Raw genomic sequence first — 55135 nt, 5'->3', positions numbered from 1 at the left:
AAGGCTGCCGCCCAGCCCACCGACGGAAGGTGACTTGGAGCCGTCCGCGAGGAAGAAGCTGATGCCGTCGGCGCCCGTACCGTTGTCGCCGTCGCCGCCATAGGTCACGGTCGTGAACGTGACCTGCAAACCCTGGTTGCTAGGGAAGGTGAAGTTGGACACCACGGCGCCTGTCTGGTTGTCGCCGTTCGATCCACCCTTGGTCGTGTCGCCGTTGGTCAGGCGCAGCGCCCCGGAACCCACCGCGTCGGGCAGGCGGCCGCTGGTACCCCCCACCAGCAGCGAGTTCTTGCCCTTGTAGTAGGTCAGCTTCCCGATGCACGCCGGAATGGTGCCCGTGTCGTTCCCCGCCGTCAGGCATGCGCCGTTGAGTGCCTGCCAGTTATAGGACGACGACGCGCCCGTCAGCGTGTCGCTGATGATCAGCTGCGCATGCGCCACCCACGGCACGCAAACCAGCACGCCGAGCAGAGCTCCCAGCAATTTCCACGAACGATTCATGTCCATGTTCCCTCGCTCAAGGTTGGTCGAGCGGCTTGTTGCCGCCTGATACCTGGTAGGTGCTCTGCACCACGGCAGCCGCCGTCGCGCTGCCGCCATACCCGAAAGCCGAGACCTGGTAGAGCAAGGACTTGCCGTCGGGCGACAGCCCGAGGTAGCCGATGCTCAAGCCGGGCTTGGCGTTGTAGTTGATGTCTCCGCCGCTCGCGATGCCGCCGCCGGCGCTCACGGTCATGTTGGGAGGCCGGTAGTCGGCGCGCGCCGACCAGGGCAAGGTCGCGGGCTTGGCCACCGGGTTGGAGCACACCTGCATCTGCGACAGCGTGTTGGCATCGAGCACCGCCGAGCAGGCCGTGCCGGTGCTGCCGTTGCCCTGGCTCAGCCACCACTCGCCGTACTGCAGAGCGCTTTGTGCGGCCTCCAGCGCACGCTCTTTCTCGCGCGTGTTGCCAGCGATGCGCTCCTGCAGGTTGAAGCTGCGGAACATGCTGACGGACAGCACCGTCAGCACGATCAGGAACAGCATCGCCACGATCAGCACGAAGCCGCGCTCTCTCGAACGGGCGGAAGGCGGCGTACGCACGTGCATGCTCATGACCTGTTCATCAGGTTGACGATCTGCGTCCAGTCGATGGTGGACGGCTGGCCTGCCTGGCCGGCGAAAGGATTGGCAAAGGTGACCGTGATGCGCGCGGTGCGCACCTGCGGCCACCATGCATGCGAGGTCACGGTGGCTGCGTCCAGGTACTGCAGCGCGGTACCGTCGCCGGTGGTGTCGGTGGCATAGAGCACCTTCAGCGCGGTAACGCCGCCGGCTGCGCCGCCGACCAGCGGCGTGTTCGTGGTTCCGCCATCCGTGGAGCACTGCAGCTCGTTGTTGGCGCTGACCGTGAAGGTGTTCATGACCAGCTTGTTGGCACCGGATGAAGCAGGATTCACGTTGCCGAGGCAATCCATGATTCCGTCGCCGCTCGCGGTCACGTAGCGCGATGTGATCGTGTCGCTCGCACCGGAACTGCCGGTCAGTCCGACCAGGCCCTGCCCCGCCGCCAGACTGCCGTAGCCTGCTCCCGTCGCGGCAGGCATATCGGTGACCGCCGTGTTCGTCAACGGATCGGGAAAGTAGCCCGCCGCCTGAACGGTGTTCGTCAGCACGGTAAGCACCAGCCGCTCGCTGTCCTGCAGCTGCGCCAACTGATCCTGCGAGGTGAAGGCCTGCTTCATGTTCAAGAAAAGCACCCCCAGACCCGCCAGAAGAAACAGGCCGATGAGCAGCGCCACCATCAACTCGACCAGTCCGACGCCTGACTGGCGATTCGGGCGCCGGTATGAAAAGCTCATGCGGTGGCTCATGGCTCGACGTAGAGGCTGTATTGCAAAGCGGACGAACCCTGCACCGCGCCATTCGCAGCGGCAGTGCTGCGATTGACCGCGACGTACTTCTCGGTCCATGTCAGGTTGATCACGCAGCTGATCGGCGTACCGATGGCCGTGGTGCACTGGATAGCGGCTGCGTACGAAGGGAATCGCGCATTCATGTTGGAGGCCCAATCCTGGACGTCATTTGCCGCCAGTTGCGCGGCCGTGCAACCGGCGGTTGCCTTGGGGCCGCAGCTTGTCGTGGCGTTCAGGATGCCCGAGCCATCCGTCACGGTGGTTCCCGTGATGGTCACCGTGGCCGGTGCGGCACCGGCGGCCCAGAAGCCCTGGTTGCCATGCATGGCCTCCGCGAGGCTCGAGGCCTGCAACGCAATCAGCGCGCGCGAACGCGCGTTCTGCGTGTTCGAGAGCGCAGCCGCCTGCATCTTCGACAACCCGATGAGCCCCAACGAGACAATCAACAACGCAACCAATACTTCCAGCAGCGAAAAACCGCGGGAACGACGCAATGGAAACCGGCTATTCATGCGCAACCTCCCTTGCCGCCCTGCAGCACCACCTGATGGCCGAGCCTGTTGATCGACACGCAGCGCGTGGCGTTGGCATTCACCGGCGCTGTGCGCAGCGCGATCAGGATCGAAGAACTCGGCGAGGCGACCGGCAAGCTCGCGAAGCCGTCCCTGCTGTAGGTCACGACGCTGATCGAAGGCGCCGCCGCGAAGGTGTCTCCGCCCTGCCAGGGTGGGCTCTTGCGCAGCAAGGTATCGCCCGTCGTGAAGCTGCCAGAGCCATCCGGATCGGCGAACACGATCCACCCGCTTTGCCAGGCGTTGGAACCCATGCATTTCTTGCCGTCCGACGACGCGCACACGCTCACGGGCACGCCCTGCTTGATCGCTTCCGAACGCGCGAACTGCAGGTCGCCTGCGAAGGAGTTGACTTCGGCGCTCACCCTGTTGCTCTGTATGAGGCTCACGAACGACGGCGTGGCGATCATCGTCAGGATGGTCACGAGCGCGACCACGACCATCAGCTCGATGAGCGTGAAACCAGTCTGGCGTCGAGGCATGTTCATGGACATTTCGCTTGCATGGGCCGCTTGCCTTTGCGGACTTGCACGGATGAAGTCAGGCGTAACAATTGTTTTTAAAACGTACTGACTTGCTACTGACCGTATGGAGGCTTGTGCCGACAAGCGGCCATGCCCGCCGGTCGAGCGGTCGAATGAAAGGCTATTGAAAGCAATGAGGAAGCGCCTCGCGGCGCTGGTCCTCATCAACAGGCACTGCGAAATGTGCTCAGTGCGCCGATGCCGCCGGCGCCACACGCAAGTGCAGCGCCTTGTCAGGACGCAACGTCACATTGAGCACCGCACGCGGCGCTTGCTGTCCTTGCGGCACCGACAACACATGGCGCTGCAGAAGCATCGCGGCCACGACGGTCATCTCGGTCATGGCCAGGTGCTGCCCGAGGCACACACGCGGGCCGGCGCCCAGTGGCATGTAGGCACCGCGCGGCACTTCGGGTGCACCGGGCGCGAAGCGTTCCGGACGGAACGCCATCGGCTGCGCGAACCAGCGCGGGTCCCGATGCATGAGTTGCACCGGCACCATGAACATGGTGCGCGCCGGAAACTGCCACCCACCCAACGTGACCGGCTGCGTCGCGCGGCGGCTGAAGAGAACGGGCGCGGCTGGATAAAGGCGCATGGCCTCCTGCAGCGTGCGATTCAGCATCTGCAACCCGGGCAGGTCTTGCGCCGTCGGCGCTCGGCCCTGCAGTTTTTGACGCACTTCTTCGGCAGCCTTGCGTTGCGCTTCGGGGTTGGCGGCAAGACACCAGGACCACCACGTCAGCGTGGCCGCGACGGTCTCGTGCCCCGCGAGGAACGCGGTCATGCATTCGTCGCGCACGGCCTGCAGCGGCCAGGCCGCGGAATCGTCGCTATGCAGTTGCAGCAGGCGCGTCAGCAGGTCGTCGGGACGTGCCGCCGGTGCCACCTGCAGGCGCGCCTGCAGGTGATCGTCGATGAGCGTCCTCAGAGTTGCCTTCGCGCGGCGCTTGGCGCGCTTCCAGGGCATCGCGTCGGGCCAGCTCGCGGGCCAGTAGAACTCGCTGTCGGCGGCGGTGCCGATGGTGTGCACGGCCTGCGCGGCCAGCGCTGCGTCGTCGCCCATCGGACGCGAGAACAGCATGCGCACGATCACGTCCATGGCCAGCGAGGTCAGCGCGCTTTCTATCGGCCAGTCGGCTTCGCTGCGCGGCCATGATCGCAATGCCTGTTCGGCGGTCTCCGCGATGGTGGGCACGAAGCTCTGCACTGACTTCGGCGAGAACGCGGGCTGCAGCGCATGCCGTTTGTCGCGCCACGCGGCCCCTTCGGATACCAGCACGCTGTGGCCATGCACCTGCGAAAACACGCGCATGCCACGCTCCCAGCGGATGAGTGCGCCGTGGTTCGCGACCAGCAGTTCGCGCACCAGCGCCGGGTCGGTCAATACGACCTCGTGCTCGGGCCAGATGCGCAGGTGCACCACGTCGCCGTAGCGCTGCTGCCAGTCGCCCAGCGTGCCCAGCAGGTCGCGCGACATGCGGTTGAGCAAGCCCCAGCCCGTGATGCCGGAGGGCGGGCCGGGCGGCCAGTGGCCGGGGGGATGAAGCGCCGGCGGGGTCGAGGGCGTGGGCGCATGCATGGGGCATCCGGAGGAAGGCGCAGAGGACGAAGACTGGGCGGTGTTCATGCCCCGCATGGTCCGCCATCCCGCCCGCGGCGTCTTGGACCGAAACGACATCGGCGCACGGCTGCATAAACTCGAGGACCGATGCGCACCGCTCTCCCGTCTTCCCCGCCCGCCTGCCCCGATCCGCTGGTGCGCGCGCCACGAGCAGGTACGCAGGATGCCGGTCGTATCCTGCCGACGCCACCTGTGCTCCAGGGCTCAGTGGTGGCCGTCATCTGCCGCGACACCCGGGACCTGGTGCTGGACGATGCCCAGCGCCTCACGCACTTCCCGGCCTCGCCGCTGATGAGCCTGTCGTGGTTCCAGCATGGCGAGGTGAGCCTCGCGGCGCGCGGCGATGCGCAACAGCCCGCATGGCAACCCATTGGCGCGGCGGTCGTGGTCTCCGGAAGCCAGTCTTTGCCGACCGTCTGCTGGGCGCCCTCGGCTGGGCGCGTCGGCATGATCTGTTTCACCGCGGACATTGCGCGCACCCTGTTCGGCATCGACCCCGCCGCCGTGCATGACCGTTTCCGCGATGCGCGCGAGGTGATGGATGCCGCGTGGTCCCCGCTGCTCGACGCATTGATCGCCGCCACCGACGACGCTGCCACGCTGGCAGCCCTGCGCGAACACATCGGGCCACGATGGCAGGCGCTGCACGGGCGCTCGGCCAACGCCCCATCGCTGCGCCAACTGGGTCGCCACTGGGTCGAGCGTCTTGCGTGGCAGGCCCACGAATGGCGCCGCACGCACAGTTCGCGGCAGGTGGAGCGCCGCGTCAAGGCCTTCAGCGGACGCTCGCTGCGCGAGTGGCAATCGCTGGTACGCACCGAAGGCCTGTTCTTCGCGGCACGCGAGCGCTACGAGGCCGGCCAGCCCTTCGACTGGGCCACGCTGGCGCTGGACCACGGCTTCGCCGACCAGTCGCATCTGGTGCGCGCCGCGCGCCACATCGCGGGCTTCTCCCCGGGTGAATTTGCCGATCGCTTCGCGCAGGACGAATCCTTTTGGCTCTACCGGCTCTGGATGTAGGCCACGTCTTTTTTCCACGCCGCGAGGGACTGCCTATTCAACAGGCAACGTGGTGGGAAGCCACGCCAGTGCTTGTTCCGCCGATCCGACTCCCCGCACAACCCACAGAGTTGTCCACAGAAAAATCGAACAAGTCATCAAACCGTCAAACAGATGTCGCAGCCGTGTAACCCTTGAACTGTTCGCGCAGCTTTGTCTTCAGCAGCTTGCCGGTGGCTGTGTGCGGCAGGCTGTCGACGAACACTACGTCTTCCGGTAGCCACCATTTCACGACGCGCTCCGCAAGGAATGTGAGCAGTTCCTCCCTTGTCACTTCCACCCCGGCGCGCTTCACCACGATGAGCAGCGGCCGCTCCTGCCACTTCGGATGCGCGATGCCGATCACCGCCGCTTCGGCCACCGCCGGGTGCAGGCTCGCCGTGTTCTCCAGGTCGATGGAAGAAATCCATTCGCCGCCCGACTTGATCACGTCCTTCGCGCGGTCGACCAGCTGCACATAGCCGTCTTCGTCGATGTTGGCGACGTCGCCCGTGGGAAAGAAACCTTCGGCGTCGAGCACCGGCCCGCCCTCGCTCTTGAAGTAGCCGCTCGCGATCCACGGTCCGCGCACATGCAGGTGGCCGAAGGCCTTGCCGTCGTGCGGCAGGCGCTGGCCGTCCTCGCCGACGATCTTCAGCTCCACGCCCCACACGCCGCGGCCCTGGCGCATCTTCACGCGCAGCTGCTCTTCCTTCGGCATCGACAGGTGCTTGGGCAGCAGGTTGCCGATCACGCCGATGGGGCTGGTCTCGGTCATGCCCCAGCCCTGCACGAAGTCGGCGCCGAAGTCGCGCTCGAAGCGCTCGATCATGCTGCGCGGCGTGGCGGCGCCGCCCACGCCGATACGCTTCAGGCCGATGGCGCGCGTGTCGATCTCCGGATGCGCATCGAAGTACTGGAACAGCATCAGCCAGATGGTGGGCACGGCCTGCGAGAAGCCGACCTTCTCGTCGCGCATCAGCTCGTACAGGCTCTGGCCGTCCATGTGCGGGCCGGGCATGACCAGCTTCGCGCCGGCCATCGCCGCCGCATACGGCATGCCCCAGGCGTTGGCATGGAACATGGGCACCGCGAGCAGCAGCGTCATCTGCGAATTGACGCCGAAGGTGTCGGGCGCGCATTCCATCAGCGAATGCAGCACGGTCGAGCGGTGCGAATACAGCACGCCCTTCGGGTTGCCGGTGGTGCCGGAGGTGTAGCAGAGCGAAGAAGCGGTGCGCTCGTCGAACTCGGGCCAGGCGTAGGTCTCGCTCTGCGCGCCCACCAGCTCGTCGTAGCACAGCAGGTTGGGCACGTCGATGGCGGGCATGTGCGCGCGGTCGGTCATGGCGATGAAGGCGCGCACCGACTTCAGGCCGGGCGCGAGCTTCTCCACCAACGGCGCGAAGGTGGTGTCGAAGAACAGCACCTTGTCTTGCGCATGGTTGACGATGTAGTCGATCTGCTCGGGAAAGAGCCGCGGATTCACCGTGTGCAGCACCGCGCCCGACCCCGATACGCCGAAGTACAGCGCCAGGTGGCGGTACGTGTTCCAGGCCAGCGTGCCGACGCGGTCGCCGGGCTCGATGCCCAGCGCCTTCAACGCATTGGCCACCTGCTTGGAGCGGCGCTGTATCTCCGCATAGTTTGTGCGGTGCACCGGCCCCTCCACGGTGCGCCCGACGACCTCGGCGTGCGGGTGGAAGGTGGCCGCGTGATCGATCAGCGACGAGATCAGCAGCGGGCGGTCTTGCATCAATCCGAACATGGTCTTGTCTCCTGTACGCTGGGGCGATGCTAGGCAGCCGCAACGCCGCGCCGCATCGTCGGAACGGACGATTGAGGGCGTTCGAGGGTTGCCCCTAGCATCGATCTTCAAGAGGACCTTTGCATGAACGTTCAGGACGCCATCGCCACCCGCCGCTCGGTGCGCGACTTTCTCGACACGCCGGTGCCCGGCGACGTCATACGCCGCGTGCTCGCGCAGGCATTGCGCGCGCCTTCCGGCGGCAACCTGCAGCCGTGGCACCTGCACGTGGTGGGTGGCGACAGGCTGGCGCAGCTGAAGGCCATCATGCGCACCCGCGTGCAAGAGGCGCCGGGCGGCGAAGGCAGCGAGTACGACATCTACCCGCGCGAGCTGGTCGCGCCCTACCGCGACCGTCGCTTCGCCGTGGGCGAGGCCATGTATGCGCGCCTGGGCATTCCGCGAGAGGACAAGGCCGCGCGCCGCGAATGGTTCGCGCGCAACTACCAGTTCTTCGGCGCACCGCTCGCGCTGTTCTGTACCGTCGACCGCCGCATGGGGCCGCCGCAGTGGTCCGACCTGGGCATGTTCCTGCAGAACGTGATGCTCCTGCTGCGCGCAGAAGGGCTGGACAGCTGTCCGCAGGAATGCTGGGCGATCTATCCGCAGACCATCGGCCGGTTCATCGAACTGCCGCCCGAGCGCATGCTCTTCACCGGCATGGCCATCGGCTACGCGGACAGGAGCAGGCCGCTCGACGCGCTGGTGACGGAGCGCGCGCCGCTCGATGAAGTGGCGGAGTTCGTCGGCATCTGAGCAAGGAACGGAACCTGCTTACCGTCTGGCATCACCCCGAGAGGCGCCCGATGCTCATTGCCCAGATTTCCGACCCGCACATCCGCCCCGCCGGCCAGCTCTACCAGGGCGTGGCCGATTCGAACCGGATGTTCGAGGAAGCCATCGACCACCTGCATGCACTGGACCGCAGGCCCGAGCTCGTGCTGCTGACGGGCGACCTCGTCGACGAAGGCCGGCCCGACGAATACGCGCAGGCGCGCCGCCTGCTGTCGAAGCTGGCCATTCCCTACCTCGTGATTCCCGGCAACCACGACCACCGCGAGAACTTCCGCGCTGCCTTCGCGGACCACGCGTACCTGCCGGCCGAAGGCCCGCTGCACTACTGCATCGACGACCATGCCGTGCGCATCGTGGCGCTGGACTCCTGCGTTCCCGGCCTGCACCACGGCGATGTCGATGCAGAAGGCCTCGCATGGCTGCGGCGCACGCTGGAAGCCGACCGCGCGAAGCCGACACTGCTGATGCTGCACCACCCGCCCTTCGCCAGCGGCATTCCCTACATGGATACCTACAGCTACACGAGCCCCGCCCCGCTCGAAGCCGTGCTGCACGGCTTCGACAACATCGAGCGTGTGCTGTGCGGGCATGTGCACCGCACGATGCTGCGGCGCTGGGCGGGCACGGTCGTGTGCTCCTGCCCCAGCAGCACGACGGAGATTGCACTGCGGCTCGCGAACGATGCGGCGCCGGCTTCGTACATGGGGCGGCCGGGCTGCATGCTGCATCTGTGGGACGAGGTGCATGGCATGGTGAGTCATGTGAGCCACGTCGGGGCGATGGAGGGGCCGTATCCGTTTGCGTGAGTTTGCGTGATCGAGCGCCTGGCGGCAGCCCATGCAGCCGGGCGCGCAGAATGCGGCCGATGCCCAGCGAACGCACCCTCCTCTACGCCGGAACCGAGTTCACGGTGGAGCACGTGTGCTCACGCACGCACGGACCTGACTGGAGCGCGCACTACACCATTGGCTCGCGGCGCATTGTCCTGCCGGTGGGGCACACGGTGCTCGACGTGCGCTCGGGCGACAGCATCTGGCTGGTCGACGGACTGACCGCCATGCACCTCAACGACGCCATGGTCTACCAGTTGCGGCCCTCGCCAACACACGCGACGCGGCACAGCATGGTGGTCAGCGGGCACCAGGCGCCTCGTGCAAGCGAGGCGCCGGTCTTCAGTCTGCTGTCGCCGGCGTCGCTGTATCGCGTTCATGCGGCGCAGAAGCAGCTGCGCAACGGCGACGCGGGTCCGCAGGTCGTCGCGCAGCTACTCGACGAGATCGGCACGTCGCGCCAACTGATGCCATTGAACGGCACGGTGGCGCGCGCAAAAAGACTGCTCGCGGAAAACGCCGACCGTGAAGCGCGACTCTCCATGCACGCGCTGGCCGATGCCGTCTCGCGTTCGCCCTTCCACCTGGCACGCAGCTTTCGCCAGCAGACCGGCCTGAGCCTGCACCAGTACCGCCAGCAGCTGCGGCTCGCCACGGCCATGGACCGGCTGGCGAACGGCGACCGGGACCTGGCGGGCATTGCGCACGATCTCGGCTACTGCAGCCAGAGCCACCTGGGCGCGGTATTCCGGCGCGAGGTGGGCGTCACGCTGGGTGAAGCGCGCCGCGCGCTGGACACCGCACGAATCTGATAGCCGCCGCGCGGCGCGGCCGCGAGACTCCACGCGATGGACAGGAAGAACCTTCGCACAGGTGTTTTCGCCGCACTCGCCGCGGCACTGATTGGCAGCGCGTGGCAACTGGTCTCGCGCCACGGCGTGACCACCACGCTGGGTCCGATGGAGCTGGTGCTGCTGCGCTACGGCATTCCCGCCTTGCTGCTCTCGCCGCTGTGGCTCGGCAAGGGCCTGATTCCACCCAAGGCCCCGCGCCTTGCGCTCGTGCTGCTCGTCATCGGTGGCGGCCTGCCTTTCGGCCTGCTCGTGCTGGCGGGCGCACGCTGGGCACCCGCCAGCCACATGGGCATCTTCATGGCGGGCAGCCTGCCGCTGTTCACCGCCATCGGCGCACGGCTGCACAAAGGGCAGAAGGTAGGCGGCATCCGGTTGCTGGGGCTGGGCTGCATCGCGGTCGGCATCGCGCTGTTTGCGACGGACAGTTTGCGCGACGGCTCGCTCGATTGGCGAGGCGACCTGCTCTTTCTTTCGGCGGCTGTGCTGTGGGCCGTCCACTCGCTCGCCTTCGCGCATTGCGGCTTCACGCCGTGGCAGGGCACGGCGTTCGTGAACGGGTGGTCGAGCCTGCTCCTGCTACCGCTGCTGGGCACGGTCGGTGCGCCGCGCCTGCTGACCGCGCCGTGGACGGACGTCGCCATACAGGCCGCGATGCAGGGCGTGGTCGCGGGCCTGCTGGGGCTGATGGTCTACATGCTGGCCGTAGCGCGGCTGGGCGCGGCGCGCGCTTCGCTGTCGGCGGCGCTGGTGCCGGTGCTGACCACGCTGGGAGCCGCGGCATGGATGAACGAACCGATCACCGGGGAAGTACTGCTGGCCCTTGCGCTGGTGGTGCCTGGCATCGTGCTGGCGAGTGGTGCGGTCCGATGGCGCGCGCAGGAGACGCAGCAGCGCCTATAGCATCTTCAGGAAGGGCGGGCAGAATGCCGCGAACCTCGAAAGGGCGCCCGCCTTCATGAAAAAGCTGATCCTCCTCGCCGCCGCCCTGCTGTGCTTTGCCACCGCCTCCTGCTGGTCGCATGAACGCAGCACCGTGCGCGTGCCCACGCCTTTCGTCGAAAGCGGGGCGCCCGTCACGCTGGAGATGGTGATTTACAAGCCTGAAGGTGCCGGCCCCTTTCCCACGGTGGTGTTCAATCACGGCTCCACGGGCATCGGCAACGACCCGAAGCTGTTCAAGCACACCTATGCACCCGAGCGCCTGGCCAGGTGGTTCACGCAGCGCGGCTGGCTGGTGGCGTTCCCGCAACGGCGCGGGCGCGGCCAGTCGGACGGTTTGTACGACGAAGGCTTCACGCCCAAACGCGAGCACTACAGCTGCGACTCCGCGCTGTCGCTGGCGGGCTTCGACCATGCGCTTGCCGACGTCGACGCCGCCGTCGAGTGGCTGCGCAAGGACTCCGATGTGGACACGAAGCGCATGGCAATCGCCGGCCACTCGCGCGGCGGCATCCTCGCCGTCGCCTATGCGGGAACGCGGCCCGACTTGTTCCAGGGCGTGATCAACTTCGTCGGCGGCTGGATGGGCGACAAATGCCCCGGCAACACGGCGGACGCGATCAACCCGGTCAGCTTCAGGCGCGGCGCGGCGTTCCCTCGCCAAACGCTCTGGCTCTACGGCGAGAACGACAGCTTCTACGCGCTCTCTCACAGCCGGAAGAACTTCGAGTCCTTCATCGCCGCGGGCGGCAAGGGCAGCTTCTCTACCTACGCGCTGGAATCCGGCATCAACGGGCACCAGTTGGTCGTGCAGCAAGAGCTCTGGGGGCCGACTGTCGAGACGTACCTGGCGAAGTGAATGGAGATGCGGCTGCTGCTGATCGAAGGCCTGCCCGGCACCGGCAAGACCACGCTGGCCAGCCATCTGTGCGCATCCGCATTGAATGAAGGCCGCAAGAGCCGTTGGTATCTGGAAGAAGCCGCGGATCACCCGGTGCATCCCCGTTCACTAGGCGCGCTGAAGTCGAGAGCCGATTACCCCTCGCAGTGCCTGCAACGCTGGCAGCGCTTCGTCGACGAGGCCCGCTCGACCGATACCTTGCACATTCTGGAAGGCAGTGCATTCCAGAGCACGGTGCGATTCATGATGGAACAGGGCCGAGCGGACATCGACGACTACATCGATGAGTTCGAAAAAATCCTGGCGCCTCTGTCCCCGTCCTTCATCTATCTGCGGCCGGAAAATGCCGAGAAGCACTTGCGCGCCACGGCCATCCATCGCGGACCAGGCTGGACACGCAAGGTCGCGGTCTATATCGAACAGACGCCGTACGCACGCAGTCACGGGCTGCGGGGAGAAAGCGGCATGCATCGATTCTGGGCTGACTATGCGAGTCTCTGCGATGCGCTGGTGAACAGGCTCTCCATGCCCTTGAGCCGAACCGCCATCGCAACCGGCCCGCAGTCCATCGACAAGGAGACGTAATGACGAAGCAACCCTACTGGTTTCCCGCCAAGCGCTACGGCTGGGGCTGGGGTCCGCCGACCTGCTGGCAGGGCTGGGCGGTGGTGGCCGTGTATGCGGTGTTGCTGGTGACCGCCGTGGTGTCGATTCATCCTGAACAGAAGCCCTTTCTGTTCGCCGCGGCCGTCTCCGGCCTGAGCCTCGCGCTCGTCGCGGTCTGCTGGATCAAGGGTGAGCCGCCGCGCTGGCGCTGGGGCGGAAAGTAGCCGGCAACGGCCATCGGACATGAGCAGCACCGCCACCCTCGAAGCCGGCGTACCCGAATGACGGGAAGCAGCTACGCCGCCGCCCTGGCCAGCGTGCTGCTGGCATGCGCGTCCCTTCCCGCATCGGCCAACGGCAGCCTCTTCTGCGAAGGAAGCCCGTATTCGGCGGAGGTCCAGTTCAGCCTGTCTTCCGGCCGCCTGACCGACCTGGTCGTGTCGCGTGACGACGGCGTGGCGCCCACGTCGTCCGAGCGATTCGCGCTGCAACGCCAATCGGCCGACTACCGCCGCCAGTCCATGCGCGCCATCGCCGGCAAGGGCGTCGCGCTGCGCGTCGCCAGGACCAGGGGCTCGCTGACTTACGCGGGCAGGCAGCACATGCTGCGCTGCGACTGGTCCGGCCTCGGCTGAAAGAAAAGAAGGTCCGGCCGCGCTTCAGGCAGCCGCGATCACCTGGTCGCGCCCCATCGCCTTGGCCTTGTAGAGCGCCGCGTCGGCCCGCGCCAGCACTTCGTCGACACCCCGGCCGCCGTCGTTCGCGGCCACGCCGATGCTCACCGCGATGGAGCCGACCTCGGCCATGGGCGAGTCGGCCCCGAAGGGCTCGCCGATGGCCTGCTTGAGCCGCGAGGCGACGGCCATCGCCTCCACCTTGCCCGTGCCGGGCAGCAGCACCACGAACTCCTCGCCGCCGTAGCGCCCGAGCACGCCGGCATCGCCCACTGCCCGCTGCATGCGCCGCACCGCCTCGCGCAGGACCTTGTCGCCCATCTGGTGGCCGAAGCGGTCGTTGACGTCCTTGAAGTGGTCAAGGTCCACCATCAGCAGCGCCATGTGCCGCCGGTCGGACGCGAAGGCGCCGCGGCAGGCATCCAGCAGCGCGCGGCGGTTGAGCGCGCCGGTCAGGGAATCGCGCGTGGCCATGTACTCGAACTCGGTGTGCACGCGGTCCGTGGCCATCAGGATGACGGAGATGGACAGCAGCAGCACCGAGAACGAATACATGCTGATGTAGAGCGACTGGATCCAGTTGCCGTCCATCAGGTTGCTGCCGGCCATGCCCAGCACCACCGACACGAAGCGCAGCGCCGCCACGGCAGCCTGCGCCAGCAACAGGCCGATCATCAGCCGCTGGCCGAACACGCGGGGCCGATGGCGCAGGTAAAGCAGGGCATGTGCGAAGAACAGCAGCGACACCGCGAAGGTGACGATCAGCAGGCGGGTCTCGAAGTCGGGCTTGACGATGCTGAACCAGAACATCGACAGCCCGATCACCCCGTTCAGCAGCGTCCAGCCACGGGTGTCGCTGTTCCCCAGCAGGAACTTCTGGCTGCCCGAGTAGTAAAGGATGCAGGCCTGGAACAGCACGACGTTGGCGACCACGATCGTGAGGAAGTCCGGAAAGTAGCCGCGCGCCGCGAACAGCATGGTGCTGATGAAAGCCACCAGCGGTGCGCGCGCCCAGTCGCTCAACCCGTGGATGCTGGGCGGGTAGCTGCGCCGCATGGAAAACATCACCAACGCCATCATGACGCCCATGAGGCCGGCCAGCACGATGACGGAACGGGGGTCGAGGAGGGATGGCAATGCGCCCATGGGGCGAGATTATTGATTATGTTGACATTGCCGGCCTCACTCTTTCCGGGGGGCCGCCGCTGGCCCTTCCGCACGGCTCAGAGCCGCTCGACGATGGTCACGTTGGCCATGCCGCCGCCTTCGCACATGGTCTGCAGCCCGTAGCGCTTGCCGCGCTGGCCGAGCGCATGGACCAGCGTGGCCATCAGCTTGGTGCCGGAGGCGCCGAGCGGGTGGCCGAGCGCGATGGCGCCGCCGTTCACGTTCAGCCGCGCCGGGTCGGCGTCGAGCGTCCGCAGCCAGGCCAGCGGCACCGGCGCGAAGGCCTCGTTGACCTCGTACAGGTCGATGTCGCCGATCTTCATGCCCGCCTTCGCCAGCGCCCGCTGGGTGGCGGGAATGGGCGCCTCGAGCATGATGACCGGGTCGTGGCCCATCACGCTCATGTGGTGGATGCGCGCCAGCGGCTGCACGCCCAGCGTCTTGAGGCCGCGCTCGTTGACCACCATCAGCCCGCTTGCGCCGTCGCAGATCTGGCTGGCGGTGGCGGCGGTGCAGCGCCCGCCTTCGGCGATCAGCTTGACGGCGGCAATGCTCTCCAGGGTGGCGTCGTGGCGGATGCCTTCGTCGACGGTGTGCAACTCGCCGGGCTCGGTGCCGTCGGCCATGCGCACGGCCACCGGCACGATCTCGCGCTCGAAAAGTCCCGCCTTCGTCGCGGCGATGGCATTGCGGTGGCTGCGCAGCGCGTAGGCGTCGAGCTCGGCCTTCTCTATGCCGTAGTTGCGCGCGATCATCTCGGCGCCGGTGAACTGGCTGAACTGCACGTCGGGATAGCGCCTGGCCATCTGCGGGCTCACGTAGAAGCCCAGCCCGTTCTTCAGCGGCAGCGTGGTGGGCAGGCCCATGGGCACGCGCGTCATGCTTTCCACGCCGGCCGCGATCACGATGTCCATGCTGCCCGACATCACGGCCTGCGCCGCAAAGTGCAGCGCCTGCTGCGACGAGCCGCACTGCCGGTCGACCGAGGTGGCCGGCACCGACTCCGGCAGCCTCGACGCCAGCACCGCGTTGCGCGCGATGTTCGACGACTGCTCGCCGGCCTGGCCGACGCAGCCCATGATGACGTCCTCGACCAGCGCGGGATCGGCGCCGGTGCGCTCCACCAGCGCGTCGATCACCTGCGCGGCGAGGTCGGCCGGGTGCCAGCCGGCCAGGCGGCCGTTGCGGCGGCCGCCGGCCGTGCGCGCGGCGGCGACGATGAATGCTTCGGGCATGAAAGTCTCCTTTGTTCGTAGGTGGTGAGGGCTCAGCGCGGCGCCATGCGGATGGCCCCGTCGAGCCGCACGCTTTCGCCGTTGAAGTAGCCGTTGGTGATCATCAGTTCGGCCAGCGTCGCGTACTCCGCCGGATTGCCCAGCCGCTTCGGGAACGGCACCGACGCCGCCAGCGCGGCCTTCACGTTGTCGGGCGCGCCCTGCAGCAGCGGCGTGTCGAAGATGCCGGGCAGGATGGTGTTCACGCGGATGCCCTCGCCCATCAGGTCGCGCGCAATGGGCAGCGTCATGCCGACGATGCCGGCCTTCGACGCGGTGTAGGCCGCCTGGCCCATCTGCCCGTCCTGCGCGGCCACCGAGGCGGTGTTGACGATGGCGCCGCGCTCGCCGTCCTGCAGCATGTCGAGCGTGAGCATGCCGGCCGCCGACTTGGCGATGCAGCGGAAAGTGCCCACCAGGTTGATCTGGATGATGCGGTCGAAGTTGGCGAGCGGAAAGTGCTTGATCTCGCCCGTGGCCTTGTCGCGGCTCGCGGTCTTCACCGCGTTGCCGGTGCCGGCGCAGTTGACCAGCACGCGCTCCTGCCCGTGCGCGGCGCGGGCCTTGGCGAAGGCCGCGTCCACCTGCTCCTCGGAGGTGACGTCGACCTTGCAGAAGATGCCGCCCAGTTCCTTTGCCAGGGCCTCGCCCTGTTCGGCGTTGAGGTCGAACAGCGCGACCTTCACGCCGTGGCCGGCCAGGCGGCGCGCGGTGGCGGCGCCGAGGCCGGAAGCGCCGCCGGTGACGACGGCGGCAATGCTGGAATCGAGTTGCATGAGATGCGGTCCTTGCAGGGTAAGTGGCGGTTTCCGCGGACCAGTTTAGGAAGCAGAATCGACTGCGGCATCGTCGGAAACGACGGAAATCCGGGCCGTTCGGGCTCCGGTGCGCCAACCTGCCTTGCCCGCCCGCCGATGTCGCCTCCCACGCCCCGCATCCTCGAAACCAAGCTCAATCCGCCAGCCGCCACCGCCACGCAGGTGCCGCGCACCGCGATCCGCGAAGAGATTGCCGCGGCCGCCGTCAAGCTGGTGCTGGTGCGCGCGCCGGCCGGCTTCGGCAAGACCACGGCCATGGCGCAGATCCGCGAGCGCATGGAGGCGCAGGGCATCGCCACCGCATGGCTCACGCTCGACCGCGCCGACAACGACGTGTCGCGCTTCCTCAACTGCCTGGCCGAAGCCGCACAGCGCCTGGGAGTGGACGAGCCGCGAGCCAACGGCCCGTTCGATGCCGTGGCCGCGCTGGCCGCGCACGACGCGCCCTTCACGCTGTTCCTCGACGACTTCGAGGTGGTGCAGGAGCCGGCGGTGCTCGGCCTGGTGCGCGAGATCGTCGAGCACCTGCCGCGCCGCGGCCAGCTCGTGATCGGCTCGCGCGGCCTGCCCGACCTGGGCCTGGGCCGGCTGCGCGCGCGCGGGCAGCTCCTGGAGATCGACACCGACCGGCTGCGCTTCAGCCTGGAAGAAACCAGCGCCTTCTTCGGCCTGCGCATGGCGCATGCAAAGCAGGCGATGCAGACGCTGCCCGCCGACCTGCTCTCGCAGCTGCATCGCAAGACAGAAGGCTGGGTGGCCGCGATCTGGCTGGCTTCGATGGCGCTGGAGCGGCACGGCACCGAGACCGGTTTCGTCGAGCGCTTCTCGGGCTCCGACCGGGCCGTGGCCGACTACCTGGCCGAGGACGTGCTCGCGCACCAGCCGCCGGACATCCGCGACTTCCTGCTGCGCACCAGCATCCTGCGGCAGCTCGACGCCTCGGTGTGCCAGGCGCTGTGCCCGCGCGCCGACTGCGCGGCCATCCTGGAGCGGCTGGCCGCGTCCAACCTGTTCCTCACGCCGGTGAGCGGCGACGGTGGAGACAGCGGCGCCTGGCGCTATCACAGCCTGTTCGCCGACTTCCTGCGGGCGCGGCTCGCGCACGAGCAGCCCGGCGAAACCGCACGGCTGCATCTCTCGGCCGCCGGCTGGTACGAGTCGCACGACCGGCCGGTGCCCGCCATCGACCACGCCATCGAGGGCGGCGACCATCCGTATGCGCTGGCGCTGCTCGACAGCTACGCGGCGCAGTTCCTCGAACAGGGCCGCATGCGCATGCTGGCGCGCTGGTTCTCGGCCATTCCGGAGCACCAGCTGCGCGAGCATCCGTTCCTGCAGCCCATCGCGCTGTGGGCCACCTGCTTCACGCACGGCCCGTGGGAGGCGATGCGCATGCTCGATCAATCGGGCTGCCTCGACAGCCCCATCGCCGAGGTGCGCGCGAGCGCCCATACGCTGGTGCCGCTGCTGCTGGCCATGCAGGACCGGCACGACGAGGCCTACGAGGTCGGCCGCCAGAGCCTGGCGCGACTGCCCACCGGCCTGCCTTTTGCCGACAGCGTGCTGCTCAATGGCATGGCCCACATCCTCGCGGTGCGCGGCGACCAGCACGAGGCGCGCCGCATGCTCGAGGCCGCGCGCGAGCGCGGCAGCAGTACCTTCAACCGCATGTACACCGAGTCGCTGGCCGGCCTGTTCGACCTGCACGAAGGGCGGCTGCGGCAGGCCACCGCGCGGCTGCGCATGGCGGTCGACTCCACGCATGCCGTGTCCTACAACCACAGCCACGGCAACGCCTGGGCCGGCGTGCTGTACGCGGGCGCGGTGTACGAGACCAACCAGCTGGTGCAGGCAGAGCACCTGCTGAACGTGTACCTTCCGCTGGCACGCGACGTCGGCCTGCCGGACCATATGATCCTGAGCCATGTGATGCGCTCGCGGCTGGCGTTCCATGCGGGCGACATCGACGCCGCGTTCCAGGCGCTGACCGAGCTGGAATACCTCGGCCACCACCGGCAGCTGCCGCGCGTGGTGGCGGGCGCCAAGCTGGAGCGCTCGCGCATGCTGCTGCTGCAGGGCAACGGCCCGGCATCGCGCGACGAACTGGCCCGCGCCGACGACCCCGCGCTGTGGGAGCGCGAGAGGCGGCAGCGCCTGCCGGCGCACGACCTCGACTACATGGCCCTGGCGCGGGCACGCTGGGACATCGCGTTCGGCGACGCGCGCGCCGCACTCGACGTGCTCGACGCCGAGCTGCATGCCGCGCTGGCGGTGGCGCACAACCGCCGCGCGCTCAAGCTGCGGGTACTGCGCGCGCTGGCGCTGCAGGCCGCGGGCGACACGGCGGCCGCCGTCAAGGAGATCGAGACCGTGCTGCAGGCCGCGAGCCAGGAAGGCTTCGTGCGGCTGATCCTCGACGAAGGCCCGGCCGTCGGCGCGCTGGTGCACCGATACGCGCTGGCGGCGCAGGACGCGCCCGCCGCGCGCGGCGACCCGATCCTGGCGGACTACCTGCAGCGCCTGCTGCAGCTCGTCGGCCCGATGCCGACGGGCGACGCCGAAGCGCCCGCGTCCGGCGCCGACGCAATGAAGGAACCGCTCACGCGCAAGGAAATCCGGGTGCTGCAACTGCTGGCCGAGGGGTATTCGAACAGCGCGATGGCGGAGAAGCTGTTCGTGTCGGACAGCACGGTGCGCACGCACCTGCGCAACATCAACATGAAACTCGATGCGAAGAGCCGCACGCAGGCGGTGGCGATCGCGCGGCGGCTGGGCGTGATCCGGTAGGTCCGCCCCGGCGGCGGCATTACAAATACTACGGATTCCGGTGATACCGCCCCCCTCTCGCCGTCCCTAGCATTCCCTCAGAGATCAGCGCTTTCCAACTGCCGCGATTGCCATGGTGCAGCGCGGCGGCGCAGGCGCGGTGCCCAGCCCCACCCAGCAGGCTGCGCGCAGGGAGTCATCGACATTCAGAGCGTCAGGAGCGAAGCCACCATGCCCAAAGGAATCCCCAACCCGGCCCCCATGTATGGCATCGCCCCCCGCGCCTGGGGTTTCGAGGTCTCGATCGTGCGCAACGGCAACCGCTTCTACAAGCAGTTCGGCCGTGCCAGCTACGGCAGCGAGGAACAGGCCCTGCTGCAGGCGCAGGCCTGGCGCGACGAGATCGTGCGCAGCTTTCCTCCGGTCGCGCGGCGCACGCGGGCCGAGAAGCTGCGCGCCAACAACACCACCGGCGTGTCGGGCGTGTTCTGCCAGGTCGCCTCGGGCGGCAGGGTGCGGGCATGGGTCGCCAAGACCTATCTTGGAGAAAACGAGATCCTGCGCACCGATTTTCCGGTAGATGCCGCCGGCGGCGATGCGCAGGCGCTGGCCATCGAGGAGCGCGCGCGGCAGCTGGAGCGCATGTCGGGCCTGGCCCGGCTGCACCCGGCCGAGGAATCGATCCGCAAGAGCCAGGACAAGCTGCCGGCCGAACTGCTGTCGCCCAAGCGCTCGAAGTCCGAGATCCGGCGCAGCACCAATTCCAGCGGCGTGAGCGGCGTGCACTTCAAGGCGCCCAATGTCGGCCATCCGGGCTACTGGCTGGCCATCACCTACACGGCTGGCAAGGGCAGCGTGAGCAAGGCGTTCTCGATCAAGGAACACGGGCCCGAGGAAGCCAAGCGCCTGGCCATCGCGGAGCGCGAGCGCCAGCTCGAGGCCAAGCTGTCGGGCGGCGGCACACGCGCCGGCACGGATGTCCGCACCGACACCACCATCGCCCCCATCGCCTACCGCCAGGAAGCGCGCCCGCAAGGCACGGCGGGCGCCGGTGCGCCAGAGGCAGGGCAGGTCCGGCTGTGAGGCTTCGGCAGGGGCGTGCGGACCGGGGGTGCGGGTTCGCGGAACCGCCGCGCCGCTTCGGCCAGAATAGCGGGCAAATGCGTGCGCCCACGAGCGCCGCGCAGTTCGGGGAGTCCGCTACAAGCAGTGCACAGAAAAGCAGCACCTCGAGAATGCCCAAAGGTATCCCCAATCCGGCCGCCATGTACGGCATCTGCATCAGACCCTGGGGATTCGAAGTCTCCCTCGTGCGCAACGGCGTGCGCCACTACAGGCAGTTCGGCAAGGCCAGCTACGGCGGCGAGGCGCAGGCCCTGCTCCAGGCACAGGACTGGCGCGACGCCATCGTGCGCAGCATGCCGCCGCCCACGCGGCGCGCGCGCGCCGAAAAGCGCCGGGCCAACAACAGCACCGGTGTGCCGGGCGTGTTCCACCAGATGTCCGCCAGCGGGCGGGTGCGGGCCTGGATGGCCAAGACCTACATCGGGCAGGGCGAGATTCTTCGCGCCGACTTCATCGTCGACCACCTGGGCGACGCGGCGCAGGCGCTGGCCATCCGCGAGCGCGAGCGGCAGCTCGAGCGCATGCGGGGGCTGGTGCGGCTGCATCCGGCGGAGGAAGCCATTCGCACCGGCCCCGCGACCCACCCGCCCGGCCCGCGTCCGGCCAAGCGCTCGAAGTCGGAGATCACCCGGCGCAACAACACCAGCGGCGTGAGCGGCGTGCATTTCAAGTCGCCCCACGCCAGCCATCCCGGCTATTGGCTGGCCATCACTTTCACCACCGGCAAGGGCAGCGTGAGCAAGGCTTTTTCGGTGAAGGAACACGGTTACGACATGGCCAAGAGCCTCGCGATCGCCGAACGCGCGAGCCAGCTCGCGGCAAAGCTGGGCCAGGACCACTGATGGCACAGGACAGACACGGCTTCGCCGCAGCGGCGAAGCCAGCCAGCCTTCGCGCGCCCGCCACGGCCCGCCGCTTCGAACGCAAGCGGAGCGCCCTGCCATGACGCTCGAGTCCATCCACCAACTGCTGCGCGTGGCGTCGCACCTGCTGGACCAGGCCGCCGCGGAGGTCCACGCGACCGAGCTGGAGCCGGTGCAGGAAAACGTCGAGTGCATCGGCCGCGCGCTGATCGAGGTGATCGAAGTGCAGCGCCGCATCTACGAAGAACAGCCGGAGCTGGCGCCCAGGTCGCTGGCGGCCTCGCCGAAGGAAGCCGACGCCAGCCGCCTCTTCACCGAGTTCACGATGGAGGCGCTGGCGCTGGAAGAGGCCGGCAAGACCGACGCGGCGCGCGAGAAATACACGGCGTTCATCGGCATCTCGCCCTCGCACCTGCACCGGGAGATCGCGCGGGCGGAGATCCGGCGGCTGTCCTAGCGGGCCGTGCCTGGCCGGGTCACAGCGCCCGCGAGATCACTTCTTTCATGATCTCGTTGGTGCCGCCGTAGATGCGCTGCACGCGGGCGTCGGCGTACATGCGCGCCACCATGTACTCGTTCATGAAGCCGTAGCCGCCGAACAGCTGCAGGCACTCGTCGATCACGCGGCCTTGCGCCTCCGAGCCCCAGAGCTTGGCCATCGACGCGGTGGCGGTGTCGAGCTTGCCGGCCACCAGATCTTCGACGCAGCGGTCGATGAAGGCACGGCCCACCTTGATCTGCGTCGCGATCTCGGCCAGCTTGAACTTGGTGTTCTGGAACTCGGCGATCGGCTTGCCGAAGGCCTTGCGGTCGCGCACGTAGTCGAGCGTGGCCTCGTAGGCGCCCTCCATGGTGGCGAGCGCGCTCAGTCCGATGATGGTGCGCTCGTAGGGCAGGTCGCTCATCAGCTGGAAGAAGCCCTGCCCTTCCACGCCGCCCAGCAGCGCATCGGCCGGCACGCGAACGTCGTCGAAGAAAAGCTCGGAGGTGTCCTGCGCCTTCATGCCGATCTTGTCGAGCACGCGGCCCACGCGAAAGCCCTTGCAGCCTTCGGTCTCGACGATGAGGATCGAAGTGCCCTTGGCGCCCTGCGCGGGGTCGGTCTTGCACACCACCAGCGCCACGCCGGCCAGATAGCCGTTGGTGATGAAGGTCTTCGAGCCGTTGATGCGGTAGCCGCCGTCGTCCTTCTCGGCGCGCGTGCGCACGCCCTGCAGGTCGGAGCCGGCGCCGGGCTCGGTCATGGCGATGGCGCCGACCATCTCGCCGCGCGCCATGCGCGGCAGGTAGTGGCGCTTCTGCTCCTCCGTGCCGTGATTGAGGAAGTAGTGCGCCACGATGGCATGCACCGAGGTGGCCATGCCGGTGAGCGCGCGGCGCGACATCTCTTCGTAGAACACGGCCTCGTGGCGGAAGTCGCCGCCTGCGCCGCCGTACTCCTCGGGGATGTCGGCGCACAGCAGGCCGAGCGCGCCTGCCTTGCGCCAGACCTCGTGGCCGACGTGGCCGCGCTTGCGGGCTTCCTCGTCGTGCGGAAGCACTTCGGTCTCGATGAAGCGCACCACGTTGTCGCGGTACAGCTCGAGGTCTTCGTCGCTCCAGGAGCGGCGGAAATCGATGGGCATTTTCTTCTTCCTTGAGGTGTTCTTCGGTCAGCCGACGCGGCGGCTCCTGCCGGCCCAGAAGGGCTCGCGCAGCTGAAACTTCTGCAGCTTGCCTGCGGCCGAGAGCGGCAGCGCGTCGCGGAACTCCACGCTGCGCGGACACTTGTAGCCGGCAATCTGCTCACGGCAATGCGCGATGACGGCCTCGGCCTCCAGCGCCATGCCTTCGCGCCGCACGATCACCGCGTGCACGCGTTCGCCCCACTTGTCGTCGGGCACTCCGATCACGGCGGACATCAGCACCTGGGGCAGCTGGGCGATGGCGTTCTCGACCTCGGCCGAATACACGTTCTCGCCCCCGCTCACGATCATGTCCTTCATGCGGTCGACCACGAAGACGAAGCCCTCCTCGTCCATGTAGCCGCCGTCGCCGGTGTGCATCCAGCCGCCGCGCAGCGCGGCCTCGGTTTCCTTCGGCTTGTTCCAGTAGCCTTTCATGACCATCGGCCCGCGCGCGACGATCTCGCCGACCTGGCCGAAGGGCACTTCGTTGTCGTCACCGTCGACGATGCGCAGCTCGGCAATCGAGATGGGCGTGCCGGCCGAGCGCAGCAGGCGCTCGCGATCGGGCCCCGGCGCATGGCAATAAGACGGCAGCGCGGTAACCACCGGCGACAGCTCCGTCATGCCGTAGACCTGCGCGAACGCGGTGCCCGGAAAGGCGCGCATGGCCTGGTCGAGCAGCGCGGCGTCGATGGGCGCCGCGCCGTACGACAGCAGGCGCAGGCTCGACAGGTCGAACTCGGCGAAGCGCGGGTGCTCGATCACGCGCTTGATCATGGTGGGCACCAGGAACATCTCGGTGATGCGCGCCGACTGCAGCGTCTGCAGCACCGCCAGTTCGTCGAACACCGGCACCACGTGCACCGGCACCAGCCGCATCAGGCTCTGCAGCGCCACGCCGCAGCCGGCCACGTGGAACATGGGCGCCGCGACGATGGCCGCGGCGTCTTGCGTGTCGCGCGGCAGCGCCGCCACCGTGCCCAGCGCGTTGATGCACAGGCTGCCGTGCGTGAGCATCACGCCCTTGGGCTGGCCGGTGGTGCCGCCCGTGTACATGACGGCGGCAAGCTCGTCGCTGCTGTGCGGCGCGTCTTCGGCGGGGTCGGCGGCGGCGAGCAGCGCCTCGTAGCCGACCATGCCTTCGGGCACCGCGCCGTCGCCGCAATAGACCACGGTGCGCAGGGAGCTGGAGAGCCGGCGCAGCTCGGCGGCCATGGGCGCGAAGACGTCGTCCACCAGCAGGATGCGGGTGTCGCAGTCGTCGAGCGAGTAGGCCACTTCCTTGGGGTTCCAGCGGATGTTGACCGGGTTGATGACGCCGCCGCCCCACCAGGTGCCGAAGAAGTATTCGACGAAGCGGTGCGAGTTGAGGCTCATCATGCCGACCCGGTCGCCCGGCTGCATGCCGAGCTGCCGCAGCACCGCGCCAAGGCGCGCGACGCGGTCGGTGAACCCGGCGAAGTCGAGCCGCGTGGCGCCGCAGACCACGGCGGTGGCCTTGCCCTTTTCGCGCCGGCCCTTGTGCAGGGGTTGGGTGAGGAACATGGGATCTGTCTCCGTTCTCTTTCTTTTCAGGAAGCGCCCAGCGGCGCAATGGCCTCCGCCGCCACGCCCCAGCGGCGCAGCACGGTCGGGCCGTCGTCGTGCGCGGCGGCCGGCGGCACCACCGGCGCGGTGCGGCTGAAGCGCGGCGCGGGCGCGGGCTGCACCACGCCGCCCACGCTGGCGAAGGTGCCGCGCGCCACGTTGTGCGGATGCGCGGGGGCCTCGTCCCAGTCGAGCACGGGGGCGAAGCAGGCGTCGCTGCCTTCGAGCAGCACGCACCATTCGTCGCGCGTGCGGGTGCGGAAGATGTCCGCCATGCGCAGCTTGAGCAGGGGCCAGCGGTCGGCATCCATCTGCGCGTCGAAGGCGGGGTCGTCGGCGATGCCGCAGCGCTCGCGCATCAATGCATAGAACTGCGGCTCGATGGCGCCCACGGCCACGTACTTGCCGTCGGCGCAGGCGTAGGTGTCGTAGAAGTGCGCGCCGCCGTCGAGCATGTTCTCGCCGCGCTGGTTGCTCCACTGCCCGGCCGACTTGAAGCCGTACATCATGGCCGACAGCAGCGCCGCGCCGTCGGTCATGGCGGCGTCGACCACCTGGCCGCGCCCCGACTGCTTCGCCTCGTGCAGCGCGGCCAGGATGCCGAAGGCCAGCAGCATCGCGCCGCCGCCGAAGTCGCCCACGTAGTTGAGCGGCGGCACGGGCGGCTCGCCGGCGCGGCCGATGGCGTGCAGCGCGCCGCTGATCGCGATGTAGTTGATGTCGTGCCCCGCCGCATGCGCCAGCGGGCCGTGCTGGCCCCAGCCGGTCATGCGGCCGTACACCAGGCGCGGGTTCCTCTGGTGGCAGGGCGCGGGGCCCAGGCCCAGCCGCTCCATCACGCCGGGGCGAAAGCCTTCGATGAGCACGTCGGCCTTTTCGATGGCTTCGAGCACCTGTTGCGCCGCGCCTTCCGCGCGCAGGTCGACCTGCAGCGTGCTGCGCCCGCGCGCGAGGATGTCGTGCGGCGCGGTGCGCGTGCCGGGGCGCTCGATGCGCAGCACCTCCGCGCCCATGTCGGCGAACAGCATCGCGCAGAACGGCCCGGGGCCGATGCCCGCCATCTCGATCACCCGTAGTCCCTGCAATGGGCCTGCCATGGCTTGTCTCCTGTTGCTGGGAGCCATCTTGGCGCCTGGGCGGCGGCGCTGCATCGTCCAAAACGACGAATGCGGCGCGCAAGGCGCGTTCGGTCAGCCCGCGGGATTCGCGGCGCGCCACCGCGCCACGCGGCGCAAGTGCCATGCGGGCGGGCCGAACTGGGTCTCGATGAGCGTGGCGCGCCGGAAGTAGTGGCCCACGGCCAGCTCCTCGGTCATGCCCATGCCGCCGTGCATCTGCACCGCGCCCTGCCCCACGGCCCGGCAGGCTTTCGCGACCGCCACCTTGGCGGACGACACGGCGCGCGCGCGCTCGCCGGGAGAGGCGGTGTCTATGGCCTCGCCCACGCTCGCGGTGAGCGCATTGGCCTGCTCCAGCGCCATGTGCATGTCGGCCAGCCGGTGCTGCAGCACCTGGAAGCTGGAGATCGGCACGCCGAACTGCTTGCGCTGGCGCACATAGTCGAGCGTGTCGCGCATCAGCCGGCGCATGACGCCGATGGATTCGGCGCAGACGGCGAGCGTGGCCTCGTCGAGCGCCTGTTCGATCCGCGGCAGCGCCTCGCCTTCGGTGCCGAGCAAGGCATCGGGCGGCACGCGCACGCTGTCGAAGACGATGTCGGCGGCACGCCCGCCGTCGCGCGTGGGGTAGGCGCGCATGCGCAGGCCCGGCGCCTCCCTGGGCACCACGACCAGCGAGAGGCCGTCCGCATCGCCAGGGGCGCCACGGCTGCGCGCAGTGACGATCAGGTGGCTGGCCCACGGCGCGGCCTGCACCACCGCCTTGTGGCAGTCGAGCCGGAAGCCGTCGCCTTCGCGCACGAGACGCGCCTGCACGTCGGCGCGGTCATGCCGGCTTTGCGGCTCGCCGTGCGCAAAGGCCAGCACGGCCTGCCCGGCGACGACGCTCGCGAGCAAGGCATCGGCCTGCGCGCCGGGATGGCGTTGCAGCAGGCCCGCGCCGATGACCATCGTCGACAGGTAAGGCTCCGCCGCGAGCGCGCCGCCCAGCGTTTCCATCAGCGCGAGGTGCGCGGCCATGCCCAAGCCCATGCCGCCGTGCGATTCGGGCAGCGCCGCGCCCAGCAGGTCGAGTTCGCGCGAAAGACCCTGCCAGAACGGCGGCGGCGCATCGCCGGCGTTGGCCAGCGCATGCAGCCGCTGTTCGAAGCCGTGGTGGTTGTCGAGATAGCGCGCAAGGCTGTCGCGCAGCATCGCGAGGGTGTCTTCCTGTTCGGTGCGTGTGTTCATGGCGGTGGCCTCAGCGGGCGAGCAGGTGGCTGGCGACGATGTTGCGCTGCACCTCGTTGGAGCCGGCATAGATGGAAGCGGCGCGGTCGTTGAGGTAGGCAGACATCGAGAACACGGCCTCTTCAGGGATCGGCAGCTCGCCCGCCAGACCGTCGTCCAGCGGCAGGTTGGCGGCGGCGTAGTGGCCGGCGATTTCCACGCCCAGTTCGGTCAGGCGCTGCCGCAGCTCGGAGCCGAGCACCTTGCCCATCGACGGACGGATGCCGTGCGGCTCGCCGCGTGCCTGCGCGCGCAGCGACTGCAGCTCGGTGGCTTCGAGCGCGTCGATGGCGCAGTCCATCCCGGCCAGGCGCAGGGCCATGTCACCGGCCTCGTCGCCGTCATGTCCGGGCCCTGCGAACGCCGCATCGGCCGCCGTGCTCAGGCGGCGCAGGCGCGCTCGCAGCATGGGCGCCCAGGCACCGCCGCGTTCATGCTGCAGCAGGTACTTGGCGATGGTCCAGCCCTGGTTCTCCTCGCCGATCAGCCCTTCGGCGGGCACGCGCACGTCGTCGAAGAACACCTGGTTGAGTTCATGGTCGCCGGAGATGCTGATGATCGGCCGGATGGTGATGCCCGGCGCGGGAATGTCGAAGCACAGGAAGCTGATGCCCTGCTGCGGCTTGCCGCCCGAGGCGGTGCGCACCAGGCAGAACATGCGGTTGGCGTACTGCGCGTGCGTGGTCCAGATCTTGGTGCCGTTGATGACGTAGTGGTCGCCATCTCGCACCGCCTTGCATTGCAGCGAGGCAAGGTCCGAACCGGATTGCGGCTCCGAGTAGCCCTGGCACCAGTAGTCCTCGCCCGAGCAGATGCCGGGCAGCCAGGCGCGCTTCTGCGCCTCGGTGCCGAAGGCGATGATCACCGGCGCGACCATGCCGGGGCCCATGGGCGCACGCGGCGGTGCGTCGGCGGCGGCCAGTTCGCTCGCGAACAGGTAGTGCTGCATCGGCGTCCAGCCGGTGCCGCCGTGCTCCACAGGCCAGTGCGGCACGCTCCAGCCGCGCCTGGCGAGGATGCGGTGCCAGCGGTTGCCGTATTCGTAGTCGGTGAAGATGCCGGAGCAGCGGCGGCCGGCCGTGCGCAGCTCGGGCGTCAGTTCGCGCGCGAGGAAGTCGCGCACTTCGTCTCGGAATGCGGTCTCCGCCGCGCTGAGGGTCCAGGCCATGGTGTCGTCCCGTTGGAATGCACCACGCAGTGTGCGCCCGGAATGCCCCGGGCGGCATCGTCGGATCGGACGAAGATCGAACGGGAACAGCCCTCTCAGGCTGCGATGGCTTCGCGCGTCGCTGGCGCCTTCGACGGCACGGGCATGTGCTGGGCCCAGTCGATGATCTCCAGCCTGCCATCGGCGTGTTCGGCCAATGCGGTGAGGCTTTCGACCCAGTCGCCGTCGTTGCAGTAGAGGATGCCGTCGATGTCGCGCATCTCGGCATGGTGGATGTGGCCGCAGACCACGCCCTGGGCGCCGCGGTTGCGGGCCTCGCGGGCCACGGCGGCCTCGAAGTCGCCCACGTAGCTCACGGCGCGCTTCACCTTGCCCTTGAGGTATTTGGAGAGCGACCAGTAAGGCAGCCCCATGCGCGCGCGCAGCGAATTGAGGTGGCGGTTGAGCTTGAGCGTGAATTCGTAGAGCGAGTCGCCCACGTAGGCCAGCCACTTGGCGCACTGGATCACGCCGTCGAACAGGTCGCCGTGGATGATCCAGAGCTTGCGGCCGTCGGCCGTCTCGTGGATCCATTCATCGGCCACGTCGATGCCGCCGAAGTTGTGGTGCAGGTACTTGCGGGCGAACTCGTCGTGGTTGCCCGGAATGAAGATCACGCGCGTGCCCTTGCGCGCCTTGCGCAGCAGCTTCTGGATCACGTCGTTGTGGGCCTGCGGCCAGTACCAGTGGCGCTTGAGCTGCCAGCCGTCGATGATGTCGCCGACCAGGAACAGGGTCTCGCACTCGGTGTGCTTCAGGAAATCGAGCAGGGCGCGGGCCTGGCAGCCGGGCGTGCCCAGGTGCAGGTCGGAGATCCAGAGGGTGCGGAATTGCAGGGGTGGACGTGCGCGATCTTCGTCCTCGGGGTCGAGGGCCTGGGTCGCGGAGTCGCGCCATGCGCGAAGGAAAGCGTCGTCGCGTTGCATGGACGGGTAGGCTCCCACTGCCCCATGACCGCGCGATGGCACACCCGTGACATCCCGATGACGCGTTGCCGTCCGGCAACGCCACAATCCCGCGATGCGCCCCGGCCAGATCATCGTTCTTGCAACACCCGTCTTCCTTCTTCTTATCGCGATCGAATTCGCGGTGGGCCGCGTGCGTGCCCGCCGGGGCACGGGGCAGGACACCTACCGCCTGGCCGACGCGGTGAACAGCATCGGCCTTGGCATGCTGAGCCAGATCAGCGCGGTGCTCACCGGGCTGCTGCGCATCGGCATCTACACGGCGGTGTATTCGGCGGTGGCACTCTTTCCGCTGGAGGCGGCGCGCGATTTCTGGACCACCTGGTACGGCTGGCTGCTGGCGCTGGTGTTCTACGACTTCTGCTACTACTGGCTGCACCGGATGGGCCACGAGTCGGCGGTGCTGTGGGCGGCGCACGTGGTGCACCACCAGAGCCAGCACTACAACCTGTCGACGGCGCTGCGGCAGACCTCCAGCGGCGCGCTGTTCAGCTGGATCTTCTACCTGCCGATGGCCGTGGCGGGCGTGCCGCCGCTGGTGTTCGGCGTGGTGGCGCTCATCGACCTGCTCTACCAGTTCTGGGTGCACACCGAGCAAGTGGGCAAGCTGGGCTGGTTCGACCGCTGGTTCTGCTCGCCGTCGAACCACCGGGTGCACCACGCGGTGAACGACAACTACCTCGACCGCAACTACGGCGGCATCCTGATCGTGTGGGACCGCATGTTCGGCACCTTCCGCGAGGAAGACGAGCGCTGCGTGTACGGCACGCGCGGCGAGCTGCGCAGCTGGGACCCGCTGTGGGCCAACGCCGAGGTGTACTGGGCGCTGGCCAAGGACTCCTGGCATGCGCGCAGCTGGGCCGACAAGCTGCGCGTGTGGTTCAAGCCGCCGGGCTGGCGGCCGGCAGACGTGGCCGCGCGCTTTCCGAAGCCGGCCTTCGACATCGCCAAGGTCACGCGCTACGAGCCCGAGGTGGGCCGTGGCGTGCAGTGGTTCGCGGGCGTGCAGTTCCTGCTGCTGCTGGCGGGCGTGGCCTTCTTCCTGTGGTTCTCCGACGTCATTCCGCTGCCGCGTGCCGCCGTGTGGCTGGCCGCGTTGACGGCGGCCCTTTGGGCCATCGGCGGCGTGCTGCAGGGGCGGCTGAGCGTGACCGAGGTGCTGTTCATCGAGGCGGCCGCCCTGGCCACGGCGAGCGCGGCGCTGGGCATCGGCTGGCTGCATTTCGTCTTCAAGCCGCTGGCGCTGGCCGTCGCGATCTTCTTCGCGGCCAGGCGTGCGATGGCGGCGGGCGCGGTGACGCTGTTCGATGGGTTCCTGCTCGCCGGGCTGGCCGCTTCGCTCGCGGGCGACGTGCTGCTGATGGGCCCGGCAACGCTGTTCGTGCCCGGGCTCGTGGGCTTCCTGCTGGCGCACCTGGCGTACATCGCGCTGTTCAGCATGGGGGTCGGCATGTTTCCGCGGCGCGGGGTGCTGGCGGCGACGCTGCTGATCGGCGCGGGCATGTACGCGTTCCTCTGGCAGGGCGGGCTGCCCGCGGCCTTGCGGATTCCGGTCGCGGCTTATGTGGTGGTGATCGCCTGCATGGCGGCGCAGGCGATCGGGCGCGCGGCCGTGCTGCACGGCACCGACCCGTCCGCGCGGTGGGTGGCGGCGGGTGCGTGCTTCTTCATGCTGAGCGATTCACTGCTGGCGACGAACCGGTTCGTGACGCCGCTGCCGCTGGCGTCGTTGTGGGTGCTGGGCACGTATTACGCGGCGCAGATGCTGATCGTGCGGCACGCACGGCCAAAGCGTTGACTTTGACTTGCTCCCTCCCCCAGAGGGGGAAGGAGCAAAACCTAATCTACGCAGCGCTGGATTTCCACCGTCGAGTGGCGGATCTCCTCATGCATCGAGAAGCAGGCCCGCACCTGGTCGGCGGTCAGCGTGGGCGAGTGCGTCACCACGGTGAGCGCACAGGCGTAAGCCTCGCGGCCCACGCGCCACACGTGCAGGTCGGCCACGCGGGTTTCCGAATCGGCCAGCAGGGTCTCGACGCCTTCGCGGATTTCCTCAGTCACCGGGTGATCCATCTCGCGGTCGAGCAGCACCTTGCCGGTTTCCTTCAGCAGCCCCTTGGCCCAGACCGCCACCAGCACCGCGCCGACGATGCCCATCACCGGGTCGAGCCAGGCCCAGCCGTAGAACCAGCCGCCCAGCAGCGCCGCGATGGCCAGCACCGATGTGGCGGCGTCGGCCACCACGTGGATGTAGGCGGAGCGCAGGTTCAGGTCGTGCCCGTGGCCATGGTCGTGGTGGTCGTGCGCATGCCCGTGGTCGTGCCCGTGATGATGGTGCGCCCCGCCCAGCAGCCTCGCGCAGACGAGGTTGACCACCAGCCCCAGCACCGCCACCGAGATCGCCTCGGGGTAGTGGATGGCCGCAGGCGACCACAGCCGCTCCAGCGAGCCCACCACCATCAGCACCGCAATGCCCAGCAGCGCCAGCGCGCTGGCAAAGCCGCCGAGCACTTCGATCTTCCAGGTGCCGAAGGCGAAGCGCGGATCGCGCGCATAGCGCCGCGAGGCGGCATAGGCAAAGGCGCTCAGGCCGATGGCAAGCGCGTGCGAACTCATGTGCCAGCCGTCGGCCAGCAGCGCCATCGAGTTGAACCACCACCCTGCGCCGATCTCGATCACCATCATCACGGCGGTGATCCACATCACGAGGCGCGTGCTGCGCTCTGCGGAGGTGTTGTCCGCGCCGAACTGGTGGTCGTGCCGCCAGGCGCTCAGGTCATGGGTGTGCATGCGGTGCTCAGGCTCCAAACAGGTCGGGAACGTCGCCCCGGCCAGAGGGAGGCGCCACGCCGAGGTGGCGGTAGGCCGCCAGCGTGGCGATGCGCCCGCGCGGCGTGCGTTGCAGGTAGCCCTGCTGGATGAGGTAGGGCTCGATCACGTCCTCGATGGTGTCGCGCTCCTCGCCGATGCTGGCCGCGACGTTGTCCAGGCCGACCGGGCCGCCGTCGAAGCGGTGGATCACGGCCTCGAGCAGCTTGCGGTCCATCAGGTCGAAGCCCTGGGGATCGACGTCGAGCATGGCCAGCGCCTTGTGCGCGATTTCTTCGGTGATGCGGCCGTTGCCCTTGACCTCGGCGTAGTCGCGCACGCGGCGCAGCAGCCGGTTGGCGATGCGGGGCGTGCCGCGCGAGCGGCGGGCGATCTCGAAGCCGCCGGCGGTGTCGGTCTCCACCTTGAGCAGGCCGGCACTGCGGTGCACGATCAGCGCCAGTTCCTCGGGCGTATAGAACTCCAGCCGCGCCACGATGCCGAAGCGGTCGCGCAGCGGGTTGGTCAGCATGCCGGCGCGGGTGGTGGCACCCACCAGCGTGAAGGGCTGCAGGTCGAGCTTGATGCTGCGCGCCGCCGGGCCTTCGCCGATCATGATGTCGATCTGATAGTCCTCCAGCGCGGGGTACAGGATTTCTTCGACGACCGGGCTCAGCCGGTGGATCTCGTCGATGAAGAGCACGTCGTTGGGCTCCAGGTTGGTCAGCAGCGCCGCCAGGTCCTTGGGCTTCTCGAGCACCGGGCCGGATGTCTGGCGCAGGTTCACGCCCAGTTCGGCCGCGATGATGTGCGACAGCGTGGTCTTGCCCAGGCCGGGCGGGCCGAACAGCAGCACGTGGTCGAGCGCCTCTTTGCGCTTGCGCGCGGCGCCGATGAAGATCTCGAGCTGCTCGCGCACCTTGGCCTGGCCGACGTACTCGTCCAGCAGCTTGGGGCGCAGTGCCCGCTCTATCGCCTCTTCGTTGGGCGATGCGGGGGCTGCGGACACCACGCGTTGGGGAGCGGGCGCGAAATCGTCTGTCTGGATAGTCATGAGAGAGGGTTTTTCGCCTACGAGTTTAGTACCTGCACACTGGCAGAATGCTCCGGCCACATAACAAACGAGGGGAAGCCAGCACGTGTCGATCTACGAACTGAAGCCGCGTTTCCAGGCCCTGCTGCGGCCGCTGGTGGTCCGCCTGCATGCGATGGGCGTGACCGCCAACCAGGTCACGCTGGCGGCATGTGTCGTGTCGGTGGTGCTCGGGCTCTGGCTCTTCTTCGCCGCGCCCTCGCCGGCGGCCTTCGCGCTCATTCCGCTGTGGATGTTCCTGCGCATGGCCTTCAACGCCATCGACGGCATGCTGGCACGCGAGCACAACCAGCAGAGCAAGCTGGGCGCGTTCCTCAACGAACTGACCGACGTGGTTTCCGACGCCGCGCTGTACCTTCCCTTCGCGCTGGTGGCGCCGTTCAGCGGCTTCTGGGTCGGCACGGTGATCGTGCTGGCCGGCCTGAGCGAATTCGCCGGGGCGCTCGGCCCCACGGTGGGCGCCTCGCGCCGCTACGACGGCCCGCTGGGCAAGAGCGACCGGGCCTTCGTGTTCGGCGCGCTCGGCCTCTATGTGGCGCTGGGCTGGCCGTTGCCGGGCTGGACGGCCTGGCTGATGCCGCTGCTGGCGGCGTTGGTGGCCTGGACCATCGTCAACCGCATCCGCCGCGCGCTGGCCGAGGCCGAGGCGGGCACCGCCGCCAGCCACTGACACAGAACAAGACACACAGGGATTCAATGACCGACATCACCCAACGCGTTCCGCACGAACACCATTTCCAGACGCACGACGGCGAATCGCTGTTCTACCGCCACTGGCCCGCCACCAGTGGCACACGGCGCGGCGCCATCCTGCTGTTCCACCGAGGCCATGAGCACGGCGCGCGCATGGCGCACCTGGTCGACGAGCTGGACCTGCCCGACTTCGACTTCTTCGCCTGGGACGCGCGCGGCCACGGCCGCTCCCCGGGCCAGCGCGGCTACAGCCCCAGCTTCGGCACCTCGGTGCGCGACGTTCAGACCTTCGTGCAGCACATCGGCACCGCGCACGGCGTGCCCGAGCACGACATCCACGTGGTCGCACAGAGCGTGGGCGCGGTGCTGATCGCCACCTGGGCGCACGACTACGCGCCCAAGGTGCGCGGCCTCACGCTCGCCTCGCCGGCCTTCAAGGTCAAGCTGTATGTGCCGTTCGCGCGGCCCGGCCTGGCGCTGATGCACAAGCTGCGCGGGCTGTTCTTCGTCAACAGCTACGTGAAGGCCAAGTTCCTCACGCACGACCCCGCGCGCATCGCCAGCTACGAGAGCGACCCGCTCATCAGCCGGCCCATCGCGGTCAACATCCTGCTGGGCCTGTACGAGGCGGCCGACCGCGTGGTGGCCGATGCCAATGCGATCACGCTGCCGGTGCAGCTGCTCATCTCGGGCGCCGACTGGGTGGTGCACCACAAGCCGCAGCACCAGTTCTTCGAGCGGCTGGGCAGCGCGGTGAAGACCAAGACCGAGCTGCCGGGCTTCTTCCACGACACGCTGGGCGAGAAAGACCGTGCGCCGGCGGTGGCACAGATCCGCGAATTCATCCTGCAGCGCTTCGACGAGCCAGCCGTGCCGGTCGACCGACGCGAGGCGCACCTGAGCGGCGACACGGCCGACGAGTCGCGCGCGCTGGCCGAGCCGCTGTCGCCCCTGTCGCCGCGCGGCGCCTACTGGGCCATGACCCGCGCCGGGCTGAAGCTGGGCGGCAAGATGTCCGAAGGCATCAAGCTGGGCCACGAGACAGGCTTCGACTCCGGCAGCACGCTCGACTACGTGTACCGCAACCAGCCCAGGGGCGGCTCGTTCATCGGCCGCTCGATCGACAAGACCTACCTGGAATCGATCGGCTGGCGCGGTATCCGCCAGCGCAAGATCCACGTCGAGGAGCTGCTGCGCATCGCGATGGAGCGGCTGGCCGAGATGCACCGCGAGGTGCGCGTGATGGACATCGCCGCCGGCCACGGCCGCTACGTGCTCGACGCGGTGCTCGCCAGCCCCGTCAAGGCCAGCTCGATCCTGCTGCGCGACTACAGCGACATCAACGTGCGCGACGGCCGCGCGCTCATCGCCGAGAAGGGGCTGGAAGACGTCGCCCAGTTCGTGCAGGCCGACGCCTTCGACCGCATGAGCCTCGCGAGCGTGACGCCCCGGCCCACGCTGGCGGTGGTGTCGGGCCTGTACGAGCTGTTCCCCGACAACGAGATGGTGCGCCGCTCGCTCGCGGGCGTCGGCGACGCGGTGGAAGACCGCGGCTACCTGGTCTACACCGGCCAGCCCTGGCATCCACAGCTCGAGATGATCGCGCGCGCCCTCACCAGCCACCGCCAGGGCGAGGCCTGGGTGATGCGCCGCCGCACCCAGTACGAGATGGACCAGCTGGTGGAAGAAGCGGGCTTCCGCAAGATCGACCAGCGGGTCGACGAGTGGGGCATCTTCACGGTTTCGCTGGCGGTGCGCGTCACGCAATGAACGCCCGGCTGGCACGACGGCCCTGGAAGCGCGCCGCCGCATGGCTGGTGTTCCTAGGGCCGTTGTTCTATGCGACCTACGGCTTCGCCAACTGGTGGGCGACCACGCGGGCCAACGTGCCATCGATGGCTTTCGACTGGGAGCGGCAAATACCGTTCTGGCCGTGGACGATCTTTCCGTACTGGACGATCAACGTCTTCTACGCGCTCTCGCTGTTCCTCGCGCGCAGCAAGCGCACGCTCGACCGGCATGCGCTGCGGCTGGTGACGGCCACGCTGGTGGCCTGCACCTGCTTCATCCTCTGGCCGCTGCACTTCAGCTTCGGGCAGCCGCCGGTCGACGGGGCGCCTGCCTTCCTGTTCAACGCGCTGCGCGGCTTCGACCAGCCGTTCAACCAGGCACCGTCGCTGCACATCGCGCTGGCAGTGATCCTGTGGGACTGGTACCGGCAGTTCATCCGTCCCCTGTGGGGGCGGCTGGTGCTGCATGTGTGGGCCTTCGCCATCTGCGCGTCGGTGCTCACGACGTGGCAGCACCACTTCATCGACATTCCGACCGGCGCGCTGCTCGGGCTGTTCTGCGTGTGGCTATGGCCGCTGGAGCGCGTGGTGTCGATGCCGCGCGCGTGGCGCGTCACCCGCGACCCGCAGCGATGGAAGCTGGCGGGTTTCTATGCAGTGGGCGCGGCGCTGTTCCTTGCGGCTGCGCTGTACGGCGGCGCTGTCTTGGCCATTGCGCTGTGGCTGGCGTGGCCGGCCGCAGCGCTCGCGCTGGTGGCGCTCGACTACATCGGCTTCGGCGCGCGCGGTTTCCAGATGGACGGGCATGGCCGCATGGGCTGGGCCGCGCGCTGGCTGTTCGCGCCCTATCGCCTGGGCGCCGCCATCAACGCCTGGCTCTGGACGCGCAAGCTGCCGGCTTCAGTCGAGGTGGTGCCCGGCCTGCGGCTGGGCCGCCGGCCGACGCACGCCGAATGGCTCGCGGCCGGCCAGCCCCGGCTGGTGAGCCTGTGCGCCGAGCTGCAGTTGCCGCCCGGCGTGCCGCATGCGCGCTGCGTGCCCCTGCTCGACCTGACGGTGCCGCCGCCGGTGCGGCTGCAGCGCGCGGCGGCGGTCATCGAAGGGCAGCGCCGCGTTGCCGATGGCGCAACGGTGTGGGTGTGCTGCGCGCTCGGCTTCTCGCGCAGCGCCGCCGCGGTAATCGCCTGGCTGGACCGCTACGGCGCGGCCGGCGGCGTCGCGCAGGCCGAAGACGCGGTGCGCCGCGCACGTCCGCAGATCGTGCTGCGGCGGGCATGGCGCGTATCGCTGGAGGCCCTGAACCCTGCGGCGGAGGAGCGCATCCATGACTGACAACGACCGCGCCACCTGCGCCACGCTGGCCGGACTGCTGCGCGCCGCTGCCGTGCTGGCCTTGTGGGGCTTCGCGCTGACATGCATCGCGGCGCTGGTGCTCGCGCTGACGCTGCGCTCGCTCTCGACCACCGCCACCATGAGCCTCGGCGCCGTCGTGATCCTCGGTGCACTGGAGCGCTACTTTTTATTCCGGCTGCGCTTCGACGAAGCGCTGTTCGACGGGCTTTCGAAAGGCCGCATCGCGTCGCTCGATGCGCTCGACAGCGCACTGTCGGCCCTCGGCCTGCGCGAGACACAGCAACAGCAGCAACAGCAGCCACGCACCACCCGGCCGCTCCACGACCGTGCGGCCGGCACCCGCCAACTCATGCAGCGCCATGCCATCGTGGTGGCCTGCCAGAGCACCATGTTCCTCCTTGCCTTGATGACACAGGACATCTCTTGACCGAAGCAGACAACAACAAGAACGACAAGCCGCCGACCGAAAGCACGGTGCTGCGGCGCGGGCTCGCCGTGGTGGCGGGCAAGCTCATCATCGGCGCGGCCGGGCTGCTGACCGGCGTGCGCGCCATCTGGTCGGGCACGAGCCCCAAGGCCGAGCAGACGCTGTACTTCGCCAACCACACGAGCCACGGCGACTTCGTGCTGCTTTGGGCCACGCTGCCGCCCGACCTGCGCGCCCTCACGCGGCCGGTGGCGGGCCAGGACTACTGGGAAGCCTCCAAGCTGCGCAACTTCATCGGCAAGGACGTGTTCAACGCGCTCATGATCCGGCGCGACGGCTCGGGCCAGGGCGGCAACCCGGTCGACCAGATGAAGGAGGCGCTGGAAGGCGGCGACTCGCTCATCATGTTCCCCGAGGGCACGCGCAACACCGGCGACGACATCCTGCTGCCGCTCAAGAGCGGCCTCTTTCACCTGGCGCGCGCCTGCCCCAACGTGCGGCTGGTGCCGGTGTGGATCGAGAACCTCAAGCGCGTGCTGCCCAAGGGCGTGCTGCTGCCGATTCCGCTGGCCTGCACGGTGCGCTTCGGTACGCCGATCACGCTGGCCGAAGGCGAGGACAAGGTGTCGTTCCTGGCACGGGCGCGCGCCGCCATGCTCGACATGCGCCCCGAATACGACCGCGAGCCCGAACAAGAAAAAACAAAGACGACGACGCCATGAACATCTCCGCTTCCACCCAGACCACGCTGGAGCTGTTCGGCGGCGTCGCCGGCGTGCTGATTCTGGCCTCGGCCATCGGCGCATTGCTCAAGTGGCGCGTGGCGCACGGCCAGCCCAACTCGGTGATCGACAACCTCAACGCGCGGGTCAACGCGTGGTGGGTGATGGTGGCGGTGATCGGCATTGCCTTTGCCTTCGGCAAGGGCGGCGTGATCGTGCTGTTCTACCTGATCTCCTTCTATGCGCTGCGCGAGTTCATCAGCCTGGCCTACACCCGGCGCGGCGACCACGGCGCGATCGCGCTGGCCTTCTACCTCGCGCTGCCGGGGCAGTACTTCCTGATCTGGATCGACTGGTACGGGCTCTACGCGATCTACATCCCGGTCTATGCCTTCCTGCTGCTGCCCATTCTTGCGGCGGTGGGTGGCGACACGCAGCGCTTCCTGGAGCGCACCTCGAAGATCCAGTGGGGCCTGATGGTGTGCGTGTTCTGCATCAGCCACGTGCCAGCGCTGCTGACGCTGCAGATCCCTGGCTTCGAGGGCCGCAACCTGCTGCTGATCGCCTTCCTGGTGATCGTGGTGCAGGGCAGCGACGTGCTGCAGTACGTGTGGGGCAAGCTCTTCGGCAAGCGCAAGGTGGCGCCCGAGCTGTCGCCTTCCAAGACCTGGGAAGGCCTGATCGGCGGCGTGGCGAGCGCCACCGCGCTGGGCGCGGCGCTCTACTGGGCCACGCCCTTCAACCCGTGGCAGGCGGCGCTGATGGCGCTCACCATCTGCCTCATGGGCTTCTTCGGCGGGCTGGTGATGTCGGCCATCAAGCGCGACCGCGGCGTGAAAGACTGGGGCTCGATGATCGAGGGCCACGGCGGCATGCTCGACCGGCTGGACTCGGTGATCTTCGCGGCACCCATCTACTTCCACGCGCTGCGCTACTGGTGGGTGCCGTGAGCACGAACAAGCAGGCGGTGGCGACAGAGCGCGTGGCGCACGACACGCCGGTGGAGTGCACCAACGCCGAGTCGTGGACGCGCTGGCTCAAGCGCCACCACGCCACCGCCGCCGGCGTGTGGCTGCGCATCGCGAAGAAGGACAGCGGCATCGCCTCCATCGACCACCCCGCCGCGCTCGAAGAAGCGCTGTGCTGGGGCTGGATCGACGGCCAGCGCAAGAGCGACGACGCGCAATACTTTCTGCAGCGCTTCACGCCGCGCACCAGGCGCAGCATCTGGTCGCAGATCAACCGCACCAAGGTGCTGAAGCTCATCGACGAAGGCCGCATGCAGCCCGCCGGGCTGGCCGAGATCGAGCGCGCAAAGGCCGACGGACGATGGGACGCGGCCTACGAAGCCTCGAGCACGGCCACCGTGCCGCCCGACCTGCAGGCCGCACTCGATGCGAACAAGAAGGCCGCGAAGTTCTTCGCCGCGCTGGATGCGCGCAACCGCTTCGCCGTGCTGTTCCGCATCCAGGGTGCGAAGAAACCCGAGACCCGCGCGCGCCGCATCGCGCAGTTCGTCGAGATGCTGGCCAAGGGCGAGAAGATCCACCCCTGAAACCGAACTGCACCAACGAGCGGTCAGTCGTCGTCCATGGACCGTGACCGGCCGAACCAGAAGCCCACGATCAGGCCGACCGTGCCGAAGCCGATGGCGATCCAGAGACTCAGGAAGGTGAAGACGTTGTAGCGTCCGGGCTGCTGCGCGAGCGCGCTCGCCAGTTCGGGCTCGTACAAGCCGCCAAGCCCCCGTGCGGCGGCGAAGTCGAAGCCTGCCGAACCGAGGAAGTTGAGCGTCAGCAACAACGGCAGGATGGTCAGCAGCGGAAACCACGCGCCGCGCACCTTGCGCCACGACATCAACTGCGCCGCCACGAACAACGCCACGCCGACACCGATCAGCCCCAGCACGAAGCGGTCGCGCGCCAACGGAAGCAGCCATGGCCAGACCCATTGCAGCGGATAGAGCGGCCATTCCGCCTGCGGCGCCAGGCCGCCGGGGCGCGCAAAGGCCTGCCAGCCCAGCGCGAGGGTGACGCGCCCCACCAGCGCGGAGGCGCAGGCTACGGCCGCGACGCTCAGGCAGCCGATGCGCAATGGCGATGAGCGCGGCTGCGCAACGGCATGCGACGGCAGAATGGGCAACGGAAATTTTCCCGGCCGCCAGACCTGCTTCACTACCGTGACCGGCGGCGGCGCCACCGCCAGCGCGCCGCGCACCAGCCAGTCGACGGCGAAGATCGCCAGCGCAAATGCCATCGCGGCCGTCAGCCAGGCGCAGGCGCCCGGCATGTCGACGAAGCCGATCGGCGTGAACATCGGCAGGTTGCCGTACACGAGGCCCGCGCAGCCGTAGGCCAGCAGGATCGGCACGCAGCCGACATGGGCTGCGCGCATCAGCAGTTCGTCGCTGCGGACCGACTCCTGGCGCAGCGCCTGGACGCGTGACCAGGCGCCGCGCAGGCTCACTTGGCCAGCGACTTCAGCGCGAGCTTGATGCCCTCGCTCACCGTCGCATCCTTGGGCAGCGCCTTGAGCGCGAGCGCGGCTTCCTTGTCGCTGTAGCCCAGCGCGATCAGCGCCTGCAGGATGTCGGCCTGCGCATCGGAGGCCGCATGAGCAGGCAGGCCGATGTCGGCGCCCAGCTTGCCCTTGAGCTCCAGCAGCAGCCGCTCGGCGGTCTTCTTGCCGATGCCCGGGATCTTCACGAGCCGGCCCAGCTCCTGGGTGGTGATCGCCTGCGCCAGCTCGCCCACGCTCATGCCCGAGAGCAGGCCCAGCGCGGTGCGCGGCCCCACGCCGGTGATCTTGATGAGCTGGCGAAAAGCCGCACGCTCCTCGGCGGTACCGAAGCCGTAGAGAATCTGCGCGTCCTCGCGCACGACGAAGTGCGTGAGCAGCGACACCTTCGCGCCGACGTTCGGCAGGTTGTAGAACGTGCTCATCGGCACATCGACCTCGTAGCCGACCCCGTTGCAGTCCACCACCACCTGCGGCGGGTTGCGTTCAGCGAGAGTGCCAGTGAGTTTGCCTATCATTGGCTCCCCCCCGTTGCTTGCTCACTTCGTGTAGCCGCTTCCCCCCTCCAGGGGGCAACACCGGCGGCCCGGCAAAGCCGGTTCCGCGGTGCTTCCCGCCTTGGACTGCGTTTTTTCGAGCGTGGCTGGTCTTGCATGGGCTGCCAATTAGATGGAAATGGATACCGCGTGATTCTGCGACACACCTTTACCCCACTGAACAATTCGCGCCTCGGCCACCTGTGCGGACCTCTGGACGCGCACCTGCGCCGCATCGAGGAAGCGCTGGGCGTGAAGATCGCGCACCGCCACGAGCAGTTCAAGGTCGACGGCACCAAGGCCGGCGCCCAGCGCGCCATGGACGTGCTGCAGGCGCTGTATGAAATCGCCCAGCGGCCGATCGACGCGGCCGTGGTGCAGCTCACGCTGGCCGGCGACGGCTCGATGCTCGAGGGCGACGACGACATCGCGATGCTCGTCACCCGCCGCACCGACCTGCGCGCGCGCACCCCCACCCAGGCGGTGTACTTGGACAACATCGCCAAGCACGACATCACCTTCGGCATCGGCCCGGCCGGCACCGGCAAGACCTACCTCGCGGTGGCCTGCGCGGTCGACGCGCTGGAGCGCGCGGCGGTGCAGCGCATCGTGCTGACGCGCCCAGCCGTGGAAGCGGGCGAGCGGCTCGGCTTCCTGCCCGGCGACCTGACGCAGAAGGTCGACCCCTACCTGCGCCCGCTGTACGACGCGCTCTACGACCTGATGGGCTACGAGAAGGTGCAGAAGGCCTTCGAGCGCAATGCGCTGGAGATTGCGCCGCTGGCCTTCATGCGCGGGCGCACGCTGAACAACGCCTTCGTGATCCTCGACGAGGCGCAGAACACCACGCCCGAGCAGATGAAGATGTTCCTCACGCGCATCGGCTTCGGCGCCCGCGCGGTGGTCACGGGCGACGTGAGCCAGATCGACCTGCCCAAGCAGCAGCTCAGCGGCCTGATCGACGCCGAACGCGTGCTCAAGCGGGTGAACGGCATCGCCATGACGCACTTCACCAGCGCCGACGTGGTGCGCCACCCGCTGGTGGCGAAGATCGTCGACGCCTACGACGGCCAGCGCAAGCGCGCGGGAGCACACTGAGATGGCGCTCCCCGCACTCTCCCTGTCGCTGCAGTTCGGCCGTTTCAAGGGCGTGGAGCGGCATCGCGCCGCATTGCCGCGCCACAGCGTGACGCGCTGGATCCGCCATGCGCTCGACATCGACGGCGAGATCACCGTGCGCATCGTCGATGCCGAGGAGGGCCAGCGCCTGAACCGCGAGTTCCGCGGCAAGGACTACGCCACCAACGTGCTGACCTTCGACTATGCGCAAAGCCCGCTGGTGATGGCCGACCTAGTGCTGTGCGCGCCGGTGGTAGCGCGCGAGGCCAAGGAAAACCGCAAGACCCTGGCCGACCACTATGCGCACCTGCTGGTGCACGGCACCCTGCATGCGCAGGGCTGGGATCACGAGACCAGCGAGGCCGACGCCGACGAGATGGAGGCCTACGAGATCGAGATCCTCGCTGGGCTGGGCATCCGCAGCCCGTACGGCAAGTAGTTGGATAGCAGGCGCTACGCCGTCATCTGCAGCGGGATCGTCACCGGCCCGTCGTTCAGCAGGTGCACCTGCATGTCCGCGCCGAATTCGCCGGTGGCCACCACCGGGTGCGCGGCACGGGCCTGCGCCACGAAGTATTCGTAGAGCCGGCGCCCCTCGTCAGGCGGGGCCGCCTGGGTGAAGCTGGGACGGTTGCCGCCGCTCGCGTCGGCCGCCAGCGTGAACTGGCTCACCACCAGCAGGCCGCCGCCGATGTCCTGCACGCTGCGGTTCATCTTGCCGGCCTCGTCGGCAAAGATGCGCAGCTTGAGGATCTTGGCGAGCATGCGGTCGGCCAGCGCATCGACGTCGCCGCGCTCGGCGCACAGCAGCACGAGCAGGCCGGAATCGATGGCGCCGACGGTGCGGCCCGAAATGTCGACGCGTGCATGGGCGACACGCTGGAGAACGGCTTTCATGGGGGGTGATGTTCGCCGGCCTGGGTGGCGCGGGCTTCCATGGTCAGGGGCAGGAGCTGGATGGTGACGCGCAGGCCCGGCACGGCGTCCATCAGGGACTGCTCGAGCTGGTCGCGCATGCTGGCGGCGTGCTGCAGCGTCCAGTCGCCGGGCACGTGCATGTGGAGATCGGCAAAGCGGCGCTGGCCGGCGCTGCGCGTCACCATGTCGTCGAAGCGCAGCAGGGTGCCTTCGGGCAAGCGGGCGGCGAAGGCGTCGAGCGTGGCGCGCACGGTGGCGAGCGTCTCGGGGTCGAGCGCCCGGTCCATGAGCCCCTGAGACGAGCGCCACACCAGCTTCGCGCCCTCGCGCACGATGTTGAGCGCCACGCCGATGGCCAGCACCGGGTCGAGCCAGAGCCAGCCGCTGAGCTGCACGCCGACGATGCCGATCACCACCGCGGCCGAGGTCCAGACGTCGGTCATCAGGTGGCGGCCGTCGGCCTCCAGGGCGATGGAGCGACGTTCGCGGGCCGCCCGGAACAGCATCATGGCCAGCGCGGCGTTGAAGCCCGAGCTCACGACCGACAGCGCCAGGCCCCAGCCCACCTGCTCCAGCGGCTGCGGCGACAGCAGCCGCTGCACCGACACCCAGAGGATCGCGATGGCCGCGCCGACGATCAGGATGCCCTCGAAGCCGGAGGAGAAGTACTCGGCCTTGTGGTGGCCGTAGGGATGCTCGTCGTCGGCCGGACGCTCGGCGATGGTCACCATGGCCAGCGCGAACATGGCGCTGGCGAGGTTGACGAAGGACTCCATCGCATCCGAGATCAGGCCCATCGAATTGGTGATGTAGCCGGCCATCCCCTTGAGCACGATGGTGATCAGGGCGACCGCGACGGAGAGGCGAAGCAGGGTCTTGGGGGTCAGCGTCATGCGGGATCGGCGGTGAATTTGGACGAATGACCACGCGAAAAGCGGTAATAGGCCGCAAGATCCGACTGAATTTTCGGCCTCGTGTCCATATGTAACGCCTTCGCCTTAATATTTGTGACCATTGCGAAACAATCTCTCGCAGAAAAGTCAGGATGATGAAAAAAATCGTGATCGCCTTGTGCGGCCTCGCCATTGTGGGCTCGGCCGCGATGGCCCAGACGCCCGCCGCCGAACCGAAGGCGGGCTTCGTGAAGTCCGTGCGCGGCAGCGTTCAACTGCTCGATGCGGGCGGTGCCGTTCGCAACGCCAAGCCCGGCGATGCGCTGGGCGCGGTGGACCGCATCGTCACCGGGCCCGATTCTTCGGCCTCCGTGGTGATGCGCGACGACACCACGCTGGTGGTCGGCCCCGCTTCACGGCTCGACCTGAAGGAATTCCATTTCGACGGCACCACGCACGAAGGCGGCATGCTGCTGTCGCTGCTGCGCGGCTCGATGCGCATGATCACGGGCCTGATCGGCAAGACCAACCCCGACGCAGTGCGGGTCGAGACCCAGACCGCCACCATCGGCATCCGTGGCACCGATTTCATCGTTCAAGCAGACGGCCGGCCATGAAAAACCGTTTTGCCTTTCTCCCCACCCTCGGTCTCGGCATGGCCGCGCTGACGGCGCTGTCCCTCGTTGCATGTTCGACCCCCGGCACACGCGTGGTGCTGCTGCCGCAGGACGACGGCAAGCCTTCAGCCGTGGTTGTGCGCGTCAAGGACGGTGAAGAAGTCCTGTCCAAGCCCTACCAGCGCGCCACCGCAGCGGTGGGCGCCAGCGGCGCCCCGGTCGTCGACCAGGCCGACGCTGCCAAGGTGCAGGCGGAAAACAGGCAGCTGTTCGAAATGCGCCCGCCGCCGCCGAAGCGCTACACGGTGTACTTCGAACTCGGCGGCACCACGCTCACGGCGTCTTCGCAGCTGACCTTGTCGGAGGCGCTGGCCGAAGCGCAGGCGCGCAGCGGCAGCGACGTCGTCGTCACCGGCCACACCGACACCAAGGGCACGATCGAGCAGAACGACCAACTCTCGCGCCGGCGCGCGCAGGAAGTGGTTCAGCTGCTGGTGGAGCGCCAGTTCCCGTCGAGCCGCATCGAGGCTGTCGGGCGCGGCGAGCGCGAACTGGCGGTGCAGACCGCGGACGACGTGGACGAGCCGCGCAACCGGCGCGTCACCATCGAAGTCCGCTAGGGCCGGTCAGCTCAGCGTCACGCGCGCGAACTTGCGCTTGCCGACCTGCACCACGTAGCTGCCCGCGGGCAGCTTCAGCGCCTTGTCGCTGACCACGGCGGAGTCGATCCGCACGCCGCCGCCGTCGATCAGGCGGTTGCCCTCCGAAGTCGACGGCGCCAGGTTGGCCTGCTTGAGCACCTGGGCGATGCCCAGCGGGGCGCCGCTCAATGCCACTTCGGGAATCTCGTCCGGCACGCCGCCCTTGCTGCGGTTGATGAAATCCTGCTCGGCCGCCTCGGCCGCCGCCGCGCTGTGGAAGCGCGCGGTGATTTCCTTGGCCAGCGCAACCTTGGCGTCCTTGGGATTGCGGCCGCCTTCGATCTCGGCCTTCAGCGCCGCGATCTGCTCGAGCGACTGGAAGCTCAGCAGCGTGTACCAGCGCCACATCAGGTCGTCGGAAATCGACAGCACCTTGGCGAACATGGTGTTGGCGTCTTCGCTGATGCCGATGTAGTTGTTCTTGCTCTTCGACATCTTCTCGACGCCGTCGAGGCCTTCCAGCAGCGGCATAGTCAGTATGCACTGCGGCTCCTGGCCGTATTCCTGCTGGAGGTGGCGGCCGACGAGCAGGTTGAACTTCTGGTCGGTGCCGCCCAGTTCGAGGTCGCTCTTGAGCGCGACCGAGTCGTAGCCCTGCATCAGCGGGTAGAGGAATTCGTGCACCGAAATCGACTGGCCAGCCTTGAAGCGCTTGTTGAAGTCGTCGCGCTCCATCATGCGGGCGACCGTGTACTTGGCGGCCAGCTGGATCATGCCGCGGGCGCCCAGCGGGTCGCTCCACTCGGAGTTGTATCGAATCTCGGTCTTCTCGGGGTCCAGCACCAGGCTGGCCTGCTTGTAATAAGTCTGGGCGTTGACCTCGATCTGCTCGCGGGTGAGCGGCGGGCGGGTGTTGTTCCGGCCGGAGGGGTCGCCGATGGTGCTGGTGAAGTCGCCGATCAGGAAGATCACCCGGTGGCCCAGGTCTTGCAGCTGGCGCATCTTGTTGAGCACCACCGTGTGGCCGATGTGGATGTCCGGCGCGGTCGGGTCCAGGCCGAGCTTGATGCGCAGCGGCGTCCCGGTGGCTTCGGAGCGCTGCAGCTTGCGCACCCATTCGTCCTGCGGCAGCAGTTCGTCAGCGCCCCGGAGGGAGATTTCGAGCGCGCGTCCTACACTATTTGAGAGGCTCATGGATGTAACAGATTCGGCCTTTACGGGCTTTTTTGGCTGACTTTTGGGGTGCCGAAGCTATACTCAGCCCGACTTTTCAAGCGCCGGATTCTAAGCGGCGCTTTTTTCCGCACCGTCTCCTGCCGCCCTGAACGTACTGGGCCTTGCAGCACGGATTTGCAGAACCTGAGCTGGAATTCAAGTTTGATCAACGGCATTCTTGCCGCCGAGGAGCTCCTTGCTTCCCGCGTGGCTTACACATTCCGGACGTACCCCAAGCAGATCACCGCAGTCATCGCGGCTGCCTTGCTGAGCGCCGGCACCCTCGCGGTGGCATCGCTCGGCCCGGATGCATCCGACCTCCCCGTGCGCCAGATCCTGGAAGCCACGGCACCTGTTTCCGTGGCCGACCAGAGCGAAGCACTGGAAAGCTTCAGCTTCACGCTGTTCCGCACCGACGTCACCCGCTCGAGCGACACGGCCGAGGCGCTGCTGAAGCGCCTGGGCATTTCCGACCCCGCCGCCACCGCCTTCGTGCGCGGCAACGTCGAGGCCCGCAACGCGCTGTTCTCGCGCGCCGGCCGCACCGTGACGGCCGAGGCCACGCAGGAAAACCAGCTCAAGAAGCTCAGCGCCCGCTGGATTCCGGACGGCGACGGCGGCTTCAAGCGCTACGTCATCGAACGCACGCCAACCGGCTTTGCCGGCGTGACCGAGCGCGACGCCCTCACCGCAGGCACGCGCCTGGCGAGCGGCACCATCCGCACCTCGCTGTTCGCAGCCACCGACGACTCGCGCATCCCCGACGCGGTGGCGAGCCAGCTGGCCGACATCTTCGCGGGCGACGTCGACGTGCGAAACCTGCGCAAGGGCGACCGCTTCGCCGTGGTCTACGAGACCCTGGAAGCCGATGGCCAGGCGCTGCGCAGCGGCCGCGTGCTCTCGGCCGAGTTCGAGAACAACGGCAAGATCCATCAGGCCGTGTGGTTCCAGCCCCCGGGCGCGGGCCAGAAGGGCAGCTACTACCGCCCGAACGGCGACAGCCTGCGCAAGGCCTACCTGGCGACGCCGGTCGAGTTCTCGCGCGTGTCCAGCGGTTTCGCGATGCGCATGCACCCGATCCTGAACAGCTGGCGCCAGCACAACGGCATCGACTACGCGGCGCCCACGGGCACCTCGGTGCGCACGGTCGGCGACGGCACGGTCGATTTCGCGGGCACGCAGAACGGCTACGGCAACATCGTCATCATCAATCACCGCAACAACCAGCAGACGGCGTACGCCCACCTGAGCCGCATCGACGTCAAGGCCGGCCAGAGCGTGAGCCAGGGCCAGACGATCGGCGCCGTGGGCATGACCGGCTGGGCCACCGGCCCGCACCTGCACTTCGAATTCCGCGTGGGCGGGGTCTACCAGAACCCGACGTCCATCGCGCAGGAAGGCGGCGCACCGATCACCGCGGCCATGCGCCCGGCCTTCGAACGCATCGCCGTCGGTGCCCGCACCGAACTGGCGGCAGCCTTCTCCGTCATCCAGGCCAGCGCGGACTGAGCACGCGCGGCGGCCCTTCTTTCTTGACCTGACTACAGGATGGCCGCCGAACTCTTCATCGGCCTGATGTCGGGCACATCGCTCGACGGCGTCGACGGCGTGCTCGCCGATCTTTCAGGCGGCCGCATCGCGGTGCGGTCCTACGCCACGGCCGGCTTCCCCGTGGCACTGCGCGCCGAGTTGCTCGCACTCAATACTCCCGGCGACAACGAACTGCACCGCGCGGCACTGGCCGGCAACGGGCTTGCAAGAGCCTATGCCGGCGTGGTCCGGCAACTGCTGGCGGACAGTGGCACAAACGCCAGCGCCGTCACCGCCATCGGCGCGCACGGACAGACGGTGCGCCACCGGCCGCTGGAGTTCGACGAGGTCGGCTACACACTCCAGATCAACAACCCCTCGCTGCTGGCCGAGCTGACGGGCATCGACGTGGTCGGCGACTTCCGCAGCCGCGACCTCGCTGCCGGCGGCCAGGGTGCGCCACTGGTGCCGGCCTTTCACCGCGCGCTGTTCGCCCGCGCCGGCGAGCCGGTCGCGGTGCTGAACATCGGCGGCATCTCGAACCTGAGTCTGCTGCCGCCCGCCGATGCACCCGAAGGCGCGATCGTGCTCGGCTTCGACTGCGGCCCCGGCAACGGGCTGATGGACCATTGGTGCCAGGCGCACCAAGGCCAGCCCTTCGACCGCGACGGACAGTGGGCCGCCAGCGGGCAGATGCTGCCCGGCCTGCTCGCGCAACTGCTGGCCGATCCCTACTTCGGCAAGGCACCGCCCAAGAGCACGGGACGCGACCTGTTCAATCCGGACTGGCTGGCCGCGCAACTAGGCACCACGGCCGTGCCGCCCGCCGACGTGCAGGCGACGCTGGCCGAGCTGACCGCGAGCGCCTGCGCGGCCGACCTGCGCAGCCATGGAAAGGACGCCAGGTTGCTGATCGTCTGTGGCGGCGGCGCGCTGAACGGCCATCTGCTGGGCCGCCTGCGTGCGCTGCTGCCCGGCGTCAGCGTGGAAGCGTCGACCGAACACGGCCTGCCGCCCCAGCAGGTCGAGGCCGCGGCCTTTGCCTGGCTGGCCCGTGCCACCGTTCGGCGCGAGCCCGGGAACCTTGCCAGCGTGACCGGCGCGCGCGGGGCGCGGGTGCTGGGCGCCATCTACCCCGCCTACCCCGCCTGACAACGGGCGTCCGTCAGCCCTGGCCGGACACCTCCGGCTGAGCGGGATGCACCGCGCGCACTTCTGCCGGCAGGTGCCAGAAGATAAGAGCGGACGCCACGGTGATCAGCCCCATGGTCGCGAACGTCGCCTGGAAGGCATCCAGCGTGTGGGCGGCTGTCTCGGTGCCGAAGATGCCGTTGTAACCAGCCAGCACCGCCCCGGCGGCGGCCACGCCCATGCTCATGGCCAGCATCTGCACCATCGACAGCAGGCTGTTGCCGCTGCTGGCCATGCTGCCATCCAGATCCTTCAGCGTGATGGTGTTCATGGCAGTGAACTGAAGCGAATTGACCGCGCCGAAAGCCAGCAGCTGCAGCACGTGCAGCACCATCGGCTGGCCCGGCGCCGTGAGGCCGAAGCTGGCCATGGTGCAGCCCACGAGGGCGGTGTTGACCACCAGCACCCGGCGGTAACCGTGGCGCGTGATCAGCGGCGTGGCGAAGCGCTTCATGGCCATGCCGGCCAGCGCGATCGGCAGCATCATCAGCCCGGCGCGCACCGGCGAATAGCCCATCGACACCTGCAGCAGCAGCGGCACCAGGAAGGGCATGCAACTGCTGCCGAGCCGCGAGAACAGATTGCCGATCAGCCCGATGCTGAGCGTCGGCACATGGAAGAGCGAGGGCGCGAACAACGGCTCGGGCGTGCGCGAGGCGCGCAGCCAGTAAGCGGCGATGCTGGCAAAGCCGAAGATCAGCACGACCATCACGCCGCCCTGGCGCAGTCCCACGCCGTCGAGCGAAAGCGAGATCGCCACCATGCCGAAGGCCAGCAGGGCGTAGCCGACGCTGTCGAAGCGCTTCTGCACCACGCCGCGAAGATCGGGCATGTACTTGAGCGTGGCGATGCAGCCGGCCAGCCCCACGGGCACGTTGATCAGGAAAATCCAGTGCCAGGAGGCGTACTGCACCAGCCACCCGCCCAGCGTGGGGCCCAGCAAGGGCCCTATGAGCCCCGGGATGGCCACGAAACTCATTGCCTGGAGGAACTCCCCGCGCGGCACCGTGCGCAGCAGCGACAGCCGCCCCACGGGCAGCAGCAGCGCCCCGCCGAGCCCCTGCACCACGCGCGCGGCCACCAGCTGCCCCAGGCTGTGCGACAGCGCACACAGCACCGAGCCGAGCGCGAACAGCACGATGGCCGAGAAGAAGATGCGCCGCGTGCCGAAGCGGTCGGCGATCCAGCCCGAGGCCGGGATCAGCATCGCCATGGTCAGCGCATAGGCCACCACCACCGACTGCATGCGCAGCGGGCTCTCGCCGAGGCTGGCCGCCATTGCCGGCAGCGCCGTGTTGATGATGGTGGCGTCGAGCGTCTGCATGAAGAAGCCGACGGCGACGAGCCACAGCAGGCTCTTGCGAACGGGTTGGACGGTGGTTTCAGCCTCTGAAGTCATGGGTACGAGGAAAAAGAAGCAGGAACGAAAAAGCCGCCCGGAGGCGGCTTTTTGGGGAGGGCTTGGTCAGCGGCATCCGGGCATCAGGCCGAGAAGCTCGATCCGCAGCCACAGGTGCTGGTGGCGTTCGGGTTCTTGATCACGAACTGGGCGCCTTGCAGGTCTTCCTTGTAGTCGATCTCGGCGCCGACCAGGTACTGGTAGCTCATGGCGTCGATCAGCAGGGACACACCGTTCTTGGTCATGGTGGTGTCGTCTTCGTTGGTGATCTCGTCGAAGGTGAAGCCGTACTGGAAGCCGGAGCAACCGCCACCTTGCACGAACACGCGCAGTTTCAGGTCGGGGTTGCCTTCTTCGGCGATCAGGTCGGCCACCTTGGCTGCCGCACTGTCGGTGAAGACGATCGGCTCGGGCATCTGGGTCTGGATGTTTTCGGCTACGGCGCTCATGGGGTGATAACTCCTGGGGGGCCGAACAGGCGGCCAATGGAACGAATGCTACTGCAATGCCGCATTTTCGGCAGGCGGACTGTGGCGTGCACCCCTACGCAAGTGGGGTCGGACGGCAATGCGCCAAGGCGTCGCAACGAAAAAGCCGCCCGGAGGCGGCTTTTTGTTCGAAGCGAACAGGATCAGCGCTTGCTGAACTGCTTGCGACGACGGGCGGAGTGCAGACCGACCTTCTTACGCTCGACTTCACGTGCATCGCGCGTCACGAAGCCGGCTTGGCTCAGGACGGGCTTCAGGCTCGCGTCGTAGTCGATCAGGGCACGGGTGATGCCGTGGCGCGTGGCGCCAGCTTGACCCGATTCGCCGCCGCCGTTCACGTTGACCATCACGTCGAAAGCTTCGAGGTTGTTGGTCAGCACGAGGGGTTGCTTCGCGATCATGATCGAGGTTTCGCGGCCGAAGAACGCTTGGATGTCCTTGCCGTTGACCGTGATCTTGCCGGTGCCCTTTTTCAGAAACACACGGGCGACGCTGGATTTGCGACGGCCGGTGCCATTGTTCCATTCACCAATCATTCTCAAGGCTCCTTACAGTTCCAGCACTTTGGGCTGTTGGGCGGTATGCGGGTGCTCAGCGCCACCGTACACCTTGAGTTTCTTGATCATTGCGTAACCGAGCGGGCCCTTGGGCAGCATGCCCTTGACAGCCTTTTCCAGGGCGCGGCCCGGATGCTTGTTCTGCATGTCGCGGAAGTTCGTCGCCGTGATACCGCCCGGGTAGCCCGAGTGACGGTAGTACACCTTGTCGATCGACTTGGCGCCGGTGACGCGCAGTTGCGCGGCGTTGATGATGACGATGAAGTCACCGGTATCGACGTGAGGCGTGTAAATGGCCTTGTGTTTGCCGCGCAAACGGAGAGCAACTTCGCTGGCTACTCGTCCGAGGACCTTGTCGGTCGCGTCAATCACAAACCACTCGTGCGTCACGTCAGCGGGCTTGGCGCTGAACGTTTTGGTCATGAGTTTTTCTCTTGAAAAGAGGGTTTGGCGAGCCCTTTTCCACGGTCGGCGTTCCTCTGACGGGAATCTCTTAGGTGGGATTTGAAACTTCGCCGCGGGGCTGCAAAAACGCTGCGAAGCCCGCGATTATATGAAGAAATGGCGAAATGGCCAATTTCCGGAGTTCGGGCCGGTTCAGCGCTGGATGCGGACCAGTTCCAGGGCCTCGTTGGTTGCACTGGAATTGCCGCGCCGGTGTTCGCTTTCGAACCTGACGATGCGCCCCAGTTCAGGGCTGTAGAGAGCGGAGCCCACGAAACGCGTGCCGACGAGGGAGGGGCTCGTGCCGTAGGAGGGGGCATAGATCCATCCCTCGTAAGCGACGCGCAGCACGTTGAGCTCCACGCCCGCCACCCGGAACGGACGCTCGCCGCCGACCGTTGCATCCAGTTCGTGCCGCAGCCTGTCCCCGCTTGCGGCGATGTAGTCGAGGTGCCAGCGCATGCCGGGCTGCATGTCTTTCCGGACCCAGCCCCCGGGAGGTGACGAGGTATCGAACATGCCGCCAGCCGGTGAAGCGACCGACACCACTTCGCCGCCGATCTTCTCGACGCGCCCTCCCATGTTGAAAGACAGCTCGTCGCCGTTGACCTTGTCCAGGCGATAGATCACCGGCGACCGGTTACCCGTCAGCTTGTCGATCCGCACGTACTCGAGGGCGTCTCCGGGGCGCAGCGGCTCGTTCAACGGCACTTCGACGCCAGGCACCCTTCGGAGCGAAGACCCGGCGGGCTCCCTGGCCCGGGCCTCCAGCATCGCCTTCGCTCGCCCCGGCAATTCCGCCAGGAACTCGACCGGCATCGCGAAATTGAGGCTGCCGCCGTCGCGCGCGGCAAAGGTGGTGATGCCGAGCAGCCGCCCTTCGCTGTCGAACAGGCCGCCGCCGCTCGAGCCGGGCGAGATGGCCGCGGTGGTCTGCAGCAGCCGCGCTTCCGGTTCGCCACCGCCGCCACCACCGCGCAGGCCAGAGAGGATGCCCTCGCTGAGCGTGTTCTCCAGCCCGCGCGGGTTGCCGATGGCGTACACCCGCTGTCCCACGCGCGCGCTGCCCGCAGGCGCCAGCACCACCGGAGGCACCGTGAAATTGGCCACCTTGATCTGGCACAGGTCGCGCACCGGGTCCGGAAACTCCAGCGTCGCCCCGTAGGTGACGTTGTCCTGCTTGATGACGAAGCTGCTCGCCTTGGCCAGCACATGGCAGTTGGTGACGAGGCGCCCGGGCGCGATCACCACCGCGCTGCCCGCGCGCAGGGGCCGCTCCTGCGCGTCGAAGGTGCGAACCGCCCAGACGCTGCCCGACACCTTGCTGAAAAGCACCTCCGGCTCCAGCGCGGCGGCCGCGCCCGCCGCCAGGGCCAGCCCCAGGAACGCGGATGCCGCGCGCAGCGGCAAGGCCTTCACCGGCCCGCTCACGGCTTGGTCGGCAGCAAGCCGCTCAGGTCGTCCATCGAAACCCGTGTTCCGGCCTTGGGCTGGGGCGCAGGCGGCGCCAGGGCCTGGCTCGGCGGCGGGGCCACCGGAGCCGCAGGCGCCACCACCTTGACAGGCGGCGGCTCCGGCGCAGGCACCGGGGGCGCCGGACGTGCCTCCTCGGGTGGCTTCACTGCCACGGCCTTGGGCGCTGCGGGCGGTGCCGCGGCCATCTCCGTCGTGCCGATCCGGATACCGGCCGTCGGCCCCTCGCCCGTCTGGGCGCTGCGGTCGATGCTTCGCACTTCGCCGAAAATCAGCTGGATCCAGCTCGGATAGTTGTAGCCCGCCGCCGTGCCAGCATCGACCGCCGCGCCGATCAAGCCGCCGATCAGGATGTTCCCCGCCATGCCCACGTTGGCGCGCGACACGGCCTGTCCGTTGGCCGGTGCGAAGCCGGGCTGGCTGCATTCGATGTTGAGATTGGCGCCCGAGCGCCTGATCGGCACCGTGTCGCCGGAGCGCATGACCGAGTCGTTGCGGTCGTTGGTGACCAGGCATTTCGCGCCGTCGACCACCTTGCCCGTCGACGTCATGGTCTCGATTTTCACGTTCTGCGTGGTGCCGTGCGTCACCGACGCGCAGCCCGTCAGAATAGACAGAACACCCGTGCAGACGCACAGGCCCCAAAATCGCCATCCAGCTCCTCGCATCTGCGACGCCCTCTTTTTTGTAAATCGATGTTTCGGCGCGAGAGTCTAGCGTCGTCCATCCACTTTTTTCAGGCCCATTCCCATGTTCAGTTACCGCCACGCCTTCCATGCCGGCAACCACGCCGACGTGCTCAAGCACACGGTGCTGATTGCCACGCTCGACCACCTGCTCGAAAAAGACGCAGCTCTCACAGTCGTCGACACCCACGCCGGCGCCGGCCTCTACCGCCTAGACGGCGACTACGCCGGCACCAGCGGCGAAGCAGCCGAAGGCATCCTGCGCCTTCTTTCCGGCAAGAAAGAGTCCGCCGCGCCCACCACCGCAGCAGCACCCGCCCCCGCGGCGAAGTCCGCCGCAAAGAAGGCGGCACCCGACGCCGAAGCCCCGCTGGCAGATGCCATCGCCCGCTACCTCGGCGTGATCAACGACTTCAACCCCAAGGGCGGCGCGCGCGTCTACCCGGGCTCGCCTTTCATCATCCAGCACCTGCTGCGCGACCACGACAAGCTCAAGCTGTTCGAACTGCACCCCACCGACTCCCGAACGCTGAGCGCCAACATCGCGCAGCTCGAAGCCGGCCGCCAGATCGCGGTGCTGCTCGAAGACGGTTTCGGCAGCGCCACCAAGTTCCTGCCGCCGCCCTCGCGCCGCGCGCTGGTGCTGATGGACCCGAGCTATGAAATGAAGACCGACTACGGCCGCGTGCTCGACTTCGCGGCCGAGGCGCTCAAGCGCTTTGCCACGGGCACCTACGCGATCTGGTATCCGATCATTCCACGCCCCGAGGCGCACGACCTGCCGCGCCGCCTCAAGACGATGGCGACCAAGGCCGGAAAGTCGTGGCTGCACGCCACGCTGACGGTCAAGTCGAGCAAGATCACGAAAGACGCCGCATCGGGCGAAACGCAGCGCCCGGGCCTGCCGGCCAGCGGCATGTTCCTGATCAATCCGCCCTACACGCTGAAGCCGCTGCTCGCGGAAGCGCTGCCGCAACTGGCGCAACGCCTGGGGCAGGACCGCAACGCCACCTTCTCGCTCGAATCGGGCGGCTAGCCCTTTCCCGTTACTTGCGACGGCGCTGAGGCACGATCACCTTGCGCCGTGCCGGTACCTGCACCTTGGCACGCTGCTGCGGCTCGGCCGACGCCACGGGTGC

The 55135-nt window shown here is 68.1% G+C and carries 58 protein-coding genes (2 of these 58 only partly in view); 28 read left to right on the top strand and 30 right to left on the bottom strand.

The annotated features are described in order from the left end of the window. The 6 genes from ACWV14_RS05215 to ACWV14_RS05190 all read right to left on the bottom strand — a co-directional run. A protein-coding gene (locus tag ACWV14_RS05215; protein WP_454906197.1) for a PilC/PilY family type IV pilus protein crosses the window boundary here: on the bottom strand, positions 1 to 507 show its 5' end (the start). It extends 2937 nt beyond the left edge of the window; only the first 507 of its 3444 coding nucleotides appear in the window; it begins with the start codon at positions 505 to 507; its stop codon lies beyond the left edge, outside the window. A 10-nt stretch (positions 508 to 517) separates the two neighbouring features. Next, positions 518 to 1096 (bottom strand): pilus assembly PilX family protein, encoded by a 579-nt coding sequence (locus tag ACWV14_RS05210; protein ID WP_454906199.1) that lies wholly within the window; start codon positions 1094 to 1096, stop codon positions 518 to 520. After that, on the bottom strand, positions 1093 to 1842 hold the full coding sequence (locus ACWV14_RS05205; protein ID WP_454906201.1) for a PilW family protein: 750 nt from the start codon (positions 1840 to 1842) through the stop codon (positions 1093 to 1095). Before ACWV14_RS05205 ends, ACWV14_RS05210 begins: the two co-directional genes overlap by 4 nt. Positions 1843 to 1850: 8 nt before the next feature. Then, the gene (gene pilV / locus ACWV14_RS05200) at positions 1851 to 2408 is read right to left on the bottom strand and encodes a type IV pilus modification protein PilV (protein ID WP_454907822.1); all 558 of its coding nucleotides are present in this window, start codon (positions 2406 to 2408) and stop codon (positions 1851 to 1853) included. After that, entirely contained in the window at positions 2405 to 2956 is a 552-nt protein-coding gene (locus ACWV14_RS05195) for a GspH/FimT family pseudopilin (RefSeq protein WP_454906203.1), read from the bottom strand. Before ACWV14_RS05195 ends, pilV begins: the two co-directional genes overlap by 4 nt. A gap of 223 nt (positions 2957 to 3179) precedes the next feature. Then, entirely contained in the window at positions 3180 to 4574 is a 1395-nt protein-coding gene (locus ACWV14_RS05190) for a cytochrome P450 (RefSeq protein WP_454906205.1), read from the bottom strand. Positions 4575 to 4703: 129 nt separating this feature from the next. On the opposite strand from ACWV14_RS05190, the gene ACWV14_RS05185 reads away from it, so the two are divergent. Then, entirely contained in the window at positions 4704 to 5636 is a 933-nt protein-coding gene (locus ACWV14_RS05185; protein ID WP_454906207.1) for a helix-turn-helix domain-containing protein, read from the top strand. A gap of 145 nt (positions 5637 to 5781) precedes the next feature. Here ACWV14_RS05185 and ACWV14_RS05180 read toward each other — a convergent pair whose 3' ends face one another. After that, complete coding sequence (locus ACWV14_RS05180) at positions 5782 to 7422, bottom strand: 3-(methylthio)propionyl-CoA ligase (RefSeq protein WP_454906209.1); 1641 nt, start codon at positions 7420 to 7422, stop codon at positions 5782 to 5784. Positions 7423 to 7545: 123 nt separating this feature from the next. Here ACWV14_RS05180 and ACWV14_RS05175 point away from each other — a divergent pair, with 123 nt between their 5' ends. The 8 genes from ACWV14_RS05175 to ACWV14_RS05140 are packed head-to-tail and all read left to right on the top strand — an operon-like array spanning position 7546 to position 13021. Further along, positions 7546 to 8217 (top strand): nitroreductase, encoded by a 672-nt coding sequence (locus ACWV14_RS05175; RefSeq protein ID WP_454906211.1) that lies wholly within the window; start codon positions 7546 to 7548, stop codon positions 8215 to 8217. A 50-nt stretch (positions 8218 to 8267) separates the two neighbouring features. Further along, a complete protein-coding gene (locus tag ACWV14_RS05170) occupies positions 8268 to 9062 on the top strand; it encodes a phosphodiesterase (RefSeq protein WP_454906212.1) in 795 nt (264 codons plus the stop codon). Between the two features lie 59 nt (positions 9063 to 9121). Then, positions 9122 to 9898 carry a helix-turn-helix domain-containing protein gene (locus ACWV14_RS05165; RefSeq protein ID WP_454912687.1) on the top strand — a complete coding sequence of 259 codons (777 nt, stop codon included), beginning with the start codon at positions 9122 to 9124 and terminating at the stop codon, positions 9896 to 9898. Positions 9899 to 9934: 36 nt separating this feature from the next. Next, entirely contained in the window at positions 9935 to 10840 is a 906-nt protein-coding gene (locus ACWV14_RS05160) for a DMT family transporter (RefSeq protein ID WP_422084932.1), read from the top strand. A gap of 55 nt (positions 10841 to 10895) precedes the next feature. Beyond that, positions 10896 to 11738 carry a dienelactone hydrolase family protein gene (locus tag ACWV14_RS05155; protein ID WP_454906217.1) on the top strand — a complete coding sequence of 281 codons (843 nt, stop codon included), beginning with the start codon at positions 10896 to 10898 and terminating at the stop codon, positions 11736 to 11738. Next, complete coding sequence (locus ACWV14_RS05150; RefSeq protein ID WP_454906218.1) at positions 11739 to 12365, top strand: hypothetical protein; 627 nt, start codon at positions 11739 to 11741, stop codon at positions 12363 to 12365. After that, positions 12365 to 12610, top strand: coding sequence for a hypothetical protein (locus tag ACWV14_RS05145; RefSeq protein WP_454906220.1), 246 nt, complete (start codon positions 12365 to 12367; stop codon positions 12608 to 12610). The genes ACWV14_RS05150 and ACWV14_RS05145 overlap by 1 nt, the downstream gene beginning before the upstream one ends. 57 nt (positions 12611 to 12667) lie before the next feature. Then, complete coding sequence (locus ACWV14_RS05140) at positions 12668 to 13021, top strand: hypothetical protein (protein ID WP_454906222.1); 354 nt, start codon at positions 12668 to 12670, stop codon at positions 13019 to 13021. 24 nt (positions 13022 to 13045) lie between these two features. On the opposite strand, the gene ACWV14_RS05135 is transcribed toward ACWV14_RS05140, so the two are convergent. The 3 genes from ACWV14_RS05135 to ACWV14_RS05125 all read right to left on the bottom strand — a co-directional run bounded on the left by ACWV14_RS05135 (position 13046) and on the right by ACWV14_RS05125 (position 16277). Further along, the gene (locus ACWV14_RS05135; RefSeq protein ID WP_454906224.1) at positions 13046 to 14206 is read right to left on the bottom strand and encodes a GGDEF domain-containing protein; all 1161 of its coding nucleotides are present in this window, start codon (positions 14204 to 14206) and stop codon (positions 13046 to 13048) included. 77 nt (positions 14207 to 14283) lie between these two features. Next, the gene (locus ACWV14_RS05130; protein WP_454906226.1) at positions 14284 to 15462 is read right to left on the bottom strand and encodes an acetyl-CoA C-acetyltransferase; all 1179 of its coding nucleotides are present in this window, start codon (positions 15460 to 15462) and stop codon (positions 14284 to 14286) included. 32 nt (positions 15463 to 15494) lie between these two features. Continuing rightward, positions 15495 to 16277, bottom strand: coding sequence for an SDR family NAD(P)-dependent oxidoreductase (locus ACWV14_RS05125; RefSeq protein ID WP_454906228.1), 783 nt, complete (start codon positions 16275 to 16277; stop codon positions 15495 to 15497). Between the two features lie 138 nt (positions 16278 to 16415). Here ACWV14_RS05125 and ACWV14_RS05120 point away from each other — a divergent pair, with 138 nt between their 5' ends. The 4 genes from ACWV14_RS05120 to ACWV14_RS05105 all read left to right on the top strand — a co-directional run bounded on the left by ACWV14_RS05120 (position 16416) and on the right by ACWV14_RS05105 (position 21530). Then, a complete protein-coding gene (locus ACWV14_RS05120) occupies positions 16416 to 19106 on the top strand; it encodes a LuxR C-terminal-related transcriptional regulator (RefSeq protein ID WP_454906230.1) in 2691 nt (896 codons plus the stop codon). 210 nt (positions 19107 to 19316) lie between these two features. Continuing rightward, positions 19317 to 20168 carry an AP2 domain-containing protein gene (locus ACWV14_RS05115; RefSeq protein WP_422084923.1) on the top strand — a complete coding sequence of 284 codons (852 nt, stop codon included), beginning with the start codon at positions 19317 to 19319 and terminating at the stop codon, positions 20166 to 20168. A 152-nt stretch (positions 20169 to 20320) separates the two neighbouring features. Next, the gene (locus ACWV14_RS05110) at positions 20321 to 21052 is read left to right on the top strand and encodes an AP2 domain-containing protein (protein WP_454906232.1); all 732 of its coding nucleotides are present in this window, start codon (positions 20321 to 20323) and stop codon (positions 21050 to 21052) included. A 100-nt stretch (positions 21053 to 21152) separates the two neighbouring features. Next, complete coding sequence (locus ACWV14_RS05105) at positions 21153 to 21530, top strand: hypothetical protein (RefSeq protein ID WP_454906234.1); 378 nt, start codon at positions 21153 to 21155, stop codon at positions 21528 to 21530. A 19-nt stretch (positions 21531 to 21549) separates the two neighbouring features. On the opposite strand, the gene ACWV14_RS05100 is transcribed toward ACWV14_RS05105, so the two are convergent. The 6 genes from ACWV14_RS05100 to ACWV14_RS05075 form a co-directional block, all read right to left on the bottom strand. Beyond that, positions 21550 to 22698 (bottom strand): acyl-CoA dehydrogenase family protein, encoded by a 1149-nt coding sequence (locus tag ACWV14_RS05100; RefSeq protein ID WP_454906236.1) that lies wholly within the window; start codon positions 22696 to 22698, stop codon positions 21550 to 21552. Between the two features lie 27 nt (positions 22699 to 22725). Then, complete coding sequence (locus ACWV14_RS05095; protein WP_454906238.1) at positions 22726 to 24285, bottom strand: acyl-CoA synthetase; 1560 nt, start codon at positions 24283 to 24285, stop codon at positions 22726 to 22728. A 26-nt stretch (positions 24286 to 24311) separates the two neighbouring features. Next, positions 24312 to 25424, bottom strand: coding sequence for a CaiB/BaiF CoA transferase family protein (locus tag ACWV14_RS05090; protein ID WP_454906240.1), 1113 nt, complete (start codon positions 25422 to 25424; stop codon positions 24312 to 24314). Between the two features lie 93 nt (positions 25425 to 25517). Further along, a complete protein-coding gene (locus tag ACWV14_RS05085; protein WP_454906241.1) occupies positions 25518 to 26675 on the bottom strand; it encodes an acyl-CoA dehydrogenase family protein in 1158 nt (385 codons plus the stop codon). Between the two features lie 10 nt (positions 26676 to 26685). Further along, on the bottom strand, positions 26686 to 27882 hold the full coding sequence (locus ACWV14_RS05080; RefSeq protein ID WP_454906243.1) for an acyl-CoA dehydrogenase family protein: 1197 nt from the start codon (positions 27880 to 27882) through the stop codon (positions 26686 to 26688). Positions 27883 to 27977: 95 nt separating this feature from the next. Further along, positions 27978 to 28847 (bottom strand): UDP-2,3-diacylglucosamine diphosphatase, encoded by an 870-nt coding sequence (locus ACWV14_RS05075; RefSeq protein ID WP_422084915.1) that lies wholly within the window; start codon positions 28845 to 28847, stop codon positions 27978 to 27980. Between the two features lie 94 nt (positions 28848 to 28941). Here ACWV14_RS05075 and ACWV14_RS05070 point away from each other — a divergent pair, with 94 nt between their 5' ends. Next, complete coding sequence (locus tag ACWV14_RS05070) at positions 28942 to 30684, top strand: lysoplasmalogenase family protein (protein ID WP_454906246.1); 1743 nt, start codon at positions 28942 to 28944, stop codon at positions 30682 to 30684. Positions 30685 to 30725: 41 nt separating this feature from the next. On the opposite strand, the gene dmeF is transcribed toward ACWV14_RS05070, so the two are convergent. Together dmeF and ruvB are read right to left on the bottom strand one after the other, a co-directional pair. Beyond that, on the bottom strand, positions 30726 to 31676 hold the full coding sequence (gene dmeF, locus ACWV14_RS05065) for a CDF family Co(II)/Ni(II) efflux transporter DmeF (protein WP_454906248.1): 951 nt from the start codon (positions 31674 to 31676) through the stop codon (positions 30726 to 30728). A gap of 7 nt (positions 31677 to 31683) precedes the next feature. Then, on the bottom strand, positions 31684 to 32748 hold the full coding sequence (gene ruvB, locus ACWV14_RS05060; protein WP_422084912.1) for a Holliday junction branch migration DNA helicase RuvB: 1065 nt from the start codon (positions 32746 to 32748) through the stop codon (positions 31684 to 31686). An 85-nt stretch (positions 32749 to 32833) separates the two neighbouring features. Between ruvB and ACWV14_RS05055 the strand changes: the two genes are divergently transcribed. From ACWV14_RS05055 to ACWV14_RS05025, 7 genes are read left to right on the top strand one after another with little or no spacing between them, the layout of a single operon-like run. Next, on the top strand, positions 32834 to 33457 hold the full coding sequence (locus tag ACWV14_RS05055; RefSeq protein ID WP_454906250.1) for a CDP-alcohol phosphatidyltransferase family protein: 624 nt from the start codon (positions 32834 to 32836) through the stop codon (positions 33455 to 33457). A gap of 26 nt (positions 33458 to 33483) precedes the next feature. After that, positions 33484 to 35250, top strand: coding sequence for a bifunctional alpha/beta hydrolase/class I SAM-dependent methyltransferase (locus tag ACWV14_RS05050; protein WP_454906252.1), 1767 nt, complete (start codon positions 33484 to 33486; stop codon positions 35248 to 35250). Continuing rightward, positions 35247 to 36602, top strand: a complete 1356-nt coding sequence (locus ACWV14_RS05045) for a phosphatase PAP2/dual specificity phosphatase family protein (RefSeq protein WP_454906253.1) — start codon at positions 35247 to 35249, stop codon at positions 36600 to 36602. The genes ACWV14_RS05050 and ACWV14_RS05045 overlap by 4 nt, the downstream gene beginning before the upstream one ends. Next, positions 36595 to 37050 carry a hypothetical protein gene (locus tag ACWV14_RS05040; protein ID WP_454906254.1) on the top strand — a complete coding sequence of 152 codons (456 nt, stop codon included), beginning with the start codon at positions 36595 to 36597 and terminating at the stop codon, positions 37048 to 37050. Before ACWV14_RS05045 ends, ACWV14_RS05040 begins: the two co-directional genes overlap by 8 nt. Then, positions 37047 to 37772, top strand: a complete 726-nt coding sequence (locus tag ACWV14_RS05035; protein WP_454906256.1) for a lysophospholipid acyltransferase family protein — start codon at positions 37047 to 37049, stop codon at positions 37770 to 37772. Before ACWV14_RS05040 ends, ACWV14_RS05035 begins: the two co-directional genes overlap by 4 nt. Beyond that, positions 37769 to 38722, top strand: a complete 954-nt coding sequence (locus ACWV14_RS05030) for a phosphatidate cytidylyltransferase (RefSeq protein WP_081269701.1) — start codon at positions 37769 to 37771, stop codon at positions 38720 to 38722. The genes ACWV14_RS05035 and ACWV14_RS05030 overlap by 4 nt, the downstream gene beginning before the upstream one ends. Continuing rightward, positions 38710 to 39327, top strand: coding sequence for a YdeI/OmpD-associated family protein (locus ACWV14_RS05025; protein WP_454906258.1), 618 nt, complete (start codon positions 38710 to 38712; stop codon positions 39325 to 39327). The genes ACWV14_RS05030 and ACWV14_RS05025 overlap by 13 nt, the downstream gene beginning before the upstream one ends. A 23-nt stretch (positions 39328 to 39350) precedes the next feature. On the opposite strand, the gene ACWV14_RS05020 is transcribed toward ACWV14_RS05025, so the two are convergent. Both ACWV14_RS05020 and ruvA read right to left on the bottom strand, forming a co-directional pair. Continuing rightward, positions 39351 to 40238: a hypothetical protein gene (locus ACWV14_RS05020; protein ID WP_454906260.1), complete on the bottom strand. Its 888-nt coding sequence runs from the start codon at positions 40236 to 40238 to the stop codon at positions 39351 to 39353. Next, the gene (gene ruvA / locus ACWV14_RS05015) at positions 40235 to 40807 is read right to left on the bottom strand and encodes a Holliday junction branch migration protein RuvA (RefSeq protein WP_106936759.1); all 573 of its coding nucleotides are present in this window, start codon (positions 40805 to 40807) and stop codon (positions 40235 to 40237) included. The genes ACWV14_RS05020 and ruvA overlap by 4 nt, the downstream gene beginning before the upstream one ends. 168 nt (positions 40808 to 40975) lie before the next feature. Between ruvA and ACWV14_RS05010 the strand changes: the two genes are divergently transcribed. Together ACWV14_RS05010 and ybeY are read left to right on the top strand one after the other, a co-directional pair. Next, a complete protein-coding gene (locus ACWV14_RS05010; protein ID WP_454906263.1) occupies positions 40976 to 41923 on the top strand; it encodes a PhoH family protein in 948 nt (315 codons plus the stop codon). Between the two features lies 1 nt (position 41924). Beyond that, positions 41925 to 42383 (top strand): rRNA maturation RNase YbeY, encoded by a 459-nt coding sequence (ybeY, locus tag ACWV14_RS05005; RefSeq protein ID WP_454906265.1) that lies wholly within the window; start codon positions 41925 to 41927, stop codon positions 42381 to 42383. 14 nt (positions 42384 to 42397) lie between these two features. Here ybeY and dtd read toward each other — a convergent pair whose 3' ends face one another. Both dtd and ACWV14_RS04995 read right to left on the bottom strand, forming a co-directional pair. After that, on the bottom strand, positions 42398 to 42841 hold the full coding sequence (dtd, locus tag ACWV14_RS05000; protein ID WP_106936757.1) for a D-aminoacyl-tRNA deacylase: 444 nt from the start codon (positions 42839 to 42841) through the stop codon (positions 42398 to 42400). After that, positions 42838 to 43755, bottom strand: a complete 918-nt coding sequence (locus ACWV14_RS04995) for a cation diffusion facilitator family transporter (RefSeq protein WP_454906267.1) — start codon at positions 43753 to 43755, stop codon at positions 42838 to 42840. Before ACWV14_RS04995 ends, dtd begins: the two co-directional genes overlap by 4 nt. Positions 43756 to 43910: 155 nt before the next feature. Between ACWV14_RS04995 and ACWV14_RS04990 the strand changes: the two genes are divergently transcribed. Beyond that, entirely contained in the window at positions 43911 to 44372 is a 462-nt protein-coding gene (locus tag ACWV14_RS04990) for a FecR family protein (RefSeq protein WP_455240196.1), read from the top strand. After that, positions 44369 to 44992 (top strand): OmpA family protein, encoded by a 624-nt coding sequence (locus tag ACWV14_RS04985; RefSeq protein WP_454906271.1) that lies wholly within the window; start codon positions 44369 to 44371, stop codon positions 44990 to 44992. The genes ACWV14_RS04990 and ACWV14_RS04985 overlap by 4 nt, the downstream gene beginning before the upstream one ends. Positions 44993 to 44998: 6 nt before the next feature. Here the strand turns inward: ACWV14_RS04985 and tyrS are convergent, their stop codons facing one another. After that, positions 44999 to 46207 (bottom strand): tyrosine--tRNA ligase, encoded by a 1209-nt coding sequence (gene tyrS, locus ACWV14_RS04980; RefSeq protein ID WP_454906273.1) that lies wholly within the window; start codon positions 46205 to 46207, stop codon positions 44999 to 45001. A gap of 183 nt (positions 46208 to 46390) precedes the next feature. On the opposite strand from tyrS, the gene ACWV14_RS04975 reads away from it, so the two are divergent. Both ACWV14_RS04975 and ACWV14_RS04970 read left to right on the top strand, forming a co-directional pair. Continuing rightward, positions 46391 to 47737, top strand: a complete 1347-nt coding sequence (locus ACWV14_RS04975; RefSeq protein ID WP_454906275.1) for a peptidoglycan DD-metalloendopeptidase family protein — start codon at positions 46391 to 46393, stop codon at positions 47735 to 47737. Between the two features lie 39 nt (positions 47738 to 47776). Beyond that, the gene (locus tag ACWV14_RS04970; protein ID WP_454906277.1) at positions 47777 to 48910 is read left to right on the top strand and encodes an anhydro-N-acetylmuramic acid kinase; all 1134 of its coding nucleotides are present in this window, start codon (positions 47777 to 47779) and stop codon (positions 48908 to 48910) included. 13 nt (positions 48911 to 48923) lie between these two features. On the opposite strand, the gene mdtD is transcribed toward ACWV14_RS04970, so the two are convergent. The 6 genes from mdtD to ACWV14_RS04940 all read right to left on the bottom strand — a co-directional run bounded on the left by mdtD (position 48924) and on the right by ACWV14_RS04940 (position 53876). Continuing rightward, complete coding sequence (mdtD, locus tag ACWV14_RS04965) at positions 48924 to 50348, bottom strand: multidrug transporter subunit MdtD (protein ID WP_454906279.1); 1425 nt, start codon at positions 50346 to 50348, stop codon at positions 48924 to 48926. 83 nt (positions 50349 to 50431) lie between these two features. Beyond that, entirely contained in the window at positions 50432 to 50797 is a 366-nt protein-coding gene (erpA, locus tag ACWV14_RS04960; protein WP_007827949.1) for an iron-sulfur cluster insertion protein ErpA, read from the bottom strand. Positions 50798 to 50979: 182 nt separating this feature from the next. Beyond that, positions 50980 to 51372 (bottom strand): 30S ribosomal protein S9, encoded by a 393-nt coding sequence (gene rpsI, locus ACWV14_RS04955; RefSeq protein ID WP_081269689.1) that lies wholly within the window; start codon positions 51370 to 51372, stop codon positions 50980 to 50982. A 12-nt stretch (positions 51373 to 51384) separates the two neighbouring features. Next, a complete protein-coding gene (gene rplM / locus ACWV14_RS04950) occupies positions 51385 to 51816 on the bottom strand; it encodes a 50S ribosomal protein L13 (protein ID WP_007827946.1) in 432 nt (143 codons plus the stop codon). 174 nt (positions 51817 to 51990) lie between these two features. Continuing rightward, positions 51991 to 53268: a S1C family serine protease gene (locus ACWV14_RS04945; protein ID WP_454906282.1), complete on the bottom strand. Its 1278-nt coding sequence runs from the start codon at positions 53266 to 53268 to the stop codon at positions 51991 to 51993. After that, on the bottom strand, positions 53265 to 53876 hold the full coding sequence (locus ACWV14_RS04940) for a hypothetical protein (protein ID WP_454912686.1): 612 nt from the start codon (positions 53874 to 53876) through the stop codon (positions 53265 to 53267). Before ACWV14_RS04940 ends, ACWV14_RS04945 begins: the two co-directional genes overlap by 4 nt. A gap of 184 nt (positions 53877 to 54060) precedes the next feature. On the opposite strand from ACWV14_RS04940, the gene ACWV14_RS04935 reads away from it, so the two are divergent. Beyond that, positions 54061 to 55032 (top strand): 23S rRNA (adenine(2030)-N(6))-methyltransferase RlmJ, encoded by a 972-nt coding sequence (locus ACWV14_RS04935; protein WP_454906286.1) that lies wholly within the window; start codon positions 54061 to 54063, stop codon positions 55030 to 55032. A gap of 10 nt (positions 55033 to 55042) precedes the next feature. Here ACWV14_RS04935 and ACWV14_RS04930 read toward each other — a convergent pair whose 3' ends face one another. Continuing rightward, a protein-coding gene (locus tag ACWV14_RS04930) for a septal ring lytic transglycosylase RlpA family protein (protein WP_454907823.1) crosses the window boundary here: on the bottom strand, positions 55043 to 55135 show its 3' end. Its footprint extends 522 nt past the window's final position; the window shows 93 of its 615 coding nt (coding positions 523-615); its start codon lies off the right edge, out of view; its stop codon occupies positions 55043 to 55045.

It is taken from the genome of Variovorax durovernensis (assembly GCF_977011995.1).
This window is presented reverse-complemented; position numbering and strand designations above follow the sequence as displayed.

Coding starts and splice junctions, on each gene's coding strand:
- pilV (WP_454907822.1), bottom strand. CDS start 2,408: ATGAATAGCCGGTTTCCATTGCGTCGTTCCCGCGGTTTTTCGCTGCTG.
- ACWV14_RS05095 (WP_454906238.1), bottom strand. CDS start 24,285: ATGTTCCTCACCCAACCCCTGCACAAGGGCCGGCGCGAAAAGGGCAAG.
- ACWV14_RS05070 (WP_454906246.1), top strand. CDS start 28,942: ATGCGCCCCGGCCAGATCATCGTTCTTGCAACACCCGTCTTCCTTCTT.
- ACWV14_RS05085 (WP_454906241.1), bottom strand. CDS start 26,675: ATGAACACACGCACCGAACAGGAAGACACCCTCGCGATGCTGCGCGAC.
- ACWV14_RS05190 (WP_454906205.1), bottom strand. CDS start 4,574: ATGCATGCGCCCACGCCCTCGACCCCGCCGGCGCTTCATCCCCCCGGC.
- ACWV14_RS05135 (WP_454906224.1), bottom strand. CDS start 14,206: ATGGGCGCATTGCCATCCCTCCTCGACCCCCGTTCCGTCATCGTGCTG.
- ACWV14_RS05125 (WP_454906228.1), bottom strand. CDS start 16,277: ATGCAACTCGATTCCAGCATTGCCGCCGTCGTCACCGGCGGCGCTTCC.
- ACWV14_RS05210 (WP_454906199.1), bottom strand. CDS start 1,096: ATGAGCATGCACGTGCGTACGCCGCCTTCCGCCCGTTCGAGAGAGCGC.
- erpA (WP_007827949.1), bottom strand. CDS start 50,797: ATGAGCGCCGTAGCCGAAAACATCCAGACCCAGATGCCCGAGCCGATC.
- ACWV14_RS05195 (WP_454906203.1), bottom strand. CDS start 2,956: ATGAACATGCCTCGACGCCAGACTGGTTTCACGCTCATCGAGCTGATG.
- rpsI (WP_081269689.1), bottom strand. CDS start 51,372: ATGATTGGTGAATGGAACAATGGCACCGGCCGTCGCAAATCCAGCGTC.
- ACWV14_RS05130 (WP_454906226.1), bottom strand. CDS start 15,462: ATGCCCGAAGCATTCATCGTCGCCGCCGCGCGCACGGCCGGCGGCCGC.
- ruvB (WP_422084912.1), bottom strand. CDS start 32,748: ATGACTATCCAGACAGACGATTTCGCGCCCGCTCCCCAACGCGTGGTG.
- ACWV14_RS05165 (WP_454912687.1), top strand. CDS start 9,122: ATGCCCAGCGAACGCACCCTCCTCTACGCCGGAACCGAGTTCACGGTG.
- ACWV14_RS05030 (WP_081269701.1), top strand. CDS start 37,769: ATGAACATCTCCGCTTCCACCCAGACCACGCTGGAGCTGTTCGGCGGC.
- ACWV14_RS05115 (WP_422084923.1), top strand. CDS start 19,317: ATGCCCAAAGGAATCCCCAACCCGGCCCCCATGTATGGCATCGCCCCC.
- ACWV14_RS05100 (WP_454906236.1), bottom strand. CDS start 22,698: ATGCCCATCGATTTCCGCCGCTCCTGGAGCGACGAAGACCTCGAGCTG.
- ACWV14_RS05110 (WP_454906232.1), top strand. CDS start 20,321: ATGCCCAAAGGTATCCCCAATCCGGCCGCCATGTACGGCATCTGCATC.
- ACWV14_RS05080 (WP_454906243.1), bottom strand. CDS start 27,882: ATGGCCTGGACCCTCAGCGCGGCGGAGACCGCATTCCGAGACGAAGTG.
- tyrS (WP_454906273.1), bottom strand. CDS start 46,207: ATGAGCCTCTCAAATAGTGTAGGACGCGCGCTCGAAATCTCCCTCCGG.
- ACWV14_RS04970 (WP_454906277.1), top strand. CDS start 47,777: ATGGCCGCCGAACTCTTCATCGGCCTGATGTCGGGCACATCGCTCGAC.
- ACWV14_RS05140 (WP_454906222.1), top strand. CDS start 12,668: ATGACGGGAAGCAGCTACGCCGCCGCCCTGGCCAGCGTGCTGCTGGCA.
- ACWV14_RS05170 (WP_454906212.1), top strand. CDS start 8,268: ATGCTCATTGCCCAGATTTCCGACCCGCACATCCGCCCCGCCGGCCAG.
- ACWV14_RS05150 (WP_454906218.1), top strand. CDS start 11,739: ATGGAGATGCGGCTGCTGCTGATCGAAGGCCTGCCCGGCACCGGCAAG.
- ACWV14_RS05185 (WP_454906207.1), top strand. CDS start 4,704: ATGCGCACCGCTCTCCCGTCTTCCCCGCCCGCCTGCCCCGATCCGCTG.
- ACWV14_RS05045 (WP_454906253.1), top strand. CDS start 35,247: ATGAACGCCCGGCTGGCACGACGGCCCTGGAAGCGCGCCGCCGCATGG.
- ruvA (WP_106936759.1), bottom strand. CDS start 40,807: ATGATAGGCAAACTCACTGGCACTCTCGCTGAACGCAACCCGCCGCAG.
- ACWV14_RS05040 (WP_454906254.1), top strand. CDS start 36,595: ATGACTGACAACGACCGCGCCACCTGCGCCACGCTGGCCGGACTGCTG.
- ACWV14_RS05160 (WP_422084932.1), top strand. CDS start 9,935: ATGGACAGGAAGAACCTTCGCACAGGTGTTTTCGCCGCACTCGCCGCG.
- ACWV14_RS05105 (WP_454906234.1), top strand. CDS start 21,153: ATGACGCTCGAGTCCATCCACCAACTGCTGCGCGTGGCGTCGCACCTG.
- ACWV14_RS05120 (WP_454906230.1), top strand. CDS start 16,416: ATGTCGCCTCCCACGCCCCGCATCCTCGAAACCAAGCTCAATCCGCCA.
- rplM (WP_007827946.1), bottom strand. CDS start 51,816: ATGACCAAAACGTTCAGCGCCAAGCCCGCTGACGTGACGCACGAGTGG.
- ACWV14_RS05205 (WP_454906201.1), bottom strand. CDS start 1,842: ATGAGCTTTTCATACCGGCGCCCGAATCGCCAGTCAGGCGTCGGACTG.
- mdtD (WP_454906279.1), bottom strand. CDS start 50,348: ATGACTTCAGAGGCTGAAACCACCGTCCAACCCGTTCGCAAGAGCCTG.
- dmeF (WP_454906248.1), bottom strand. CDS start 31,676: ATGCACACCCATGACCTGAGCGCCTGGCGGCACGACCACCAGTTCGGC.
- ACWV14_RS05090 (WP_454906240.1), bottom strand. CDS start 25,424: ATGGCAGGCCCATTGCAGGGACTACGGGTGATCGAGATGGCGGGCATC.
- ACWV14_RS05155 (WP_454906217.1), top strand. CDS start 10,896: ATGAAAAAGCTGATCCTCCTCGCCGCCGCCCTGCTGTGCTTTGCCACC.
- ACWV14_RS05175 (WP_454906211.1), top strand. CDS start 7,546: ATGAACGTTCAGGACGCCATCGCCACCCGCCGCTCGGTGCGCGACTTT.
- ybeY (WP_454906265.1), top strand. CDS start 41,925: ATGGCGCTCCCCGCACTCTCCCTGTCGCTGCAGTTCGGCCGTTTCAAG.
- ACWV14_RS04985 (WP_454906271.1), top strand. CDS start 44,369: ATGAAAAACCGTTTTGCCTTTCTCCCCACCCTCGGTCTCGGCATGGCC.
- dtd (WP_106936757.1), bottom strand. CDS start 42,841: ATGAAAGCCGTTCTCCAGCGTGTCGCCCATGCACGCGTCGACATTTCG.
- ACWV14_RS05180 (WP_454906209.1), bottom strand. CDS start 7,422: ATGTTCGGATTGATGCAAGACCGCCCGCTGCTGATCTCGTCGCTGATC.
- ACWV14_RS05145 (WP_454906220.1), top strand. CDS start 12,365: ATGACGAAGCAACCCTACTGGTTTCCCGCCAAGCGCTACGGCTGGGGC.
- ACWV14_RS05075 (WP_422084915.1), bottom strand. CDS start 28,847: ATGCAACGCGACGACGCTTTCCTTCGCGCATGGCGCGACTCCGCGACC.
- ACWV14_RS04995 (WP_454906267.1), bottom strand. CDS start 43,755: ATGACGCTGACCCCCAAGACCCTGCTTCGCCTCTCCGTCGCGGTCGCC.
- ACWV14_RS04935 (WP_454906286.1), top strand. CDS start 54,061: ATGTTCAGTTACCGCCACGCCTTCCATGCCGGCAACCACGCCGACGTG.
- ACWV14_RS05050 (WP_454906252.1), top strand. CDS start 33,484: ATGACCGACATCACCCAACGCGTTCCGCACGAACACCATTTCCAGACG.
- ACWV14_RS04990 (WP_455240196.1), top strand. CDS start 43,911: ATGAAAAAAATCGTGATCGCCTTGTGCGGCCTCGCCATTGTGGGCTCG.